The following is a 57,671-nucleotide window of genomic DNA, read 5'->3' as shown; positions in this document are numbered from 1 at the left end:
AGTGCATTAATGACTCTTTTTATGCATGCCCTAGATAGCGAAGTCAAAAAACTACATAAAAATAATATTAAATTACGTATTATTGGTGACACTTCTCGTTTTAGTGATAAATTACAAGAAAAAATTGCTGATGCAGAAGCATTAACTGCAAATAATCAGGCATTAACACTGAATATTGCAGCTAATTATGGTGGTTGTTGGGATATTGTACAAGCTACACAACAAATCGCTCAGCAAGTAAAAGAAGGAAAGATTGATACTACTGATATTAATGAAGCATTTTTTCAACGCCATTTAGTTACTCAAGAACAACCACCTGTGGATTTATTAATTCGAACTAGTGGTGAACAGCGTATAAGCAATTTTTTATTATGGCAAATTGCTTATGCTGAACTTTATTTCTCAGAAGTACTGTGGCCAGACTTTAATGAAGAAGCATTCAATCAAGCTATTTATGCTTATCAACAACGCGACCGCCGTTTTGGAACGAGCGAATAACACAAAGAGGAACATCTTTTGCTTAAAGAACGTATTTTATCTGCTATTGTTTTAATTGCGATTGTATTTGCTGCATTATTGCTATTTTCTCCATTCTATTTTGGATTATGTTTGGTAGTAGTGATCACTTTGGGCATATGGGAATGGACACAATTTCCTAAAATTAAGACTGAGGTTTGGCGTTATGTCATTACGGCAATCTCTGCAACTTTCTTATTCTTATTTATTTATAGCCATTCTGATTATCTCAATGCCGGTCGAGTATTCGATGATTTAGCAGAACCCTTGATGCTATGTGCGGTCATTTGGTGGATTGTGGCATTCTTCTTAGTAATAAACTATCCTAAATCCGCTATGCTATGGGGTAAATCACTAATTCTTCATGCTATTTTTGCTTTCTTTACATTAGTTCCGTTCTTAATCGGTGTATTAAAACTACGCTTAGATAACTATGTGACTAATGTTCATCATGGCATCATGTTATTACTTTATGTATGTATTTTAGTCTGGGCAGCAGATAGTGGTGCTTATTTTGCTGGGCGAGCTTTTGGTAAACATAAACTTGCTCCTAAAGTTTCCCCAGGTAAAACATGGGAAGGTGTCGTAGGAGGATTAATTACAGCTTGTATTTTTGCTTATGGTTTCCAAATGATTGCAGGAGAATCTCTATTTAATCATGGTAACAAGCTATCTCTAACAATACTATCAGTAGCAACAGTTGCAATTTCAGTATTAGGTGATTTAACTGAAAGTATGTTTAAGCGAGAAAGTGGTATTAAGGATAGTAGCCATTTAATTCCAGGTCATGGTGGCATTTTAGATCGTATTGATAGTTTAACGGCTGCAACACCATTTTTTGCCTACTTCTACTTCTTTGTATTATAAACATAAGGAATTAGTCAATAATGTCATTCTTATGGTCATTACTTTCATTTATTATTGTTATTAGTGTGCTGGTATCAGTACATGAATATGGACATTTTTGGGCTGCAAGAAAGTGCGGTATAAAAGTACATCGTTTTTCCATCGGTTTTGGTAAAGTGATATGGCGTAAAATAGATAAACAAGGGACAGAATTTGCTATTTCAATGCTTCCCCTCGGAGGCTATGTCAAAATGCTTGATGAACGCAATGAACAAGTGCCTGAATCACTAAAGTCACAAGCATTTAATAATAAGTCGGTTTTACAACGTGCCTTTGTGATTGCGGCAGGACCTTTAGCAAATTTCTTATTTGCAATCTTAGCTTATTGGGTGATTTATTCAATTGGCATTCCAAGTGTTAAACCTGTTATATCATCTGTACAAGCTCAGTCTATTGCCGCACAAGCGGAAATCCCTAGTAATACACAAATTATCGCAATAGATGATACACCTACAGCAGATTGGGAATCCATTAATATGCTATTAGCTTCTAAACTTGGAAATCAACAAGTGAAGCTAACCTTGACACCTTTTGGTGAGACATCTGAGCTACATAAGACCTTAGATCTTACCACTTGGAAATATGATCCTGAAAAAGAAAGTGCATTCGGCTCTTTAGGTATTGAGCCAGTTTCAGGCAAAGTTGAGATGAAGATCTCTAAAATTATTGATAATTCTCCTGCGGCTAAAGCAGGATTACAACTAGGTGATGTCATTCATCAATCTTCTGGTGCAGAATTTAATTGGCAAGATTTTGTTAAGCTGGTTCAAGCAGGGAAAACAATTGATATACAAGTAGATCGTGCGGGTCAAATATTTAACACCAGTATCACCCCAGAATTTACAGAAAAACGTTGGATGGTTGGTATATCTCCTACATTTGAACCGCTTAATGAGAAGTATCGTACTGAACTAAAATATGATATGCTTAATGCCCTACAAAAAGGAGCAGAAAAAACATTTCAGCTTTCTTGGTTAACGATTAAGGTAATTGGTAAATTATTTACGGGTGATTTATCTATTAATAATTTAAGTGGACCGATTTCCATTGCGAAAGGCGCAGGTATTTCCTCTAGTTATGGCTTGGTGTATTATTTAAGTTTTATGGCACTTATTAGTGTCAACCTCGGAATAATGAACTTATTTCCTTTGCCTGTTTTAGATGGTGGACATCTTGTTTTTCTTGCAGCTGAAGGAATTATGCGAAAACCCGTTTCTGAACAAATTCAAAATGTAAGTTATCGAATTGGAGCAACACTCTTGTTATTGCTAACAATCTTTGCTCTATTTAATGATTTCTTACGTTTATAATAAAATGTATTGATCTTATTTAGGATAATATTAACGATGAAAAAACTCTTAATTGCTAGCTTATTACTTAGCGCAACAAATGCGATGGCGGCGCCTTTCGTTGTTCAAGATATTCGCATTGATGGGGTTCAAGCAGGATCTGAAAGTGCCATTATCGCTGGACTACCTGTACGAGTTGGTCAACGTGCAACAGATAGTGATCTTGCTAATGTTGTCAAAACACTCTTCGCTCGAGGTTATGAGGACGTAAGAGCTGGACGAGATGGTAATACCCTTGTTATTGCAATATCACAAAAGCCAATTATTTCAGATGTTACCATTGATGGTAATAGTGCAATTCCAACAGATGCACTTAAACAAAATTTAGAAGATAATGGTTTCAAACCAGGCGAACGATTGAATCGAGAAAAACTTGAAGCATTTCGCCAAGGTGTTCAAGACCACTATACCAGCACTGGGCGATATAACGCTAAAGTAGAAACTATCGTTAATCAACTTCCGAATAATACTGCTGAAGTTAAATTACAAATCAAAGAAAATGATGTAGCTTTATTAGATTCAGTTACTTTCGAAGGCAATAACGCATTCGATAGTGATACCTTACAAGAACAGATGGAACTCCAACCTGATGCTTGGTGGAAACTGTTTGGTAATAAATTTGAGAATGTACAATTTGGTAAAGACTTAGATACTATCACTAATTATTACCAAAACCGTGGCTATGCAAAATTCCATATCACAGGGACAGACGTCAAATTAGATGATTCAAAAAAACATGCTACAGTAAAAGTCATGATGAATGAAGGTGATTTATACAACCTCAAAAGTGCACGGATTATCGGTGATGTAGCAGGTATGCAAGATGAATTACAGCCTATTTTACAGACCTTACATATTGGCGAGATATTTCGTCGCAATGAGGTAAAAGCTGTTGAAGATCAAATTAAAACAAAATTAAGTGAACGTGGTTATGCAAGTGCAACCGTCAATAGTCACCCTGAATTTGATGAAAATAATAAAGAGATTGCACTAAGTTTTATAGTTGAAGCAGGCCGTCGTTATAGTGTTCGTCAAATTCGTTTTGAGGGAAATACTGTCAGTGCTGATAGCACATTACGCCAAGAAATGCGTCAACAAGAAGGTACATGGTTATCATCTCAATTAGTAGAATTAGGGAAAATTCGCCTAGATCGTACTGGTTTCTATGAAACTGTTGAACACCGTACAGAGGCTGTACCAGGTACAGATGATCAACTTGATGTCATTTATAAAGTAAAAGAACGTAATACAGGTAGTATTAACTTTGGTATTGGTTATGGTACAGAAAGTGGCTTTAGTTATCAAGCAAGTATAAAACAAGACAACTTCTTAGGTATGGGATCATCCGTCAGTTTATCAGGTTCTCGCAACGACTATGGTACAAGTGTCAGTTTAGGTTATACCGAACCATACTTTACTAAAGATGGTGTTAGTCTTGGTGGTAATATATTCTATGAAAAATATGATAATTCAGATAGTGATACCGAAGCAGCATATGCTAGAACAACATATGGTGTAAATACAACCTTAAGCTTCCCTGTAAATGAAAATAACTCATATTACTTGGGATTAGGTTATGCATATAACAAACTTAAAAATATTACTCCTGAATACAATCGTGCTCAATATCTTAAATCTATGAACTATGATAAATGGGTATTTAAATCTCATGACTTCACGTTCTCTACAGGTTGGATATATAACAATTTAAATCGTGGATTCTTACCAACTGAAGGGGTTAAAGCAACACTGGGTGGTATCATCACTATCCCTGGCTCTGATAATAAATACTATAAAATTAGTGCAGATATTGCTGGCTATTATCCTTTAGATCGTGCCCATACTTGGGTACTTTCTGGTAAAGCTGGAGCCGCCTATGCAAATGGTATGGGAGGTAAAAAATTACCGTTCTACCAAAACTACAACATTGGTGGTATATCTAGCTTGCGTGGTTTCTCTTATGGTGGTGTAGGACCGAATGCAATTTACTATTCTGAAAACTGTACTGATGCTGCTGGTCATACAGTAAAAGGATATTGTGGCTACAGTGATGATGTTGTAGGTGGTAATGCAATGGCAACAGCTAGTGTGGAACTTATTGTACCAACACCATTTGTTGCTGAGAAAAATCAAAATTCAGTGCGTACCTCATTCTTTGTTGATGCAGGTAGTTTATGGAACACTCACTGGTCTTCAAAAGATAAAAGTAAATATCCAAACTTACCTGATTACAGTGATCCATCACGTATTCGTGCATCTGCTGGGATAGGTTTCCAATGGCAATCACCAATTGGGCCTTTGGTATTCTCTTATGCAAAACCGATCAAAAAATATGCACGTGATGATATTGAACAGTTCCAATTTACTATCGGTGGAACATTCTAATACTGTAGGGAACTTATTAATCTTTCGTTAGTCAAATAGTTCGACGTCTGCCTTAAACATCACTTAGTTTAAGGCAGCATATTAACACTTACTTAAAGGAAACATAATCCAATGAAAAAAGTCGTAAAAGCAACCGCACTTTCTTTAGCTTTAGCATTCACTTCATCAATGGCAATCGCAGCTGAAAATATTGCATTTATTAATGCAGGTTATTTATTCCAAAATCACCCAGATCGTGAAGCAGTAGCAAAAAAATTAGATGCTGAATTTAAAGAACAAGCAGATAAATTAGCTGCAAATAAAAAATCTATTGATGGTAAAATTGCAGCATTAGAAAAAGATGCTAAAAATCCTAAAGAACGTCCTTCAGATTTAAAAAAACGTGAAGAAGAAATCAATAAACTAATGCAAGAGCATGATCAACAAGTACGTAAATTCCAAATGGAAAATGAAAAACGTCAAACTGAAGAACGTGCTAAAATTTTAGAAAAAATCCAATCTGCAACAAATAACTTAGCTAAAGAAAAAGGCTATACTTATGTGTTAGATGCCAATTCTGTAGTATTTGCCGTAGATGGTAAAGATATTACTAGTGATGTATTAAAAGCAATTGGCGGTAAAGTTGAAGAACCAGCAAAACCAGCAGAAGCTACTAAATAATGCGACACTATTCTCTTAAAGAATTAGCAGCACAAATCGGCGCTACCATTCGTGGTAACGCCGATGTTACAGTTGAAAGTATTGCACCATTAGATAAAGCAGCCCCAAACCAACTTACTTTCATTTCTAATGCTAAATTTCGTCCTCTTTTATCTCAATCAGAAGCAGGAATTTTGGTTATTTCTGAAGCAGATATAGAATTCTGTAGAGAAAATAGTAATTTAATCATTACTAAAAACCCTTATGTAGCTTATGCCATTCTCGCTCAATATATGGACACGACACCTAAAGCTGCTACAAACATCGCACCTAGTGCGGTTATTTCAAACTCAGCAAAATTAGGCAAAAATGTCTCTGTCGGTGCCAATGCTGTTATCGAAGACAATGTTGAAATTGGTGATAATGCTATTATTGGGGCAGGTTGTTTTATCGGTAAAAATACTAAAATTGGGGAAAATACTCAATTATGGGCAAATGTCAGCATCTATCATAATGTACAAATTGGTACAAATTGCCTTATTCAGTCAGGGGCAATCATTGGTTCTGATGGTTTTGGCTATGCTAATGAACGTGGTCGTTGGATTAAGATTCCTCAAACAGGTAGCGTACATATTGGTAATCATGTAGAAATTGGAGCATGTACATGTATTGACCGAGGAGCCCTAGATCCAACAGTCATTGAAGATAATGTCATTATTGATAATCTTTGCCAAATTGCCCACAATGTACATATTGGTACTGGTACCGCCATAGCTGGTGGGGTAATTATGGCTGGTAGTTTAACTGTAGGTCGTTATTGCCAAATCGGCGGAGCGAGTGTCATCAATGGTCATATGGAAATTTGTGACCAAGCGGTTATTACTGGCATGAGTATGATTCTTCGACCTATTACAGAGCCAGGCATTTATTCATCAGGTATTCCAGCTCAACTCAATAAAGAATGGCGCAAAACTGCGGCATTAACCTTAGATATTGATAAAATGAATAAACGCTTAAAAGCACTAGAGAAGAAATTCATCAAATAAATCACAAAAACGTACTTTAGAAAGTACGTTTTTCTTTTTCTCCCCTATAAATTTTTGACTAACTGACGTATAATTTACACCTATTTCATATCATAAATAACAAAAGGTAAAATCGTGACAACAGAAACTAGAGCACCAAGAATTATTGAAGCGCACGAAATTATGACATTATTACCACACCGTTATCCTTTTCTATTAGTGGATCGTGTTGTGGATTATGAAGAAGGCAAATGGCTAAAAGCATATAAAAATATCAGTGTAAATGAGCCTTGTTTCACTGGACACTTTCCAACCAAACCTATTTTACCTGGGGTATTAATTTTAGAGGCACTTGCACAAGCAATGGGCTTATTAGCATTTAAAACCCATGAACTCCAAGGTGGTCAATTATTTTATTTTGCGGGTATTGATGATGCTCGTTTCAAGCGTCCTGTTTTGCCTGGTGATTGCCTTGAATTAAATGTAGAAGTGATCAAAGAACGCCGAGGTGTCACATCTTTCATTGGTATAGCAAAAGTTGGTAACGAGATAGCTTGTGAAGCTAAACTAATGTGTGCTCGCAGATAGGCTAAAGAAAGGAGCTTTTTAGATGATTCATTCTAGTGCAAAAATTCATCCAAGTGCAATTATCGAAGATGGCGCAATCATTGGGGAAAATGTCGTTATCGGGCCTTTCTGTTTAATTGGCTCAGAAGTCGAAATTGGCAAAGGTACTGTATTACATTCTCATGTTGTTGTGAAAGGTATTACACGTATAGGGGAAGATAATCAAATTTATCAATTTGCCAGTATAGGCGATACAAACCAAGATTTAAAATATCATGGTGAACCAACCAGAACAGTGATAGGTAACCGCAACCATATTCGAGAAAGCGTGACCATTCATCGAGGTACAACGCAAGGTGGAGGCGTAACTAAAATTGGTGATGATAATTTATTTATGGTTAATGCCCATATTGCTCACGATTGTATTATCAAAAATCGTTGTATTCTTGCGAACAATGCAACCTTGGCAGGTCATGTACAATTAGATGATTTTGTCATTGTTGGAGGAATGTCAGCTATTCATCAATTCGTTATCATTGGTGCTCATGTAATGTTGGGCGGCGGTTCCATGGTTAGCCAAGATGTTCCACCATATGTGATGGCGCAAGGTAATCATGCTAGACCATTTGGTGTAAATATTGAAGGATTAAAACGCCGTGGATTTGATAAACCTACTCTACATGCAATTCGCAATATTTATAAGCTGATTTACCGTGGTGATAAAACATTAGAAGAAGTTTTACCTGAAATTGAACAAGTTGCACAAAAAGAATCATCAATTAGTTTCTTCGTTGATTTCTTTAAACGTTCAACTCGTGGAATTATTCGTTAATAGCTCTATTATTCTGCTCCTGAGTTAAATTAAATATGAAGGAGCAGCTTTTAATATCTAGAGCCAACGTCTCACCTTTTTGCAATAATTTAGATAATCCTCAGTAAACTTATCGGTTAGTATTTTTTCCTCTTCCTTGATCTGCCCCATATTCATCCATAAAATAAAAATAATAATCCCCAATAAACCCGTTGGTTTCCCAAGCCATAATACCTCTGCAACTAAAAATAATAGTAAACTTAAATACATTGGATTACGGCTAACACGATAAATACCCGAAGTCACTAGTCTATCTGTTTTTTCAAGATGATATGGATTAATTGTAGTTTGATGTTTATGAAACTCCCATACACCTAAACTTGCGACAGTAACTGCAACAATAGCCACCACACTAGCGGTAAAGTGCATTGGTAATAATAAACCTAAGTGCGGTAGAAATTTAATAAAAATTCCTGTAAATACAAAAATTAATGGTGGAGGAATAAATAACATAAATATATTAATTGACTGATCTTAAAATAAAAATAGGTTCTCAAAAAAGAACCTATTGATTATATTCAATAAAAATAAATTATACTAGCTTATCAGCAATGGCTAATAATTCAGCCTTAAATGAACGACGCATATTATTAATTGCATCAATAATATCATGGTGAACTAAATGCTCATTTTGGATACCTACACAATATCCACCCTTACCTTGTAATAAAAGTTGAACAGCATACACACCCATACGTGAAGCTAAAATACGGTCAAAAGCACAAGGTGATCCACCTCGTTGAATATGGCCTAATACTGTTGCACGGGTTTCATGATTAACGCGTGCTTCAATTTCTTTCGCTAATGCATGTACATCTGTGATCAATTCAGTAATCGCAATAATAGCATGGCGTTTACCTTTTTTAATGCTATCTTCAATTTCTTGAATTAATTCTTCACGATTAAATTCGACTTCTGAGGCAACAATATATTCGCACCCACCTGAAATCGCTGCATTAATAGTTAAGTCACTGCAATGACGCCCCATAATTTCTACAATAGAAATACGTTGGTGAGAGCTTGACGTATCACGTAAACGGTCAATTGCATCGACTGCTGTTTGTAATGCGGTTTGATAGCCAATAGTATAATCTGTACCTGGTGCATCATTATCAATTGTACCTGGAATCCCAATGCACTGAATACCATGTTCTTCTGTAAGTAATTTTGCCCCCGTATAAGATCCATCACCTCCAATCACTACCAAGGCATCAATACCATGAGATTTTAATATCTCTGCGCACTTTCTACGAACTTCTGGCTTTTTAAATTCAGGAAAACGTGCTGAACCTAGAAATGTACCACCACGAGTAATCATATCAGAAACACTATAGCGATCTAATTGCTTAATCTTATCATGATAGAGCCCATAGTAACCATCGTAAATGCCGAAGACTTCTAATCCTTCCACTAATGCAGTACGAACAACACCACGAATAGCGGCATTCATACCAGGCGCATCACCACCACTTGTCAATACAGCAATTTTTTTAATCATAGGCTTTTTTACCTTAATATATCAATCAATAATAATTTCGGGGTATAAGATACACGAATCAGTGTTTCTCTTCTATAAAAATTTAGGGATTTCTGACAAAAATTATACTAAGATCAAATTTCAAATTACATCATCTTCTTTTCTGCTTGAACAATACTTGTTGGCTCATGGTGAATAACGACTTCCACTGTAGGAAATGCCTGTTCTAAACGCCTTTCCAGCTTTTCAGTAATTTCATGTGCTTGCAAAAAACTGAGATGATCATCAAGCTCTAAATGCATTTGAATAAAGCGGACTTCGCCTGCACGTCTCGTACGCAAATCATGAAAACCAAGAATACGTTTATCTTGCATAATGAGTTGCTCAATCTGTTTAATTTCTTCATCAGGTAGTGCTAGGTCTAATAATAATTGAACCGCATCAAACATCATTTTTGCTCCATTTATACAAATATAAATAGCAATCAAAATCGCAAAAATGGCATCAGCAGAATTAAATCCTAAATAGCCTAATAACAACGAAATTAAAATTGCTGCATTCATAACTAAGTCAGTTTGATAATGTAATTGATCGGCTTTTATTGCGGGGCTATCTGTAAATCTAATCACTCGCCCTTGATACAAAACAAGAATAAAAGTAATAACAACTGAAAACATCGTAATACTGATCCCTATGCCTGTATTTTCTACAGGCATAGGATTATTTAAACGATGAATACCTTGTAATAAGAGAAAAAATGCAGAACCTGTAATAAAAGCCCCTTGAGCCATTGAAGCCAATGACTCCGCCTTGCCATGTCCAAAAGAATGATTATGATCTGCAGGCATTAATGCAAAGCGCAAAATCAATAAACTAGTAAATGAAGCTAATAAGTCTAAAGTAGAGTCTGTAATGGATGCCAACATACTCACCGAGCCTGTTTGCCACCAAGCAAATAATTTAACCACAATTAACGTTATTGCAGTAAAAATTGCAGCAAAAGAAGCCCTTTTGACTAAATCAGAATATTGAGAACTCATGATTTATTATTTACTTTACAAACCCAATTCCACTCCATTGAGCTAATTCGTTGCATTTCTTTATCAACAGCATATTTTTTCAAATATCCAATAAGTTTTACTTTTCCCATATTCATTAATTTCTTCGTTTTAGGAATCTTTAATGCATATTGATATTGAACGAAACCACAGCCTTCCACATTTTCGCCTTTGGCCACGTTCACTTGCCAATTATTATATTGAGTAGAAGGTGCATAAATCACAAAAGAATACAGCGAATGATCTTTTTCAAACAATTGGAAGTGTTCAACTCCTGTATTATTATATACTTTCTCACGAAGCTTCTTACGCTCTTCTAATGAGCGTTTTTCTGCATTGACATCATGTAATACTTCAATTTCACTTTTCCAATTAGTCGGCGTTTCTTTTTTCTCAAAATACACATAACGAGACATACTACCTAAATCACGCTGAGCTTTTAGATAATAAGTTTTAGCATTATGATTAATCTCTTTTGGAACGACTAAGTGCGGTTGTTTTTCAAGATTTTCTACATGTTTTGTATTAACACAACCTGTTAATAAACCAATGAGGGCAAAAATAAAATATTTTTTCATGAATTATTTACCTAAATCACGCTTAAATACAAATTCACTGCTAGAAGATGCTTTTTCATCAAACCAATACCCAGCGAGATCAAATTCTTTAAGTTGTTCAACCTGAGTTAAACGATTTTGAATCATATAGCGACACATTAGTCCTCTTGCTTTTTTAGCATAGAAACTAATAACTTTATATTTACCTGCTTTATTATCTAAAAATATCGGTTTAATTATCTGAGCCTTTAAACTCTCTGCTTTTACTGATTTATAATATTCATCAGAAGCCAGATTGACTAAAATATTATCACCTTGCTCATCTAAGGCGGTTTGCACAGACTCAGTAATAATATTGCCCCAGAAACTGTATAAATCCTTGCCTTTAGTATTTACTAATTTAGTCCCCATTTCTAAACGATAAGCTTGCATTAAGTCTAAAGGTTTTAATAGTCCATATAAGCCAGATAGGATTCTCAAATGTTTTTGTGCAAATAACACATCACCATTAGTTAAGCTTTCCACTTCTAAGCCTGTATAAACATCCCCCTTAAAAGCGTAAATGGCAGCTCTAGCATTTTGCTCATTATGAGCAATTTGCCATTCAGCAAAACGAGCCATATTTAAGCCCGCTAGTTTATCACTAATAGACATTAGCGAAGCAATTTGTGCAGGTGATAATTTACGACAGATATCAATAAGTTGTTGGCTATATTGGGTCAAATGCGGTTGAGTAAATTCAAATTTAGGAACCGCACTTTGGTAATCAAGAGTTTTCGCAGGAGAAATAATTGCTAGCATAAATATTCCCTTTCTAGTGCCGAGATATGCTTCATATTATACATTAAACTTGCCTTAAAGTGCGGTCAATTGCCAATCAATTTCTGGAATATGATGTGCTTTTAAATATTTATTAGTTTTCGAAAAATGATGACAACCTAAGAACCCTCTATGGGCTGATAAAGGAGAAGGATGAGGAGCAGTTAATACACAATGACGTTGACGATCGATAAATTGTCCTTTTTTCTGAGCATGACTTCCCCATAATAAAAACACTAAATTATTGCGATGTTCATTTAGACTGGCAATAACTCGGTCAGTAAAGGTTTCCCAACCAAATTGAGCATGAGAATGAGCTTGACCTCGTTCTACGGTAAGAACAGTATTAAGCAACAATACGCCTTGTTCTGCCCAATGAATTAAATAGCCATGATTGGGAATCTTAAATCCAACAATATCAGTGGATAATTCTTTATACATATTCATTAATGAAGGCGGTGGAGTAATACCAGGTAATACAGAAAAAGCTAATCCATGGGCTTGATTAGGTCCATGATAGGGATCTTGCCCTAAAATAACAACCTTTACTTGTTCAAATTCAGTCAATTTAAAAGCATTAAAAATATCATGTTGAGGAGGATAGATTGTTTTACCTGCCATACGTTCTGCATGAACTTGCTGTAAAATATGCTGAAAGTAAGCTTGTTCTTTTTCTGCACCGATAACATCTTTCCAAGTTGCCATAATTTTCCTCTCCATAAACATTTTTTATAAATTATAAATAACTTTAATTCCAGTGAATATAAAAAATATGCTTAAATTTTTATAAAATGCCCGAAAAGATTGCATAACAAGTTGATATAAAAAAGTTAAATAGATTAATAAGCAATCAGAAAAGCTTGTTTTTATCAAATTAAGATAGTTTTTATAAAATATTTTTATATTACTTATCAAAAATAGTTGAATTTTTAAAAAAAATTGATAAACTGTACAACACTTAAACAATTTATATTAACAATGCCAATATTTGGGAGGCAACTTTATGATTAAAGGTATTCAAATTACTAAAGCAGCAAATGATAATTTATTAAATTCATTTTGGTTATTAGATAGTGACAAAGGTGAAGCTCGTTGCTTAGTCGCTAAAGCACAATTTGCAGAAGACCAAATTGTTGCAATTAATGAATTAGGTCAAATCGAATATCGTGAATTACCTGTCAATGTTGCTCCAACTGTGAAAGTTGAAGGTGGTCAACATTTAAATGTTAATGTATTACGTCGTGAAACTTTAGAAGATGCTGTTAACAATCCTGACAAATATCCACAATTAACTATTCGTGTTTCTGGTTATGCCGTTCGCTTCAACTCATTAACACCAGAGCAACAACGCGACGTTATTACTCGTACTTTCACTGAAAGTTTATAATTTAGAACTTAGTTTAGCAATTTTTAACACCTCAATTGCCTGGCATTTGGGGTGTTTTTATATACATTTTTGATTATTTTAATGACTCAATATTGCCATCATTTGAGAATAAAAGTGCGGTCACATTTTTAAAAATTTTTTTAATTAAAAGGCGTAAATTCAACGATAATCCTAGCACTCTTATACACTTTCAGGTAAAATCAGCCGATTAAACTTTAGCACAATTCTGAAATCACCTTATATAAAAATAACTATTTAGAACATAGAACATTTAAGATGAAAAATATTCGTAACTTTTCAATTATTGCACATATTGACCATGGTAAATCAACCTTATCTGATCGTTTAATCCAAACTTGTGGAGGCTTATCTGATCGTGAAATGGAAGCTCAAGTATTAGATTCAATGGATCTTGAACGTGAGCGTGGTATTACCATTAAAGCACAAAGTGTTACCTTAAACTATAAAGCAAAAGATGGTGAAACTTACCAATTAAATTTTATCGATACTCCAGGACACGTGGACTTTTCTTATGAAGTATCTCGTTCTTTAGCGGCTTGTGAAGGTGCTTTATTAGTGGTAGATGCAGGGCAAGGCGTTGAGGCTCAAACCTTAGCCAACTGTTACACGGCGATTGAAATGAATCTTGAAGTAGTTCCTGTGCTTAATAAAATTGATTTACCTGCTGCTGATCCTGAACGAGTCGCCGAGGAAATTGAAGATATTGTTGGAATTGATGCAATAGATGCAGTACGTTGTTCAGCTAAAACAGGTGTTGGTGTGGAAGATGTATTAGAAGAGATCGTGGCCAAAATTCCAGCACCAGAAGGCAATCCTGAAGCACCATTACAGGCTTTAATTATTGATTCTTGGTTCGATAACTATTTAGGTGTCGTTTCTTTAGTTCGCATTAAAAATGGAACTTTAAGAAAAGGTGACAAAATTAAAGTGATGAGTACAGGTCAAACTTATAATGTTGATCGTTTAGGTATTTTTACTCCAAAACAAGAAGATACTACACAACTAGGATGTGGTGAAGTTGGTTGGGTAGTCTGTGCAATTAAAGATATTTTAGGGGCGCCTGTAGGCGATACTCTCACACTACAACATAACCCAGCCTCCTCTGCATTACCAGGTTTTAAGAAAGTAAAACCTCAAGTCTATGCGGGATTATTTCCAGTCAGTTCTGATGATTATGAAGCTTTCCGTGATGCGCTGGCAAAACTGAGTTTAAACGATGCTTCATTATTTTATGAGCCAGAAACATCAACTGCATTAGGTTTTGGTTTCCGTTGTGGTTTCTTAGGTTTATTACATATGGAGATCATTCAAGAACGTTTAGAGCGTGAATATGATCTTGATTTAATTACTACTGCCCCCACTGTAGTATATGAAGTAGAATTAACAAATGGTGATATCGTTTATGTGGATAGCCCTGCAAAATTACCGCCATTAAATAATATTGCTGATATTCGTGAACCTATTGCAGAATGTAATATTTTAGTGCCACAAGAATATTTAGGCAATGTCATCACATTATGTGTAGAAAAACGTGGCGTGCAAACTCATATGGTTTATCATGGCAATCAAATTGCCCTAACCTATGAAATCCCAATGGGTGAAGTGGTTCTTGACTTTTTTGATCGTTTGAAATCCACTTCTCGGGGCTATGCGTCCTTAGATTATGGTTTTAAACGTTTCCAATCTGCTGATATGGTGCGGGTTGATATTATGATTAATTCTGAACGAGTTGATGCTTTAGCCTTAATTGTCCACAAAGATAATGCCCCTTATCGTGGTCGTGATTTAGTGGAAAAAATGAAAGAACTTATTCCACGTCAACAATTTGACATTGCGATTCAAGCGGCAATCGGTAACCATATTATTGCCCGTTCAACAGTTAAACAATTACGTAAAAACGTATTAGCAAAATGTTATGGTGGCGACGTCAGTCGTAAGAAAAAACTTTTACAAAAACAAAAAGAAGGTAAAAAACGCATGAAACAATTGGGAAATGTTGAAGTTCCTCAAGAAGCGTTCTTAGCCATCTTACACGTAGGTAAAGACTAAATAAGGAAAACATTTATGTCTAACTTTTTTTTACCGATTCTTTTAGTAGTCGGTTTTGGGCTCTGGAAAGTATTAGATCATTTTGCATTACCTAATACCTTCTCTATCCTATTAATTATCCTAACCGTTATTTCTGGGATTTTATGGTGCTATAACCGTTTTGTACATCAACCAAAACGTAAACGCCAAATTCTACGTATTGAACAACGTTCAGGTAAAGTTTTAACTGAAGAGGAAAAACAAAACATCGAACCAATCTCTGAAGGTTCTGAATTTGTTGCATCAATTTTCCCAGTATTAGCTTTTGTATTAATTTTGCGTTCATTTATTATAGAACCATTCCAGATTCCCTCAGGTTCCATGGAACCTACTTTACGTATTGGTGATTTCTTAGTGGTTAATAAATATGCATATGGCATCAAAGATCCTGTATTTCAAAACACCTTAATTGAAACAGGTAAGCCAAAACGAGGAGATATTGTGGTGTTTAAAGCGCCTCCACAACCCAATGTTGATTATATAAAACGCATTATTGGGATTGGTGGTGACCGCATTCAATATAATGAACTGGATCGTAAAATTACAATTATTCATGGTAAAAATGGTAAACCTTGTACTGAGAACTGTGATGTGAAAGAATTTACCTATACTGATCCTGTAGAAAATAAAGAATTTCAATTTGTTGTTGGACAAAATCCTGATGGTAGCTTGCTCTATGGACCTAGCCCATTAGAAACAACTGAAACAGGGGATGTTGAACATAAAATTCACTGGTTCCCTGAACCGATTTCTGAAGGTTATCGTTATAAAGCATATAGCTCACAAGATAATTATGTTACTGAATGGACGGTTCCTGAAAATCATTATTTTATGATGGGAGATAATCGTAATAACAGTGAAGATAGCCGTTTCTGGGGATTTGTGCCTGAAAAAAATATTGTAGGTAAAGCCACTTATATTTGGTTGAGTTTAGATAAAAAACAAAATCAATGGCCTACTGGCATTCGTACTGAGCGAATCTTCCAACAAATTAAATAATAATGTTTAAAAAAATCGCTCAGCTAATTGTTTTATTAGCTATGCTACGTGGGTGCATTGCTTATGTATTTAATCTTGTGCCCACTGCAAGTATGGCTCCAACAATCATGCCGAAAGATTTTATTGTTGTAAATCGTCTTGCTTATAACTTGAAAGTACCGATGATAGACTCAACTATCGCAACACTTAATCAAGCCAAGCGTGGCGATATTGTAATTTTTAAACAGCCCAATACTCTAGATCCACAAGAAGAATTTGTGAAACGTGTTATTGGTATTGAAGGTGATCATATTCAATATGATCAAAAAACAGGATTGGTTACCATTATCCCTAATTATGAGCGTAATAACTGCAAAATTAATCATTGTGAAATTCAAACCTATAGACAACAAGGTGAATTAAACTACATTAATTCAGAAACATCGCTCCAATCACAACGAGGTGAAAACTTAGCATTAATTGAACGTACCGAACAAATAGGCAATATTCAACATTCCATTTTATTAACCAAAGTACGTTATGACCAATCCGCACATTACTTTAAACAAAATAATCTTTCTTTAGGCGAATGGATTGTCCCTGAAGGGCATTATTTTGTGATGGGTGACTTTCGAGAAAATAGTATTGATAGTCGCTTCTTTGGATTTGTTCCACAGGACAACTTAATGGCAAAAGCAATCACCGTTGCTTTCAACCCAAGACAGCAAAATCGTGTTTTAAGAAAAATTCAGTAATATGAACCAGTTAGATAGATTACAACGCCACATTAATTATCAATTTAAAGATGTAGCATTGTTAAAACAAGCATTAACACACCGCAGTGCGGCGACTAAGCATAATGAACGCCTTGAGTTTTTAGGTGATGCGATTCTAAATTACACTATCGCAGATGCTTTATATCATCAATTTCCCCATTGTAATGAGGGTGAACTCAGCCGTATGCGTGCGACTTTAGTACGTGAACCGACTCTAGCAATTTTAGCTCGCCAATTTGAATTAGGTGAATATTTACTGCTAGGACAAGGGGAATTAAAAAGTGGTGGTTTTCGCCGTGAATCTATTTTAGCGGATTGTGTAGAAGCAATCATTGGTGCTATCTCATTAGATAGTAATCTAACAACCGCAACTCAAACTACCTTACATTGGTATGAAGAGCTATTAAATAAAATCAAGCCAGGTGAAAATCAAAAAGATCCAAAAACTCGCTTGCAGGAATATTTACAAGGACATCGCTTACCTTTGCCAACTTATGAAGTCAAAGAAATCAAAGGTGAAGCACATTGCCAAATATTCAAAGTAGAATGTAATGTTCCCAATCTTGACCGCACTTTTATTGGCGTAGGAAGTAGTCGCCGTAAAGCAGAACAAGGTGCAGCAGAACAAATTTTGACAGAACTAGGAATTAAATGACAGAAACAAACTTAAATCCCCTTACCAAGGGTAAAGATGAAAATCCCACTGAGCAAGAAACTTATTGTGGTTTCATTGCTATTGTTGGTCGCCCTAATGTAGGTAAATCTACCTTATTAAATAAAATTTTAGGGCAAAAAATTTCGATTACTTCACGTAAAGCACAAACGACTCGTCACCGTATTATTGGTATTCATACAGAAGGGCTTTATCAAGCTATTTATGTAGATACTCCAGGATTACATATTGAGGAAAAACGAGCAATTAATCGTTTAATGAATCGTGCTGCAAGCAGTGCGATTAGTGATGTTGATTTAGTCATTTTTGTCGTTGCTGGAACACATTGGAACGATGATGATGAAATGGTACTTAATAAACTACGTGAAACGAAAGTACCTGTTGTGCTTGCCATCAATAAAATTGATAACATCAAAAATAAAGATGAAATGTTGCCTTTTATTACTGAATTAAGTAGTAAATTCAACTTTAAAGAAATTATTCCTATTTCAGCGCAACGTGGTAATAACGTCCATAATCTGCAAAAGATTGTACGTCAATCTTTACGTAAAGGGGTGCATCACTTTCCTGAAGATTATGTTACTGATCGCTCACAACGTTTTATGGCATCAGAAATCATTCGTGAAAAATTAATGCGTTTTATGGGCGAAGAATTACCTTATTCTGTTACGGTAGAAATTGAACAATTTAAAACCAATGAGCGAGGCACTTATGAAATTAATGGCTTAATTCTAGTGGAACGTGAAGGTCAAAAGAAAATGGTGATTGGCCAAGGTGGTCAGAAAATTAAAACTATTGGTATTGAGGCCCGAGCAGATATGGAACGCTTATTTGATAATAAAGTTCACCTTGAATTATGGGTAAAAGTAAAATCAGGCTGGGCTGATGATGAAAGAGCATTACGTAGTTTAGGTTATATGGAAGAATATTAAGCTAAATAAAAATATAACTTAATCCATTAGATGGTTTTATTATAAAAGTGCGGTTAAAATTTCGAAAAAATTAACCGCACTTTTATTTATCTGCACTAATATTTAAACAAGTTAGTACAAAGCACCTGCGCTAAAGTATTCAGAGATGATCCTGAACGTAAATTAACCGTATTTTTACGTTGGTGAGGTAATGAAACTCTCTCTCCTACTCCCCAAAATTCACTATAGTAATCTGTATTTAAATGCGTTAAACGCATCGTCTCACAATTGATAATCTTTGCTTGACGCATAGATCTTGCAAATTGAGTTTTATCTTGATAGAGATAAGGCCCTTGGGTTAGATTAATTACAGCATCAAAATGAATCATATGCTTTTTCTTCGTATCAACCCATACTGAATTAATATCTGCATAATATTGTGAATCTGGTGACATTCTTACAAAGCCAGGTCTTACTAGTGCTGGCGGTTGTAGTGGTTTGGTAGGCAGTGGCTTCTCATCTACAGGAGCACTACAAGCTACAACCATCATTGTCATCATAGATAATAATATGAGTTTTTTCATTTTGGACTCCTTAAACCATAATACAATGGGGTTATTAAGGTTACCTTATTTTTACATATTTTTTGATGAACTGCTAATTAAATTAAGATATTTACTCCAATCAAAGTATTGACCTGGGTCAATCTTACGTCCTGGCGCAATATCACTATGTCCCACAATACGATTTGTAGTAATTCGAGGATAAGTTTTTTGAATTTGTTTGGTCAATTTTGCCAAACTTTGATATTGAGATTCTGTAAACGGTTGTGTATTGCTACCTTCCAATTCAATGCCAATGGAAAAGTCATTACATTTTTCTCTCCCTTCAAAAGAAGAAATACCAGCATGCCAAGCACGATCATTAAAATCCACAAATTGAGTAATACGCCCATTTCGATCAATGAGGCAATGTGCTGAAACCCTAACTTGATGAATCTCAGCAAAATAAGGATGCCCCATTGGATCTAATCTACCTTGAAAAAAATCCTCAATATAGCCACCACCAAATTGTTCTGGTGGCAGGCTAATATAATGAATCACCAATAAAGAAATATCCTGATTATACGGTCGTTTATCAAAATGAGGTGAAACCACTTTTCTTACACTGGTAATCCACCCATCTTTTATATTTAATTGCTGTTTTTCTACCATAAATTTTATATTTTGCGAGTTAGATCGAGAAATTCTGCCAAGCCTTTTGCCTCTTTTCTCCATTTATTAGATTGTAGAATCATTTAACACTAGAGGAAAATTTTATGAAAAACTACCGCAGTTTATCTCCATCTTATCACCTTCAAAAAGGCTTTACGCTTATTGAGTTAATGATTGTTATTGCTATTATTGCAATTCTTGCCAGCATTGCAATTCCTTCTTATCAAAATTATACAAAAAGAGCCGCTATTTCAGAATTGCTCCAAGCATCTGCACCTTACAAAGCAGATGTAGAATTATGTATTTATGAAAAAGGTAAAACAGATGAATGTAGCTCTGGTAGTCATGGCATAGCAAATTCACAAAAAATCAAAGGAAAATATGTCGACAATATTCAAGTCACATCTGGAGAAATAAAAGTCACAGGTAAAGAGAGTTTGAGCGGGGTTAGCTATACATTAAAAGCCACAGGTGACGCTTCAAAAGGCATTACTTGGGAAACCACTTGTACTCCAAATAAAGATGATTTTCCAGCAGGTTTCTGTGATAAATAAGTGATCATATGAGCATTCCATTCAAAACTTGCTACCAAGAAGAAATGTTCATAGAAGACCATCTATGGCATAAAAATCAACAGCAACACCAAACGTTATTACGATATTTTGCTATTCCTGTAAAAGAAGATCAGCAACGTTTATGGCTAGCCATTGATAACCTCAATAATATTGCGGCCTGTGATGCCTTTGCATTTTTATCTGGTAAAAACATTGAACCGATCTTGGTTCCAACTGAAGTATTAAAGGGCTTACTGCAAGCCCTTGAACCACAATCTCTAAAAGTAGAAGAAACTGTTCTTGAATATACTAATATGGCGATACCTCAAGATTTTTCAGAACAAGGAGATGAGCCAACCATTCGATTACTAGACAATATTTTTGAACAAGCACTGACTCAAAATGCCTCAGATATCCATTTCGAACCCCTCCCTGATCATTTACAAGTGAGGTTCCGTATTGATGGTGTATTGCAAGTACAACCACCAATTAATATAACTTTAACTAGCCGTATCATTTCTCGTCTTAAATTACTAGCAAAATTAGATATTAGTGAAACTCGCTTACCTCAGGATGGTCGCTTTCAATTTAAGACGACTTTTGCGGATATGCTAGATTTTCGCGTATCAACTCTAGCAACACATTTAGGAGAAAAAATTGTTCTACGTTTACAACAGAATAAACCTGTTGATTTATCCTTTAGTGAATTAGGGATGGAAAAATCTCAACAGCAACAATTTGAACAGGCGCTTAATCAACCACAAGGTTTAATATTAGTTACAGGGCCAACTGGTAGTGGCAAAAGCATTACTCTTTATACAGCATTACAACACTTAAATACAACAAGCAAACACATTATGACCGCAGAAGATCCTATTGAAATAGAGCTTGAAGGTATAATTCAAACTCAAGTTCATACTCAAATTGGATTAGATTTCAGTACATTATTACGAACCTTCTTACGCCAAGATCCCGATATCATTATGCTCGGAGAAATCCGTGACGAAGAAAGTGCCGAAATGGCATTAAGAGCTGCACAAACAGGGCATTTAGTTTTATCAACTTTACATACCAATGATGCGAAATCTGCAATTTCCCGCCTTCTACAATTAGGCATAAAACAACATGAAATTGATCACAGCTTATTACTCGTAATTGCACAGCGACTTGTTAGAAAATGCTGCCCAAAGTGCGGTCAAAATGAGAAAAATTTTCAGAAATGTGATTGTTATCAAGGTTACCGAGGGCGTATTGGAATATACCAATTTCTTCATCCTATTTGGAATGGTCAAAAGTGGAAATATCAAACGGATTTTGATTCACTCCACCATGCCGCACAAATAAAACTTCAACAAAACTTAACAGATGAAGCTGAATTACAACGTGTATTAGGAAAAATTCAATGAAATTAAAACGCTACCATTGGAAAGCAATTAATCGTTTTAAACAAATGCAAAAGGGAGTATTGATTAGCGAATCAGAACGACACGCACGTCAACTTTTACTTGCTCAAGGCTTACAACAAATCAAATTACAACAAGATTGGCAATTTCGTACTACTCCGAAAAATACTGAAATTTGTGATTTATTGATGCAGTTAGCTATGTTGTTAGATTCCCAAATAACCTTAAAAGAAAGTCTGTTTATCTTAATTCAAAATTCCTCTTCAATTGCTCTTAATCATTGGCTGCGTAAACTATTAGCTAATTTAGAATCTGGGCTCTCATTTTCTCAAGCATTAGAACAACAAGGATTATATATCAGCCAACAAGAACAACAATTAGTTAAAGTTGGTGAAATGACAGGGAAATTAGCATTAGTATGTCAACAAATTGCCTTACATCGTCAACAACAAATTGATTTAAAAAGAAAATTACAAAAAATTTTAATTTATCCTCTAGCCGTATTATGTATTTCCATCAGCTTAACGGTTGGATTATTAATTTTTATCGTCCCACAATTTGCCGAAATGTACTCAGACCGCCAGCAATTACCCGTTATAACAGAATTACTACTATCATTATCATCAATAACAACCCAATATTTTTGGCATATGTTGTTATTATGTTTGCTGCTTATCATTCTTGTAAGAAAAAAATTACAATATTCGAGAAAACTTAACTATTACAAACAACAGCTATTAAATTTTATTCCCATTTTTAATGAAATTAATCAACAAGCTAGACTGATCAATTTTTGTCAAGGATTACAATTAATGTTATCTGCGGGAATTCCATTACAGCAATCTTTGCAATCCTTTTTACCCAAAATAAAAACTTGGCAAACTACGCAAAAATTACAAGGGGATATAGTATTAACAGAAGAAGTCCAACTAATTTTAGAGGCAATTCATCAAGGCTATAAATTTTCAGAAAGTGTAGGATCTCGATTATTTCCTCAACAAGCTCGACAAATCTTACAAGTAGGAGAACGTTCTGGACAACTTGCAAATATTCTAGGCAAATTAGCTGAAAATTATCATCAACAACTCAGCCATAAAATTGACTTATTGTCACAATTACTTGAGCCTATTTTGATGCTCATTATTGGAGCTATTATTGGTTTTATTATGCTAGGTATGTATTTACCTATTTTCACCATGGGAAATCTAATTTAATGTTATTTCTAGCTACATTAATGGGTGGAATACTAGGTGTTATCTGCCATAGTTATTTAAAAAGTTTCACATTCAATCTCAGTACCGCTATTTATCAAAATTACTATGAAATATTTTCTCAACAGATACCGCACTTTACGGCTAAGGAGATTCACCAACATAGCCAACTTAAAGTATTAAAACACAATGGGTTAAAACCGCATATTATTACTTTTGCAGGGTTATTTTATATACTGCAATATACAACTAAAACATTTACTATCACGGGTTTATTAGGCATATGTTTCAGTATTCTTTATATTATTGCTAGAATTGATTGGCAATATCAATTAATTATGCCTTTGCATTGCCAATCTCTACTTATATGTAGCCTGATTGGAAGTTATTTTCAATTTCTACCTAATCAGTTTGAAGCTGCTATTTTGAGTGCAGCCATTGGGTTTATCACATTCTATATTATCTACTTAAGCAGTTATTACTACTATAAAAAAGAAGTCATTGGGCGAGGTGATTATTGGTTAGTCAGTGCCTTAGCAAGCTTCTTTGATTGGACCTTACTTCCCATGATGGTCACCTTATCTTGCTTTATTGCGTTAACATATATTTGGCTATTCAAGGATAAATCCGATAATGGCAGCAACAAACAACTCATGATTCCCTTTGGAGCTTTTCTCATTATTGGAGCGATTGTGAGCTTTTTCATAAACATGCTAACATAACCAAAAATTTCATTCTAAAGGTAACGTTATGGCTTATGTAGTAGGTTTAACTGGTGGTATTGGCAGTGGTAAAAGCACTATTGCCGATCTTTTTGTAGAATTAGGCGTACTTGTGGTCGATGCTGATATTATCGCTCGTCAGGTAGTTGAAAAAGGAACACCATTACTTGCTAAAATCGTAGAACATTTTGGTGAACAAATACTAACTGACACAAAAACATTAAACCGCCCATTATTACGAGAAATCATTTTTAATCAACCTGAAGAAAAAACTTGGCTCAATGCATTATTGCATCCCGCAATTCGAAATGAAATGCTTCGTCAAATTAACCCTCAACAAACACCTTATGTACTTTTTGTGGTGCCACTTCTGATTGAAAATAATTTAACCTCAATGTGTGATCGTATTTTGATTGTTGATGTCATGCCTGAAACTCAACTCATTCGTGCAAGTAAAAGAGATCAAAATAAAAGGGAACTCATTCAACATATTATGGACTCTCAAGTTAGTCGAGCAGAGCGTTTAGCCGTGGCAGATGATATCATTAATAATGATGGAGAACTCTCTGAAACCTTAGACCAAATCAAGCAAAAAGTGCTAGAATTACATTATCAATATTTACAATTAGCCAAACAAAAAGAAAACAATAATCATGAAAGATAATGAAACTTTTAGTGTGAATTGCCCTATTTGCAAAAAACAAGTCATTTGGTCCCCTGAAAGTCCCTATCGCCCATTTTGTAGCAAGCGTTGCCAACTTATTGATTTAGGTGAATGGGCTGACGAAGAGAAATCAATTCCCTGTGAAACAGCTGATTTTGCAATGGATCCAAATGAACATGATGATTGGGCAAAACACTAAATGATAAATATTCAGCATCAAGAACAAGATCAACAAGGTGAATTTTTTATCTTATCTGAAGAGGGTGAAAAAATTGCACATCTCACTTATTTTTATACTGATGATAAGACCATTAATGCTAACCATACATTTGTCTCTAGCCAATTTCGTGGACAAGGTATGGCTGATAAACTTTATCAAGCGCTAGTCCAATTTATTGATGAAAAACAATTAAAACTTATTCCAAGTTGTAGCTATATTGCCCTTAAATGGCAACGAGATCATCAATAAATTATATTTTCCCTTAAAGTGCGGTTGAGATTTTAATAATTTATGCTAAAATCGACCGCACTTTTATTTTTAATCAAATAAAAGATAAGTTCGGATGAAGGTAGCTGGAGAGTAGAGAATTGACTCTACGCCGACGATGTAAAATCTTTCAGGCGCGATATTTCGCAGGGACTGTTACTGGACGAACCCTTGGAGAGATCCAATGTGCATAGCACAAAATGGACGCCGAAGGCGCAAAAGTGCGGTCTAAAATTCAAAAATTTTACCGATATCTTGAAACGCTCAGGCAAAAGGACAGGGGCAAGAGATATTTCGGTTGAAGCTAATCACTCAATCATTGAGCGCATTTCTTTTTTATCACTATATTCTTTTCGCCTCCTTGTAGAATTTTTAAATTTACGAGGAATCAATATGTCGTTCGAAGCGATTTTAAATACCATAGACTCTTTTATTTGGGGTCCACCACTTCTTATTTTACTTTCTGGTACAGGTTTATATTTAACCTTGCGTTTAGGTTTTATCCAGATTATTCATCTCCCCCGTGCATTAGCTTATCTTTTCAAAAAAGATAACGTAGGTAAAGACAAAGGCGATGTATCTGCTTTTGCCGCACTTTGTACGGCTCTCGCAGCAACAATTGGTACAGGAAATATTGTAGGGGTTGCTACCGCTGTTCAAGCTGGGGGCCCCGGGGCTATTTTCTGGATGTGGTTGGTAGCCTTATTAGGTATGGCAACTAAATATGCAGAATGTTTGCTCGCAGTAAAATATCGTGTTCGCGATAAAAATGGCTTTATGGCGGGTGGTCCAATGTATTACATTGAACGTGGCTTAGGCATTAAATGGCTAGCTCAACTATTTGCCGTATTTGGAATTCTAGTGGCTTTCTTTGGAATTGGTACCTTCCCTCAAGTCAATGCAATTACCCAAGCAATGCAAGATACTTTTAATATTCCAGTGATTATTACCGCAGTTATTATTACCGTACTAGTTGCCCTTATTATCTTAGGTGGAGTAAAACGTATAGCCATTGCATCTTCTGTTATCGTGCCATTTATGGCTATTCTTTATGTGGCTACATCCGTTGTTATTCTTGTGCTTAATTGGGATCGAGTACCAGATGCATTAGGTTTAATTATCCACAGTGCATTTGATCCTCAATCAGCTATCGGCGGTGCATTAGGCTTCACAGTAATGAAAGCTATTCAATCTGGGGTGGCTCGTGGTATTTTCTCAAATGAATCAGGGTTAGGTAGCGCACCAATTGCTGCGGCAGCTGCACAAACAAAAGAGCCAGCTCGACAAGGTTTAATTTCCATGACGGGAACATTCCTTGATACTATCATTGTATGTACTATGACGGGTATTGTATTAGTGCTTACTGGTACATGGCAAAACCCAGATGTCGCTGGTGCCGTTGCGACTAATCTTGCTTTTGCTCAAGGTCTAGGCACTTCTGTTGGAGCAACTATTGTAACTATTGGGTTACTCTTTTTCGCCTTCACGACAATTTTAGGTTGGTGTTACTATGGTGAGCGTTGCTTTGTTTATTTAGTGGGTATTCGAGGCATTAAATTATATCGTTTAACATTTATTATTTTAGTGGGTGCTGGTTCATTCTTACATTTAAATCTTATTTGGATCCTCGCCGATATCGTAAATGGTTTAATGGCGTTCCCTAATTTAATTGCTTTAATTGGTTTACGTAAAGTGGTCATTGAAGAAACAAAAGATTACTTTGTACGCTTAAAACAAGATCATCATGATCGTGATGAAGAAAACGATGCCATCCCTCAAACAGCTAATCTTTAAATAAAAAAATGGGCATAATATGTACAACATATTATGCCCATGTAACTGTTCAATAATAGCAACTTTCTTAAATAAAAAAACTACTTTTTTGTAAATTTTCTACCTAGATCATATTTTTAAAACTTTCTACAGGTATTCCCGATAAACTACTTGAAAAGTTATATAGAGGTCGTTATTTTGTAATTAAGGTTTCTAATCGAGTTATCAAACTCATCATTTCATAGAAAGAGGTAAATGCTATGACACTTAATATTACAAGTAAACAAATGGACATCACCCCTGCTATTCGCTCACATATTGAGGAGAGACTTGCTAAATTAGAAAAATGGCAAACCCAATTAATTAATCCTCATTTCATATTAAGTAAGTTACCCCAAGGCTTTGGCGTAGAAGCATCTATTACTACACCTTCAGGCAACTTATTTGCTAGTGCTCAAGCTGATGATATGTATAAAGCAATTAATGATGTAGAAGAAAAATTAGAAAGACAATTAAATAAATTACAACATAAAGGTGAAGCTCGTCGTGCAGATGAACGCCTAAAAGACTCTTTCTAATAACAACTTAAATAATTTTAGGCGATTAACTTTAATCGCCTTTTTTATTCCTGACTTTCCTGCTTTTTAACTTCATCCCACAACATGTCCATTTCAGCTAATGTGGTATCTTCAAAAGACTTATTTTGTATTTGCAATTTGGTTTCTAATGCTCTAAATCGACGTTCAAATTTATGATTAGCCTTGCGTAAGCTTTCTTCTGCTTGTACTTTTAGATGACGGCTTAAATTAACTGTCGCAAAAAATAAATCCCCTACTTCCTCTTCAATTTTTTCTTGACTAGGTGCTTTTTTATTGAGCTCTTGTTTGACTTCTTGTAACTCTTCTTCTACTTTTTCAATCACAGGGAGTAATTCATTCCAATCAAATCCAACCTTTGAACATTTTTTCTGTAATTTTTCCGCTCTTAACAGTGCAGGAAAAGAAAATGGCACATTATCTAAAATAGATGTATGAGCCTGATTTTTAGCCTCTTGCGCTTTCATCATATTCCAGTTTTGCAAGGCTTCTTGTTCATTACTCGCAGATTTATCGCCAAACACATGAGGATGTCGATAAACTAATTTATTACAAATATCATTAATCACATCTTCTAAGGTAAATTTATTTTCTTCTGAAGCTAATTGACTAAGAAAGACCACTTGCATTAATAAATCACCTAATTCTTCACGCAAGTCTACAGTATTTTTCTGACGAATAGCTTCAATGACTTCGTAGCTTTCTTCAATTAAACAAGGGATCATGGTGTCATAGTTTTGTTTAAGATCCCAAGGACAGCCTCCATTTGGATCACGAAGCTTTGCTACAATCTGTTTTAAATTTTGAATATCTTGCGCCATGTGTTATTCCTGACTATGCTCTTATTTATGCTTGAAAATATCATATCATAAGGACTTTTATTTAGGATAAATAAAGGAAAAATAAAAAATTTTTAAAACGTGATCTAGTGCAAATTTTTTACTTAAAACTAATGTTAATATATTGATAACAAATTAATTTAACCTGAAATGAAAAGGAGTAGATTATGTATAAACATGTATTAGTAGCAGTTGATCTTTCTGATGAAAGTAACATGATTTTAAAAAAAGCAGCAGAAGTTGCCAAAAGACATGATGCGAAACTTTCAATTATCCATGTGGATGTCAATTTCTCGGATCTTTATACTGGGCTAATTGATGTAAATATGTCTTCCATGCAAGATCGTATTTCCACAGAAACTCAGCAAGCACTCATGGAACTTGCTGAGCATGTTGGTTATCCTGTTGCAGAAAAACTCAGTGGCAGTGGCGACTTAGGTCAAGTACTTTCAGATGCTGTTGAAAAATATGAGGTAGATTTATTAGTTACAGGTCATCATCAAGACTTTTGGAGTAAGTTAATGTCATCTACTCGCCAACTAATGAACAGTATTAAAATTGATATGCTAGTCGTACCATTACGCGACGAAGATTAGTTTATATAAAATTTTTAAATTTTGAACCGCACTTTCAATTTCTATTGTTAGTGCGGTTTATTTTTTTATTTATAGATGTCACCAATCCCTGAAATTCCTCAAAAAGGCGTTCTATAAATTCTAAAAATGTGTAACAATACAGCATATTAATAAACAAAGTAAAACCAGCAAGGTTTATAAATGAAAACAACAGCTCAAATCAGACAATCATTTTTAGATTTTTTTCATAGTAAAGGTCACCAAGTTGTTGAGAGTAGCTCTCTCGTTCCCCATAATGATCCTACCCTTCTGTTTACCAATGCAGGTATGAACCAATTCAAAGATGTTTTCCTCGGCATGGATAAACGCTCTTATAGTCGTGCAACTACTGCTCAACGTTGTGTGCGTGCAGGTGGTAAACATAATGACTTAGAAAATGTTGGCTATACTGCTCGCCACCATACTTTTTTTGAAATGATGGGTAATTTTAGTTTTGGAGATTATTTCAAACATGATGCGATTCATTTTGCTTGGGAATATCTAACTGGACCACAATGGCTAGGCTTACCAAAAGAAAAACTATATGTTACTGTTTATGAAACCGATGATGAAGCTTATAACATTTGGAATCAACAAGTAGGCGTGCCTGCTGAACATATTATCCGTATTGGCGACAACAAAGGTGCTCCTTACGCTTCAGATAACTTTTGGGCAATGGGCGATACTGGCCCTTGTGGACCTTGTACTGAAATTTTCTATGATCATGGCGACCATATTTGGGGAGGTTTACCAGGTTCACCTGAAGAAGATGGAGACCGCTATATTGAAGTATGGAATATTGTTTTCATGCAATTTAATCGTCTTGTTGATGGCACAATGGAACCATTACCTAAACCTTCGGTTGATACAGGTATGGGGCTAGAACGCATGACAGCGGTTTTACAACATGTTAACTCAAACTATGAAATTGATATTTTCCAAACTTTAATTAAAAAGACGGCTGAAATTATTGGCACTAAAGATTTAGATAATAAATCTCTACGAGTCATTGCTGACCATATTCGTTCTTGTGCTTACTTAATTGCTGATGGAGTGATTCCTTCGAATGAAGGCCGTGGTTATGTATTGCGTCGTATCATCCGTCGTGCCGTACGTCACGGTCACTTATTAGGTGCACAAAATTCCTTTTTCTATAAACTAGTGCCAACACTTGCCCAAGTAATGGGCCATGCTGGTGAAATCATTACGGAAAAACAAGCGTTAATTGAGAAAACTCTAAAAGCGGAAGAAGAACAATTTGCTCGTACATTAGAACGTGGTTTAAGCCTTCTTGATGATGCATTAACACAAGTGAAAAATAATATGCTATCAGGAGATGTTGCGTTTAAATTATATGATACCTATGGCTTTCCATTGGATTTAACCGCAGATGTATGTCGTGAACGTAATATTGCTATTGATGAAGAAGGTTTTGATCGCGAGATGCAAGCACAACGTGCTCGTGCTCAAGCAAATAGTAACTTTAATGTAGATTATAATAATCTGATCAAAGTTGATGGTAAAACCGAATTTAAAGGTTACGAAACAACCTCTTTGTCAGAAGCCAAAGTCGTTGCCTTATTTGCTGATGGAAAATCAGTAGATTCTATTCAGTCTGGCGAAAATGCAGTGATTATTCTAGATCGTACTCCATTCTATGGAGAATCTGGTGGTCAAATTGGTGATACTGGTTATATATCAACAGATTTAGCTTCATTCCGTATAAACGATACACAAAAATATGGTCAAGTTTTTGGTCATATTGGTCAATTACAATCAGGTGAATTATCTGTAGGTGAAATCGTTTCTGCTCAAGTAGATACTGAACGTCGCAAAGCTATCACCGCAAACCACAGTGCAACTCACTTATTACACGCAGCCTTACGTGAAGTATTAGGTGATCATGTTGCTCAAAAAGGTTCTCTAGTATCAGATAGTGCATTACGATTCGATTTTATTCAACCTGAGCCTATTAGCAAGACACAACTCACTGAAATTGAACGCCTTGTCAATCGTCAAATTCGTAACAATGATCTAGTCACAACGGATATTATGGATATCGAATCGGCAAAACAAAAAGGGGCAATGGCATTATTTGGTGAAAAATATGGTGATATTGTACGTGTTGTCGGTATGACAGACTTCTCAATTGAGCTTTGTGGTGGTACTCACGTGCAACGAACTGGCGATATTGGATTATTCAAAATCATTTCTGAGGGGGCCGTTGCTGCGGGAATTCGTCGCATTGAGGCAGTCACAGCAGAAAATGCAATGAATTGGTTATACGAACAACAAAATATTATTAACCAAAGCGCTGAACTATTAAAATCAGATGCCTCATCGCTTATCGAAAAAATTCAACAACTTCAAGATAAAGCTAAAAAAACTGAAAAAGAATTACAACAATTAAAAGAAAAAGTGGCGATGCAAACTGGCTCTGATCTAGTAAAAAGTGCGGTTAAAATTAACGATATTTCCGTAATTATCCAACAACTAGATGGTATTGAAGCCAAATCACTACGTGTTATGGTTGATGATCTGAAAAACCAACTCGGTTCAGGGGTCATTGTATTTGCCTCTGTGATTGAAGATAAAGTAAATCTCATTGTTGGAGTGACTACAGATTTAACGGCAAAAGTAAAAGCGGGCGAACTTGTTAACCTTATGGCACAACAAGTTGGAGGTAAAGGCGGTGGTCGTCCAGACATGGCAATGGCTGGCGGTTCTCAACCAGAGAATATTAATGCAGCCCTAACCGCATGCTCAAATTGGTTAAATGCCAACTTATAATTACTTTAGATTAATATCACTTTTAATGGAATAGCTCACTACCTAATATCTGTGTAGTGAGCGCTATATTTTAATCAATAATAAGGATATTACAGACACAAATAGGGATATTAATAGATGAGGAGGTCTGTATGCTAATATTAACCCGTAAAGTTGGCGAGAGCTTACTCATCGGCGATGATATATCTATCACAATTTTAAATGTTCGTGGGAACCAAGTAAAAATTGGGGTGAATGCTCCCAAAGATGTCTCAGTACACCGTGAGGAAATTTACCAACGAATCAAACAAGCAGTTGAAGTTGAAGATGATAAAAATGCTTAGACAGTCTAGTAGGAGAAGTTATGACTAAATTAACATGTTTCAAAGCTTATGATATTCGCGGTCGTTTAGGCGATGAACTTAATGCTGACATTGTTTATCGTATTGGTCGTGCTTTTGGTCAATTTTTAAAACCAAAAACCATTGTTGTAGGTGGTGATGTTCGTTTGACTAGCAAAGAATTAAAAAGTGCCGTCACAAATGGACTATTAGATTCAGGTGTAAACGTCATTGATTTAGGCGAAGTGGGTACAGAAGAAGTTTATTTTGCGACTTCCTTCTTACAAGCTGATGGTGGAATTGAAGTCACTGCCAGCCATAATCCAATGGATTATAATGGTTTAAAATTAGTACGCGAAGGTTCTCGTCCAATTAGTGCAGATACAGGACTTGCAGATATTCAACGATTAGCTGAAGAAAATCATTTTTCCCCCGTTATCCAACGTGGAATATACAAACAACAATCCGTATTAAATGATTATGTTGAACATTTATTATCCTATATTAATTTAGATAGCTTAAAACCAATGAAATTAGTTATCAACTCGGGTAATGGTGCCGCAGGTCACGTTATTGATGCTATTGAAGCACAATTTAAAGCTCGTAATATTCCTATTAGCTTTATAAAAGTACATAATAATCCAGATGGTAGCTTTCCTCATGGTATTCCTAACCCATTACTGCATGAAAATCGCCAAGATACAATTGATGCTGTATTGGCAAATAACGCAGATATGGGAATTGCATTTGATGGTGACTTTGATCGTTGCTTCCTATTTGATGAAACCGCACAATTTATCGAAGGTTATTATATTGTCGGTTTATTAAGCCAAGCATTTTTACAAAAAAATAAAGGAGCAAAAATTATTTATGACCCTCGTTTAATTTGGAATACAATTCAATTAGTGGAAGAAAATGGCGGTGAAGCAATTATGTCTAAATCTGGTCACTCTTTCATTAAAGAGAAAATGCGTGCTGTAGATGCTATCTATGGTGGAGAAATGTCGGCGCACCATTATTTCCGTGACTTTAACTATTGCGATAGCGGTATGATTCCATGGTTATTAATGATTGAATTGGTTAGTACCACAGGTCAATCACTTGGTCAACTTGTCAACAATAGTATTGATACTTACCCATCTCCAGGGGAAATTAATAGTAAATTAACCGATGCAAAAGCTTCCATCGCTCGTGTACGTGCTGCTTATGAAAAAGATGCGATAAGCGTAGATGAAACTGATGGTATTAGTATCGAATATCCGACATGGCGTTTTAACTTACGTAGCTCTAATACCGAACCTGTGGTTCGCTTAAATTTAGAAACACGTGGGGATAAAAAATTAATGGACGAAAAAACAAAGGAAATTTTGGCAATTCTTCGTCAATAGATTGTAAAAATTTGTAAAAAGTCTACCGCACTTTATGATTAACAGTTAAAGTGCGGCTGAGTTATTATTTGAAGGAAAACTGATGAAAGTTATTATTCCCGTTGCGGGCCTTGGAACCCGTATGTTACCCGCTACAAAAGCTATTCCTAAAGAAATGCTGACGTTGGTCGATAAACCTCTAATCCAATATGTGGTCAATGAGTGTATTGCGGCTGGTGTGAAAGAGATTGTATTGGTTACTCACTCTTCAAAAAATGCTATTGAAAACCATTTTGATACCTCTTTTGAGCTTGAAACCATGTTAGAAAAACGTGTAAAACGTCAATTATTAGAAGAAGTTCGTTCTATTTGTCCAAAAGACGTTACCATTATGCATGTACGCCAAGGTAATGCTAAAGGATTAGGGCATGCCGTTTTATGTGGTCGCCCAGTAGTAGGTAATGAACCATTTGCAGTAGTATTACCAGATGTATTACTCGCAGAATTTACAGCAAACCAAAAAACAGAAAACCTAGCAGCTATGATTAAACGCTTTAATGATACAGGTGCAAGTCAAATCATGGTGGCGCCAGTGGATCCTAAAGATGTAAGTAGTTATGGTGTGGCTGATTGTAATGGTGTTGAGTTTGTTGCTGGAGAAAGTGCTAAAATTTCTCGCATGGTAGAGAAACCAAAACCTGAAGAAGCCCCTTCAAATCTTGCCGTAGTTGGTCGTTATGTATTCTCGGCAAATATTTGGGACTTACTGGAAAAAACACCTGTAGGTGTCGGTGATGAAATCCAATTAACTGATGCAATTGATATGCTAATTGAAAAAGAAACTGTTGAGGCTTTTCATATGACAGGTGAAAGTTTCGATTGTGGTGATAAAATTGGTTATATGAAAGCCTTTATCGAATATGGTGTTCACCATGATAGACTGGGCGCTGAATTTAAAAACTTTTTAAAAGATTTTACTAAGTCACTCTAATTTCTGCTCATAATAAACTAAGCTTTACACTGTAATGCTTAGTTTTTTTATATCTAAAATAAGGAAAATATTATGCTTACATCTAAATCTTGTGAATTATTTAATATTCCTTACTTTCAATTTTCACAATTAAAGAAATATTGCCCTGAGCTTATTCCTCAAATAAAACAAGATTATAAATTAGCTTGGAATGACTGGAAACGAACCATTCTACAAGTATCACAACAGCTTGGACAACCTTTTGCAGAACCTCATATTGAGAAATGGTGTAATGGTTGGCAAGTGAGAGCACATTTCTTTGCTTATTTTAAATATGAATTTAATCAAAACTCTGCTGCCATTTTCTCTGTTATTTTAAATCATCGAAGATTAAAAGTATGCTTAGATTGGCATTGTTATCGTGCAGATCGATCACAAATTAATCTACAACAATATAATCAATGGCTTAATCAATTTGATTTTAAACGATTCTCCAACTTTGATATTTGGCATTGTGATGAAAGTGAATATGATGACTTTCGACAAGTTAAACAACTTTCACCATCGACGCTTATTTTACAATCAGAAGAAGATTATTGGTGTATTGGACGAAATATCGAAGCAAAAGATCTCAATAACATAGATGCTGTTGAATTTATTACTCAAACGATTTGTGATCTAGTCCCCTTATATGAACGTTGCCATTGCTGATAAATTGAGTTGATTTTATTCGAATTTGCGTTATTCTTATAGCTAACTCATTCTGCCTGCAGCTCTGAGCGTTAAATATAACAAGTTTTGTTTATTTACTAATAAGGATTTTCCAATGAAAAAACTCTTCTTACTAACCGCACTTTGTTGTGCTGTGAGTTTAACTCAAGCCAATACGATTCCAGCAACCAATACAAATACCCATACTTACGAATTCACGCAAACTTACAATTTAGTTGTTCCCCAAGGTTCCAAAGGTGAAACTAAATTATGGGTTCCACTCCCTTTCACTAATGATTATCAAGAAGTCAAAACCATTGAGTTTGATGGTAATTACAAACAAGCTTACATTACTGAAAATAACCAATATGGTGCCAAAACTTTATTTGCAAATTGGGATGAAAAAGCCGAAAAACGGGATCTTCAGGTGAAATTAGTAGTCTTAACTAAAGACCGTGAACCTATGCTTAAAGGCGCTTTAGACAACTATCAAGCACCAGAAAAAATTGAATATTCGGTGGATGTACAAGAATATTTGAAACCAACGACACATATCAAAACCAATGGAATTGTGAAACAATTTGCCGAAAAAATTGTAGGTAATGAAACTAATCCGTTGAAAAAAGCTGAATTGATTCACACTTGGATCGTAAATAACATGGAGCGTGATAATTCTGTATTAGGATGTGGTGACGGTGATGTGGAAAAAATCTTAAAAACAGGTGTATTAAAAGGTAAATGTACTGATATTAATTCTGTTTTTGTAGCACTTGCTCGTGCATCAGGTATTCCTGCTCGTGAAGTTTTTGGTATTCGTTTAGGGCAAGCTGTAAAAATGGGAGAATATTCAAAAGCTGCATTTGGTGGGGCAAAAGATAAAATTGCTAACGAAAATAGCGGACAACACTGCCGTGCTGAATTCTATTTAGCAGGGTTTGGATGGGTTCCTGTAGATTCAGCGGACGTAGCTAAATATCGACTCACAGAGAAAAAATCGATTGAAGATAAAGATACGCAAGCGGTAGCCAAATACTTGTTTGGTAATTGGGAAGCAAACTGGATGGGTTATAATCATGGTCGTGATTTCACGCTTTATCCGACACCAGAGCTAACACCATTAAACAACTTTGGTTATCCTTACGCAGAAATCGGAGGCGATCCACTTAATTCATATGATGCTAAAGAATTTGGTTATGAATTCGTTTCTAAAGAACTCTAACAATAAATTCATAGTCTCTTGTGTCACTGCGGTTATCGCTGCAGTGACCTCTACACTATGCTGTATTGCGCCACTGATTTATTTAGCCTTTGGGATTTCTTCTACTTGGTTAATCAAACTCAACCAATATGAATATCTACGTACTCCTATGCTAATAATTTCATTGGTAGCATTTGGCTATGGTTTTTGGCTATTAATGTTCTCTAAAAAAATGATTTGTAGCAAATATATTTCTCGTCGAGGTTTAATCATTCTCTACTGGATTGTATTTGTTGTGATTATTTTCTTTCTCTGTTATCCGACTATTCTCCCTTGGATTTTAGAATATTTGGAATAATCATAGGAATCACCATGAAAAAATTTATTTATATTTTATTTTTAACTTTGGGCTTAGCAAATGTTATGCCATTACAAGCATCTGAAACAGTAACTACACAAACGCTGACAGAACAGCGTGAAGTATCTTTATTTGTGGATGAAATGACTTGTCAGCTCTGCGTTTATTTAGTCAATAAAGAATTGCGTGCAATTGACGGGGTTATTTCAACAAAAGCCACGATGAAAGATAAAATAGTTAAGGTTATCGTAAACAACCATGTCAGCAATGATCAACTGATTAAAGCTATTCAAAAATTGAAATATACTGCCAAAGTTATCTAATTCAAATTTTTCAATTTTCTACCGCACTTTTTGCCCTTTATAATCTTGTTTAGACATAATAAAAGTGCGGTAATTTCTCTTAAAATTCTGTTAATTTTACTGATTTTAAGCTATCCTATTGGCAATTTTATAACTCCAAATTCACCGCAAAAGGCGGTTCATTTTTCAATAGTTTTAAGGTAATACTATGCAAGAACAATATCGTCCTGACCTACTTGAAGCAGAAGTACAAAAACATTGGCAGGATAATCACACATTTAAAGCAGTTAAAGACACGAGTAAAGAGAAATACTACTGTCTTTCCATGTTCCCTTACCCATCTGGTCGTTTACACATGGGACATGTGCGTAACTATACGATTGCTGATGTTGTGTCTCGTTATCAACGTATGAATGGTAAAAATGTATTACAACCTGTGGGTTGGGATGCCTTTGGTCTGCCCGCAGAAGGTGCAGCTGTAAAAAACAAAACCGCACCTGCAAAATGGACCTATGAAAATATTGATTACATGAAAAACCAACTTAAGATGTTAGGTTTCTCTTATGACTGGGATCGTGAAATTGCAACTTGCAAACCTGATTACTATAAATGGGAACAATGGTTCTTTACTGAATTATATAAAAAAGGCTTAGTTTACAAGAAAACCTCAGTCGTCAACTGGTGTCCGAATGATGAAACTGTACTTGCTAACGAACAAGTACACGAAGGTTGTTGTTGGCGCTGTGATACGCCAGTGGAACAAAAAGAAATTCCTCAATGGTTCATCAAAATTACTGATTACGCAGAACAATTATTAGGGGATTTAGATACATTACCAGAATGGCCAGATATGGTGAAAACCATGCAACGTAACTGGATTGGACGTTCTGAAGGGGTAGAGATCACTTTCAAAATTGAAAATAGCGATGAAACTGTTGCTGTCTATACCACTCGTCCAGATACTTTCTATGGCGTGAGCTATATGGCAGTGGCCGCGGGTCATCCATTAGCAGAAAAAGCCGCTGAGAATAATCCTGCATTAGCCTCATTTATCCAAGAATGTAAAGGCACCAAAGTTGCGGAAGCTGAGCTTGCTACCATGGAGAAAAAAGGCATGGCGACAGGCATTAATGCTATTCACCCGATCACGGGTAAACTTGTGCCAATTTGGGTGGCTAATTTCGTATTAATGCACTATGGTACAGGTGCGGTAATGGCAGTGCCTGCCCACGATCAACGTGACTTTGAATTTGCTAGCAAATATGGCTTACCAATTAATCAAGTCATTACACCTATAAATGGTGAAGAAATTGATTTAACTAAAGCTGCTTTTACAGAACCAGGTAAACTGATTAACTCTGCGGAATTTGATGGCTGTGATTTTGATACTGCATTCAATGGGATTGCTGATAAATTAGAAAAAATGGGCGTAGGTAAACGCCAAGTGAACTACCGCTTACGTGACTGGGGTGTTTCTCGTCAACGCTATTGGGGAGCGCCAATCCCAATGCTTACTTTACCAAACGGTGAAGTCGTCCCTGTACCTAAAGAAGATTTACCAATTATTCTTCCTGAAAATGTCGTAATGGATGGAGTGAAGAGTCCAATTAAAGCAGATCCTGAATGGGCAAAAACAACTTATAACGGTCAGCCTGCATTAAAAGAAACTGATACTTTCGATACGTTCATGGAATCCTCTTGGTATTATGCACGCTATACCTGTCCACAATTCCAAGAGGGCATGTTAGATAAAGAAGAAGCCAATTATTGGCTACCTGTTGACCAGTATATCGGTGGTATTGAACATGCAACTATGCATTTACTTTATTTCCGTTTCTTCCATAAACTATTACGTGATGCAGGTTTTGTGAGTTCAGATGAACCCACTAAAAAATTACTTTGTCAAGGTATGGTATTAGCAGATGCATTCTATTACACCAGCCCAACTAATGAACGTATTTGGGTATCACCAACTAAAGTTAATTTACAACGTGATGAAAAAGGCCGCATTATCAAAGCAGTAGATGAAGAAGGTCACGAACTCGTTCATGCCGGCATGACCAAAATGTCTAAATCTAAAAATAATGGTATCGATCCGCAAGAAATGGTAGAGAAATACGGTGCTGACACCGTGCGTTTATTTATGATGTTTGCCTCTCCTGCTGAAATGACCCTTGAATGGCAGGAGTCTGGCGTAGAAGGAGCTAATCGTTTCTTACGTCGTTTATGGAACTTAGTGTTTGAATATAACAAAGCACCAACGACCATTGCAATTGATGTGGCTGCACTTTCATCTGCACAAAAAGCATTACGTCGTGATGTGCATAAAACTATTGCTAAAGTGAGTGATGACATTGGTCGCCGTCAAACTTTCAATACAGCAATCGCAGCCATTATGGAGTTAATGAATAAATTAACCCGAGCTCCGTTGGATACAGAACAAGATCGTGCGGTTATGGCTGAAGCACTAAGTGCAGTTGTACGTATGCTCTACCCAATCACACCACATATTTGTTTCCAATTATGGAAAGATTTAGGCCATACTGACAGTATTGATTTTACGGCATGGGTTGAAGCTGATGAAAAAGCAATGATAGATGATGAAAAATTAGTCGTCGTACAAGTGAATGGTAAAGTTCGTGCAAAAATCACCGTTCCTGCTGATATGAGTGAAGAAGATATTAAACAAGTTGCTCTAGCAGATGAAAATGTACGAAAATTCTTAGATGGCTTAAACGTAATCAAAGTCATTTATGTGCCGGGTAAATTATTAAGCTTCGTAGCAAAATAATCAAAAAATCCACCGCACTTTTACTAAAAGTGCGGTTATAAAACAAGGTTTTTCTATGTTAAAACGACTCAAAATCCTCTTTATTACAGCCTCTTTAGTGGCTTTAACTGCTTGTGGTTTTCATTTCCAAAACGGTCAATTAGTACCACAAGAATTACAGACCTTAACCCTTGAAAGTGCGGATCAATATGGCTATATGACCATTGCGATGCGTAAACAACTCCAAGTGAATAATGTAAAACTGGTTGATGCCAATGCAAATGTACCTGTGCTACGTTTAAATAAAATCACTACAAATGATGAAGTGGTATCGGTATTTAAACAAGGTCGTGAAGCAGAAAAAATGTTAATTTTACAAGTGGAAGCTTCTGTAAAATTACCTAACAAAGCCACTTATCCAATTATCGCTAAAGTAAACCGCACTTTTTTTGATAACTCACGCGCAGCACTGGCTAAATCATCTGAAAAAGAAATTATGTGGAACGATATGCGTGAACAAGCAGCACGTCAATTAATCCAAAAAATGGTGGCACTGCAACATCAAATGAAACAAACGAATACTAAGTAAATGAATAGAATTTTTACTGAGCAACTTTCTCATTCCCTAAATAATAGACTCGCTCGAGTCTATTATTTAATTGGGCAAGATCCTTTATTGCTTAGTGAAAGCCTAGATCAGATTACGAAAATAGCCAATACACAAGGCTTTGATGAAAAAGTTGAGGTGATAATTGATAACATGACAGATTGGAATGCTCTTTTTGAACGTTGCCAATCCATGGGATTATTCTTCAATAAACAAGCCATCATTCTAAAATTTCCTGAAAATTTGACCGCAGTTTTACAAAAAAACTTGATCGAACTTATTTCATTGCTGAATGAAGATATTTTGCTGATTTTACACTTTCCAAAGCTTACTAAAACAATGGAAAAACAAGATTGGTTTATACAACTTGAACATTATGAATCACAATCTGTACTTATCAACTGCCAGACACCAACTGTAGAACAACTCCCTATTTGGGTGAGCAACCGTGTTAAAACAATGGGGCTGACAATTGAGCAAGATGCACTTCAATTACTTTGTTATAGTTATGAAAATAATTTATTGGCTCTAAAACAAGCATTAGAGTTGCTTGCACTACTACACCCTGATAACAAATTAAGTTTTGTTCGTGTTAAAAATATTGTAGAACAATCCTCTATTTTTACCCCATTCCAATGGATAGATGCGTTACTAGAAGGCAAAGAGGCTCGTGCTCAACGTATTTTAAATGGCTTACAAGCAGAGGATGTGCAACCTATCATTTTATTACGCACACTACAACGTGAATTAATTATCTTATTAACTCTTACAAAACCACAACAGCGTCTTACCAGTATCGATGATAGTCTGCCTCTAAATCAATTAAGAGAAAATTTTGATCGCCTAAAAATTTGGCAAAATCGCCGCAATTTATACACTCAAGCCTTAAAGCGTCTGACCTATCGCCAACTATACCTAATGTGCCAACAACTCGGTGAACTAGAACGCTTAGCTAAACAAGAATTTAGCCCGAATCTTTGGCAACAACTCTCAAATTTTGTTCTAAAAGGTTAATTTAGACTATATTTCTATGAGAAATATAGTAACACTTCATATAGCTATGATGCAGTAAAAACCTCCAATCATAAAATAAAGATAGGCTGATTCTTAATTTATTTAAAATAATGTATCTCCATGCCATAAAACAAAATTTTATTATGCATTAATAAAATTTATATCTACGATAAAAATATCTATTGCAAAAGATTTTAAACTCTAGTATATCTGTAATTGTTCATTTTTTAATAAATTATGAATACATAAAACACAACATTACTCACATATTGCAATATGCACGGAGAGCTAACTATGAAAAAATTTTTAAAATTATCATTAGTAACAAGTATGGCAATGGCTGCATTCTCTGTTCAAGCAGAAGAAAGCTTTATTACTATCGGTACAGGTGGGCAAACAGGGGTATATTACGTTGTTGGTCAATCAATTTGCCAGTTAGTAAATCGTGATACTGCAAAAACCCAAATCAAATGTAATGCTCCATCAACAGGAGCTTCAGTGGCTAACTTAAATGCCATCGCAGAAAAACAAATGGATATGGGGATTGCTCAATCAGATTGGCAATTCCATGCATATAATGGTTCAAGCTCATTTGAAGGTAAAAAGAATGATAAACTCAGAGCAGTCTTTTCTCTTCACCCAGAACCCTTCACTTTAATGGCTCGTGATGATTCAGGAATCAAAAATTTTGATGATTTAAAAGGTAAACGAGTCAATGTGGGAGATCCAGGCTCTGGTACTCGTGCAACAATGAATGTTATTTTAGCGGCAAAAGGTTGGACAGATAAAGATTTCAAAGTAGCTTCAGAGCTAAAACCAGCTGAAATGGCATCTGTTATGTGTGATAACAACTTAGATGCAATTACCTATAATGTAGGGCATCCTAATGGTGCATTAAAAGAGGCTGCTGCATCTTGTAATGCTCATTTAGTTCCAGTCACAGGTGAAGCGATTGATAAATTAGTTGCAGATCATCCTTATTATGCTAAAGCAACCATTCCTGGTGGTTTATATAAAGGCTCTGATCAACCAGTAGATACATTTGGTGTCTATGCAACTCTCGTTAGCTCAAGTGATGTTGATGCAGATAAAGTTTATGCTGTTGTTAAAGCTGTTTTTGATAACTTCGATCGTTTCAAACGTTTACACCCTGCCTTTGCAAACTTGAAAGAAGAAGACATGATCAAAAATGCACTTTCTGCACCGTTACACGATGGAGCAGTGCGCTATTATAAAGAACGAGGCTGGATTAAATAACTTCTCAGTCTTAACTAATGACATATAGCCATTAATAAATTACCACAGTTTGGATTATCCAGTCTGTGGTAATTTAATTCATAACTATAAAAGTTATAGTTTTTTTATTTTTCATTATCTCGTGAGAATCAACCTATGTCAGAACCTAAAACAGCAAACTATGATGACCTCCAAGATATGGTAGCTTCTAATGATACGGGGGGGCGAACACCCACTGGTATTGCCAAAAAAACCATCGTATATGTTGCTATTCTATGGTCTATTTTCCAAATTTATTATGCATCTCCATTTCCTTTTATTCTTCAAGAATGGTTAAGTAGCTTAGGTATTAATTTGAATGTTGTCGTCGATGATACAAAAGCACGTTCAATTCATTTGGCCTTTGCCATGTTCCTTGCATTTTTATCTTATCCAGCTTTTGCTAACTCACCTAAGCACAAAATTCCTGCTTTAGACTGGTGCTTTGCATTTTTAGGTGCTTTTCTTGGTTTATACTATATTTTCTTTTATGAAGGATTAGTTAAACGTTTTGGTGCACCCAATTTACAAGATATCATCGCAGGTTGCATTGGTGTGTTATTGGTTTTAGAAGCTACACGTCGTAGCCTTGGATTACCATTAGTCGTCATAGCTATTATCTTCTTACTTTATAACTTTTTTGGTCAATATTTTCCTAGTGATTGGTTAATTAGCCATCGTACGGGTTCCCTTGCACATATTATTAATCAACAATGGGTGACTACTGAAGGTGTATTCGGAATTGCCTTAGGTGTATCTACTAAATATGTATTTCTATTTGTATTATTTGGCGCTTTACTAGACAAAGCCGGTGCTGGTAACTATTTTATTAAAACAGCTTTTGCTTATTTAGGTCACTTACGTGGAGGACCAGCTAAAGCAGCGGTTGTATCATCAGGTTTAACGGGATTAATTTCTGGTTCATCTATTGCAAATGTGGTTACTACGGGAACCTTCACCATTCCAATGATGAAACGTGTTGGTTTTACCAATGAAAAAGCTGGTGCAGTTGAAGTTGCCTCATCTGTCAATGGTCAAATTATGCCTCCAGTTATGGGTGCAGCAGCGTTTTTGATGATTGAATACATTAATATGCCATATAATGAATTAATTAAGCATGCATTCTTACCAGCATTAATTTCTTATATTGCACTAGTTTATATTGTCCACTTAGAAGCTTGTAAAATGAATTTACAAGGCTTAGCTCGAGTTGAACCACCGAAGCCTTTTTTAATTAGCTTAATTCGTACTCTCGCATCTTTCCTAATTATTTGCATATTATATTTTGCTGTTAAGTTCGGTTTAGGCTGGATTAATGAAGTTATCCCTCAACACTCTTTACTCATTGTCTGCATCATTCTGACAATAGTATATTTATTACTGATTCGTCGTGTGGCAAGTTTTCCAGACCTTGAAGTAGACGATCCAAACTCGCCTATTGCAACATTACCTGCCACCAAACCCACTGTAAATTCAGGTTTACATTATTTAATTCCTGTTGTGGTTTTATTGTGGTGTTTAATGGTAGAAATGTTATCTCCTGGTTTATCCGCATTCTGGGGGACAATGACGCTAATTGCTATTCAATTAACACAACGTCCACTATTAAATTTCTTCCGTAAACAACCTATTACAAAAGCCTTATTAAAACAAGGCTGGCAAGAATTATTAGAGGGTTTAGAAAGCGGTGGACGTAATATGACTGGTATTGGTTTAGCTACCGCAACCGCAGGAATTATCGTAGGAGTTGTCGCTCTCACTGGATTTGGAGTACAACTCTCAGGTGTAATTGAGCTGCTTTCTATGGGCAATATCATCCTAATGTTAATTCTAGTAGCTATTTTCAGCCTAATTCTTGGTATGGGTTTACCAACCACTGCTAATTACATTGTTGTCTCTTCCCTTATGGCAATCGTTATTGTAGAAGTTGGGCGTCAAAATGGCTTAATTGTTCCTCTCATTGCAGTACATTTATTTGTATTCTATTTTGGTATTATGGCAGATGTTACCCCACCTGTTGGGCTAGCTTCATTTGCAGCAGCTGCTATTTCTGGTGGTAGCCCAATAAAAACAGGAATGGTAGCTTTTATATATAGTTTAAGAACAGCCATTTTACCTTTCCTATTTATTTTTAATACGGACTTGCTCTTACTTGACGTAGGTTGGGCAAAGGGTATTTTAGTATTTATTACTGCAACCACAGGTGTTTTACTATTTACAGCTGGAACCATGAATTATTTCTTTACCAAAAATAAATGGTGGGAAACTATTCTGTTATTAATTCTAGCATTTGCTTTATTTAGACCAGGTTTCTTTATGGAACGTATCATGCCATCAGAACGACATATTGAACCAGCTCAAATGGTACAACAATTACAAAATGTTAAGGTTGGTGAGAAATTCATGATTAAAGTTTCAGGTGTTAACCCCTACGGTAAACCAATAGAATTTTATGCGCAATTACCTGTGCCAGAAGGTGCCACAGGTGAAGAACGAGTGAAAAAACTAGGCTTAACACTTATGCAAACGGATGACAAAATTACTATTGATGGTGTCGAAACACCTAAAGTAATCATTGACTTAGTAGAAATCGATTCTGAAGCAGCAAAAGCAGGATTAAACTGGGATCAAACCATTATAGATGTGGCATTACCGCAAGATGCACCCGCTAAAGAATGGATATTTATACCTGCATTTATCCTTGCTTTCTTAATCGGTTATAACCAACGTCGTCGTTTAAAACAACACTAATTTTATGGCACACATAGCGGTGCCATCAATAAATGAAAAAGGAAATTTACTATGTATAACAAGCTACTCATTGCAATTGACTTAGCCAATCTAGAAAGTGCAAAGTATGTGGTTAATACGGCCTTGAAGCTTACAGCGAATAACCCAAATGCAGTCTATCGTGTTGTGTCAATTATTGAGCCTGTGGATAATAGTTTAATTGCGGCATTCTTACCTAAGAACTTTGATAAATCTGTGTTAGCGGAAGCCAATAAAAAGCTACATGACTTTACACAAGCGACATTTCCTAAAGATGCAAAAGTACAACATATTGTTACCTATGGGACAATTTATGAAGAAATCTGCCATATTGCAGATGAGAAAGATGTTGATATTATTGTCATGTTAGCGAGCAGTAAACCTCACGCAGAAGGTTTAAGTGCAAATACTGTACGAGTAGCTCGTAATACGGATAAACCAATTCTTGTACTACGTTAATCCAAACCCAAGATCAAAGCCCTGAAGTTTCAGGGCTTTGCTTATCACGATAAAAGTGCGGTCAAGTTTTTCAGAAATTTTCAAGTAAAATTTATCTAACTTTCTGCCAACAACCGTTGTACCAATTTTAAATTAGCTGGAGGAAATTTGGATTCATCTAAATCATGTTGAGCTATCCAAAATCCCTCTTGACCTTCACGACCAAAAGGTTCACCAATCCATTCTTTGACTAAATAAAAATAAAAATGAATAATTTTATTGGGATATTCAAAAACAAATTGTTCATACATAACGGGGTTTAAAACAACGATTCCAACTTCTTCCTCTAACTCTCTTTTTAGGGCTTGTTCTGGTGTTTCTCCCATATCAATTTTACCACCAGGAAATTCTAAGGATTGTGCAAAATCTTGCCCTTCTAAACGTTGTGTTAAATAGATCTGCCCAAACTCATTACGAATAATACCAGCTGCAACTTGGACTTGTTTCTTATTCATCATCATCTTCCTACTGAATGATTAGACTTATTCATAATTGACATTTATTCAATTAAAAAGTGCGGTTAAAATTTTAAATTTCTAACCGCACTTACTTCATACTAAGATTCTTGTGTTACACGACTACCATGGCAATGCTTGTATTTTTTGCCAGAGCCACAAGGACAAGGATCATTACGACCAATACGATGTTCTCCCTGTGCAACAGCTCGCTGACCATCAACACTTTCGCTGGTACCGCTTGAATTACCATATTCAGCATCTGCAATTTGTTTTGCCGCTTGTTCCACCGCTGCCATAGCTTGCTGTTGTGCTTGAACTTCTTCTTGGGTGCGCACTTGAACACGACTTAATGTTCTGATTACAGAGAGTTTTAAAGCATCCAGCATTTCCGTAAACATCTGGAATGACTCTTTTTTATATTCCTGTTTAGGATCCTTTTGTGCATAGCCACGTAAGTGAATACCTTTACGTAATTGATCCATTGAAGATAAATGCTCTTTCCATAACTCATCAAGAGTTTGTAACATTACTCCTTTTTCAAAATTACGCATAGTTTCTGCACCAACAATTTCTTCTTTACGTTGATATTCTTTAATTGCAGCTTCAACAATACGTTCACGAAGATTATCTTCATGTAAGTTATTATCTTCTTCTAACCATTTTGCAATTGGTAAATCTAAGGCAAAGTCTTGTTTTAAACGCGTTTCCAGTTCTGGAATATTCCATTGTTCTTCTAATGATTGCGGTGGAATATATTGATCAATCACCTCATTAAAGACATCTTCTCGAATCGCCACAATTGTCTCTGAAATATCATCATGATCTAATAAATCATTACGTTGGGCATAAATTGCATGACGTTGATCATTTGCGACATCATCAAATTGTAATAAGTTCTTACGACCATCAAAGTTATGAGCCTCCACTTTTGCTTGTGCTGAAGCAATAACTTTAGCCAATAATTTCGATTCCATTGCCTCACCTTCAGAGGTGAAAGCTTTACGCATCATATTTAACTTACCTTCATTCAAGTAAATACGCATTAAGCTATCATCTAATGATAAGTAGAAACGGGATGAGCCTGGATCGCCTTGACGACCTGAACGACCACGTAACTGATTATCAATACGACGAGATTCATGTCGTTCTGTACCAATAATATGTAAACCACCCGCTTTCATTACGGTATCATGACGTTGTTGCCATGCATTTTTTAGAGCTTCAATTTGTTCTTCTGTTGGATTATCTAGCTTAGCTGCTTCTGCTTTCCAGTTACCTCCCAACATAATGTCCGTACCACGTCCCGCCATATTAGTTGCAATAGTTACTGCACCAGGATACCCTGCATTAGCAATAATTTCCGCTTCCTGAGCATGGAATTTTGCATTCAATACATTATGTGGAATGCCTGCTTTATTTAATTCATGAGACAGTAATTCTGACTTTTCAATAGATGCTGTACCCACCAATACTGGCTGACTACGAGCAACACATTCTTTGATATCATCAATAATCGCTTTAAATTTATAAGCTTCATTTTCAAACATCACGTCTGTTCGGTCATCACGAATCATCGGACGATTAGTTGGAATAACGATGGTTTCTAAACCGTAGATTTGTTGAAATTCAAATGCTTCAGTATCAGCTGTACCAGTCATACCTGCTAATTTTTCATACAAACGGAAATAGTTTTGATAAGTAATCGAAGCAACTGTTTGATTTTCGCCTTGAATTCTCACATGCTCTTTTGCTTCGATAGCTTGGTGTAAACCATCCGACCAACGGCGACCAGCCATTGTACGGCCAGTGTGTTCATCAACAATAACAATCTCACCATCTTTAACAATATAATCCACATCTCGTTCAAATAAAGTATGAGCACGCAATGCGGCATAAATATGATGTAATAACCCGATTTTTGCTGGTGAATATAAAGATTCATCCTCACCCATAAAACCATTACTGGTTAGCCAATTCTCACATTTTTCTTGGCCTCGTTCGGTTAAATAAGCTTGTTTAGTTTTTAAGTCTAAAGTGAAGTCACCATCCCCCTGATATTCATCACTGTCTTCTTTATCTTGTTTGATTAATAATGGGATTAATTTATCAATCGCCATATAAAGTTCAGAACTATCTTCTGCGGGGCCTGAAATAATTAAAGGTGTACGAGCTTCATCAATTAAGATGGAATCCACTTCATCTACTAATGCATAATGTAATTGGCGTTGAAAACGATCTTCCGCAGAATGTGCTAAATTATCCCGTAAATAATCAAAACCTAATTCACTGTTTGTTGCATAAGTAATATCTGCTTTATAGGCTTCACGCTTTGCTTCTGGCGATAAACCTGGCACATTCACGCCTACTGTCATCCCTAAAAATTCAAATAATGGACGGTTAGTTTCTGCATCACGACCTGCAAGATAGTCATTTACAGTCACTACATGAACGCCCTTACCTGTTAACGCATTTAAATAACAAGGTAAAGTTGCTGTTAAGGTTTTACCTTCACCCGTACGCATTTCAGCAATATTACGATTAGTTAATACCATTCCACCAACAAGCTGCACATCGAAATGGCGCATACCAAGTACACGTTTACTGGCTTCACGAACAGTTGCAAAAGCTTCTGGCATTAAACTTTCTAAGCTTTCACCTTTTTCTAATCTTGCACGAAACTCTGCTGTCTTCGCTTTTAATTCATCATCAGTTAAAGCTTCAAAACTTGGTTCTAATGCATTAATTTTTTTTACAATTTTGTTTAATCTACGTAGTACACGATCATTGCGACTACCAAAAATTTTTGTTGCGATAGTTTTTAACATAAATCTTATTTCTCTTTTCAATAAAGGGCTAAAGTGAGATAACTCATCAGGATAAATCATATTAATGATGCTAGATAGCATTGACTTACATCAGCATTAAAGAGAAGGACTACCACGAATTGGAGGAGAGAACTCGCATAGAGAAGAGACAAATAAGTGCGGTTCATTTTTAGAAAATTTTACCTGTTTAATATGACGTTGTTGCACATCAGAATAAGGTACAATCGCTTGATGAACAAGTGCTACTTTTTTTAATAATTGTTGCTGAAAGTGATGTGATTGTTGTTGATAATTTTCTGTAGTTGATTCGCTATATTCAACGCCTTGAACGTTAGGCAAAGCAAACATCGCAATCATACTTACCAGAAGTTGCGACCAAAATGTATGCTTAATTTTATGAGAAATTATCATCATTATACAAACAGCTAAAAAAGTTTTTCGTATTGTAACGGAAATTCGCTACAATGTCCTTTATTAATTGGGATCAATTTAGGAAATTCAATGCCACGCAACCAGAAAGTAATGAATATTAAAGATCTGTTAGAAACCTCTGACTTATCAAAGATCATGCAAAAAGGATTATTCCTAAATCAATTAAACCAACAGCTTCAACAAATTTTCCCTGCACAATGTAAAGGCTTATATCGCCTTGCCAACTTTACTCAAGATAGCCTAATTATTGAAGTAACGAATGCTGTTGTACGCCAAAGCCTACTATTTAAACAACAAGATTTATTAAACTTAATTCAAAAAGATTATCCAGAAATTATCAAATTAACTTTTAAAATTAATCCTGAAATTGGCTAAAAAAACTGATCCTATTTAAAAAGAGCAATTAATTCATTAACTTTAATACGTCGTTCTGAAGTTTGGCTAATAGAACGTTGCACCTTAATACGTTTAAACTTTGCCCCATTATAAATTTCACGAGTAAATTTAGTATCATGATTAGATATCAATACTGGAATATGACGTTCTTGAGATATCTGTTTAGCAAGCATAGCCAAATGATGTTGATGTTCTAATGAAAAATCATGAGATGAATACTTGGTAAAATTGGTTTCTTGTATAAGAGGAGCATAAGGTGGGTCACAATAAATGACCGAATCCTCGTCTGCGAGCGCAAAAGTTTCTTGGAAATCTGCACAAATAAAGACCGCACTTTGTGCTTTTTCCGCAAAATAGCGTAATTCTTGTTCAGGGAAATAATGAGTTTTATAAGCACCAAACGGCACATTAAACTCATTTTGTGAGTTATAGCGACACAAGCCATTAAAACCAAAACGATTTAAATAAAGAAATAATACTGAACGAACAAACGTGTCTTCTGATGCATTAAAATCAGCTCGTCGTTGATAATAATAGCTAGCAGTATTTGCCTGAGGATGGAAAAAAATAGGTTTTAAGGCACTAATATAAGCCTCTACATCTAGTTTAACCGCATTAAATAAATTAATTAAATCAGGATTAATATCGGCAAGCACATATCTCTCAAAATGGCTATTAAGAAATACTGAACCAGCCCCGACAAAAGGCTCAACTAAACATTTTTTACGTTTAGGAAGTAAACGATTAATATCATCCATTAACCGAAACTTTCCCCCCGCCCATTTTAAAAATGAACGGTGTTTTAAGTAATGTTTAGTTTTTGCACGAGAAGACATTGAGTGGCACTAATCGTTTTGAGTACAAGCCTGGATTGCAGCAAGAACCAGTTGTTGATTCATATCTGTAGCCACATAAGCTTGCCCGAGTGACTTTAATAAAACAAGACGTAATTTACCTGCTAACACTTTTTTATCGCGCATCATATGCGGTAAATAATCTTCTGGTTGCATCGTATCAGGTGAAACCGTTGGCAAATTTGCACGAGCAAATAATTTTTCTAAGCGGCCAACATCTTGGCGAGTGATATTCCCTAATTTTTCAGATAATGCAGCTGCCATCATGGAACCTACGGCTACCGCCTCACCATGTAACCAATTGCCATAACCTAAATGAGTTTCAATAGCATGCCCAAAAGTATGACCAAGGTTTAATAAAGCACGATCTCCTTTCTCAGTTTCATCACAAGCAACAATACCTGCTTTAATTTGGCAACAACGAGCGATACAGAATTTTAGATCTTGTTGTTTTAATGCGACTAAATTATCAATATGCTCTTCTAGCCATTCAAAGAATGGTAAATCTAAAATAGCACCATATTTAATCACTTCAGCTAAGCCTGCGTTCACTTCTCTTTTAGGTAAAGTATTCAGGGTTGTGGTATCAATAATCACTGTAATAGGTTGATAAAACGCGCCTATCATATTTTTACCTAACTCATGATTAACAGCGGTTTTTCCACCTACTGAGGAATCCACTTGAGCCAGCAAAGTAGTTGGTATTTGAATAAAGCGAATACCACGTTGATAACTCGCAGCCGCATAACCTACAATATCACCAATCACCCCGCCTCCCAAGGCAATTAGCGTAGTATCACGACCATGATTTTCTTCTAATAATGCGGTAAAAACCCTATTTAATGAGTCTAGATTTTTATATTTTTCTCCATCTGGAAGTAAAACATGGCTTACTTTACAACCTATTTTTTCTAAGGTTTCAGTTACGGGTTTTAGATAATATTGTGCAATTGTTGGATTACTCACAATCATCACTTTATCTTCAGCTTTAAGAGGATAAACTGCTGCATTGGTTAATAAAGACTCACCAATGTAAATGGGATAACGGCGTTCTTTTAATTCAACATTTACACATTCCATAACTTACAACCTTAATTTATAGATTATTTATCCGTTAAAATTATCAATTAACTCAACAATATGACTCGCCATTAATTTCGCACTTTGTTCATCTGTTGGTAAGGTAATATCCGCTATTTCTTCATATAATGGATTACGGATTTTTGCTAATTCTTCTAAAACTTGACGAGTATCATCAACGCCTTGTAGAAGAGGGCGTTTTTTATCGCGTTGAGTACGTTCAAACTGTTTATCAACTGTAGTTTGTAAATAAATCACAATACCACGAGCGGAAAGATGATTACGGGTGTCTTTTGAAACGATAGAACCGCCACCAGTAGAAAGCACAATGCCTTGTTTCTGAGTAAGTTCATTAATCACTCGAGCTTCACGTTTACGAAAACCTGCTTCTCCTTCGATATCAAAAATCCAACTAATATCTGCCCCCGCTCGCTGCTCTATTTCGTTATCAGAATCAATAAATTCCATATTTAAAAGTTGAGCAAGTTGGCGACCAATGGTACTTTTACCCGCGCCCATTGGACCCACTAAAAAAATATTACGTTTTTCTGCCATTTTTTATTCTTCTTAAAATATTCTAATCGGTTAAAAAAATCCTTAATCGTTTCCATCACTAACGATAAATAAACGGATCACCTAAACTGATAGATTATCTCAATAAATCCCCCCTATTTTCAACCTTAGGAAGAAATTTATTGTAATTATTTAATAAAACAAGGGCAAAATAGTGAATTATGTTATTTTTTTAAGTCACTAATAGGATATTCGAATCGTTTTTGAATCTGTTCTAAACTTTCACCCTGTTTGAGAATATGGGGAGTAACAAAAATCACTAATTCACGCTTTTGATGCTTTTCACTCTCTTTACTAAATAGGCGTTTAATAATAGGAATATCTCCTAGCACAGGAACTTTATCTTCACCTTTGGTAATCGTATCGTTAAATACACCACCCAATACAATAGTTTCACCATCTTTTGCAAAGACTTGAGTATTAATTTCTTGTTTATCAATAGCAATCAAATTACTATTGCCATATACAATATTTGCACTTGGTGAATTTTGGCTAACAATTAAATCTAATAGAATCGAATTATCTTTAGAAATATGAGGAGTGACTTCTAAGCCTAACACCGCATCTCGAAATTCAACATACTCTGTATCATTTTTTCGATTGACTGTTACATAAGGAATTTCTGTTCCCTGTTTAATACTTGCACTCTTTTTATTTGTCGTGAGCAAACGAGGACTAGCAATAATTTTTACATTATGTTCCTGTTCTAATGCGGTTAATTCAAGATCTAATAATCTACCGTGAATTTTAGCCACTTGTAATGCAATTGAACCTGCTGGTGTGGAGCTAGTTGGAAAATTAATATTAAGATTTTCTGCAATATTTAATAATCCATTACCCTCTAAACTGCCAGCAACACGATGTGCGGTATTTACCCCCTCTAGTAGCCCCCACCGAACACCTAGCTCTTTCAAACTTTCATCATTCATTGTGACAATACGAGCCTCAATAGCGATTTGTTCAATAGGCTTATCTAGTTGAGCAACCATTCTCTTAATATTTTGTATAGAGGCATTATCATCTTGAATTAAAAGTTGATTACTCCTTTCATCAAAACTAATAGCACCTGTGGGTGAAAGCAATGATCCTGTCCCTGAAGTCAAAGATTTCATCACTTCTGAGGCTTTAGCAAAATGCAATTTTATCGCACTGGTTACAATTTGTGGTTCAGCCAAAAGTGCGGTAGGTTTTTCAAAAATTTTATCTTTAGGAAGTGATGTAGATTGCTCGACTAAATTATGTTTACTTAAATAATAAATACCTTTATCTTGCCATAAAGAAAGCTGTTTTAATTTTGCAACAGATGTTAAAAGTTGAGGAAAATCAACTTTATCCAATTGTAATGACAAGGTACTATCTAGTTCATCATCAATAATCAAATTGATATTTTGTTCAAGCGCTAATTGTTGTAGTGTTGGTACTAAAGGTGCTCTTTTTAAACGAATTGAAAAAGTTGAATCAATCTGTTCTGTAGCCATAGCAATAGGCATCAAAAGCCCTAAACAAAGCCCGAATTTAACTATAAATAATATTATTCCTTTCATATTTAGCCCTAAAATTTTATGTTAACTACTCGTGTTTGCTGACAATTTTCTGCCTCATCCCAGGCTAATAATTGGATGTTCTTACGGCTAATTTGCTGTAATTTTAATTGCTCTTTACTGATCAGATTACCAACCATAGCGGTATAAATATGTTTTTCATTATCCATAAAAAATGCTTTCCAAGCTGTTGTATATTGCATCATGCCAATTAGCTTTAATTGCTGAAAAGAAATATGTTCTGCAATCACTGTTGATTCTGTATCACAATGATGTCGAACTTCGTTAATTGATTCTGTTGATAAAGAATGTGCTAATCGCTGTTGTTTATCAAAAGGATCTGCTTCAGCATTTAAATTTTCTAGCCAAAATAAATTTGTGATCAATAATGCAAAAATAACCCTTAGTCTCATTCAGGCTCCTTATGATGTAATTGGCAAGTGAGTTGACTATAGATACCTGGCTCATCATCTTTTTTATAAAGACGTAATGTCGTTAGTTGAAGAGGCTTAAATTTTTGTAATAACTGAATTAAAAATCGATTAATAGTTGAGAAACGCCCCTGTATCTGTAATTTTAAAATCGGAGATTGTAAGAAGCTCCATTGGGAAGAATGAATAATAAGTTGTTTTGATGTTAATTGAATATGTTGATTAATAGGAGATAATGCGAGTGTTAATTGAGGCGTGAATGACTCATACTGCATCTTTTTTTGTAATACATTAAGTAATTTTTGTTGATGCTCTACTTGTTGCTGTTGTGCAAATACCTCTTGTTCAAGTTGCCTAATTCTATATTGCATCTGCAAGAATTGATAACTTGGAAAAGATAAACTTAATACCAAAACACCGATCAACAGAAAATTCTGTTTAGTCGGCGAAGCTTTTACACAACTTCGCCATAATTGTTGTTCCATAACTATTTCCAATAAATATCAAATCCAAATTCAATTGTGCTATCTGATAGCGTAATAAAATGATTCAATTGGTGAGTTTGAATAAATGATGATTGACTAATATATTGCTGAATATGATCAAACTCAGACTGCTGAGTCACCCTCCCCTTGAGCTTGATCCGTTCTTTTTCAACATAAAATTCTGTGAGTTCACCTTGAATAAATGGTAAATCTTTTAACCATGCCATGAATTGCAAAACTTCATTTGAAGATACCAGCAGTTGCCCTTCTCCCCATTCTTGTTCTTGCCTCAATTGCGTTAATTGATGTTCTAGTTTAGAAAGCATTGTCTGCTGTTGTTGAGATTGATGTTGTTTTATAGCAATCATTTGTTGTAAATGCTGATTCCAATAACTTAATCCAACATAAGTCAAGCAAAGTGCGGTGGTAAAACTCAAAATTTTAAACACCAATCGTCGTTGTTGTTGACGAAATAAACGAGTTCTCCATGGCAAAAGATTTATCCATTGTTTCATTAACTAGTGCTTCACTCCGATACCTAATAAACCGGCTTGTTCAAGTTCTTCAAGAGCCTCAAGCTCTTCTAAATCTAACTGTAAGACATTTTTATTTTCAGGCTCTTCTGTCCATAAAGCAGCACCTAATGCCATTAGTGGTAAATCGGTTTCAATTAATTGCCAATCACTAGATTGCAGGGCATTTGTTGCACTGTAAGCGTAACAATATTCTGGAATATCTTGGTATCTTGCACAAAATTGTTCATAAAGCTCACTTAGACTAGTTTCGGCTAATTGTAATACACGAAGTTGTTGATCTTTACGTTGTACCGCTAATGAGTAAAGCTCATCTTGATAAAGCATTGCAGCCTCATCATTAAATTGTGCTTTTAAAATAAACCGATAAGCTCGTTCAATGGCATAAATGGCACTATCTAGTACATCTAAACCAAAAGGCTCAAACATCATAATTTGGTGTTCTGCGACTTTACGCATAATGGCAAAAATATCCAAACGAGTGCCGCCTTTCAAATGGCTTGCACAATAATCATACCAAACCTCTTCTAAAGAAATGGGTAAATCACGCTGTAAGAAAAACTCACATTGTTGTTCACATTCTTGTTCATTGAGCGTGTCTGGTAAAAATAATGTTTGATTCCATAATTGATTTGGCAAAGCCGCGGTAATAAGTTTAAGCTCTAATTTTTGCTTATCAGAATACTGCCCAACCTGTCGAATAAGGTTATCTAAAGATTGAGTTCTATCAAACATATCCCATAGCACGTGATAAGCTTGCCCATATTCATCAAACCAAATGGCATCTAATAATTCTTTACCATGTTGGCGATTTAAAAATAATCCTACATTTAGATTTTTCGTTGTATTCCTTGTCATTTTCATCATAATTTCCTATTTTTTACTGACTAATTTATTTTTTAACTTTAGATTTATTGAACTAATCTTTATACTTAGTTGTTTAATAAAGGGGAAAGTAGTGTTTCTTACTTTTTCATAAAAAGCATCAATAAAGAGTGAATTTTGGAATGAAGATCGCAAAATTAATATTAAGTACTCTATTAACTATCATTATTTTAGGGTGCATAGCTGGAGGTTTATTGTATTTTCACATTAAATCTCAGTTACCAGATGTACAAAGTTTAAAAACCGTAGAATTGCAACAGCCGATGCAAATTTATACCGCAGATGAAAAACTGATTGGAGAAGTCGGAGAACAGCGTCGCATTCCTGTAAAACTTGAAAATGTTCCCCAAACCTTAATTAATGCGGTACTTGCCACCGAAGATAGCCGTTTTTATGAACATCATGGTTTAGATCCTATTGGTATTATTCGGGCGGTTTCTGTTGCTATTAATAATGGTGGAGCATCACAAGGTGCAAGCACCATCACACAACAATTAGCCAGAAACTTCTTCTTAACCCCTGAGAAAACAATTATACGTAAGGCTAAAGAAGCGATTTTAGCCATTGAAATAGAAAATGCGCTTTCCAAAACAGAGATCTTAGAGCTTTACCTCAATAAAATTTATTTAGGTTATCGTTCTTATGGTGTAGCCGCCGCAGCAAAAACCTATTTTGGTAAAAATTTAGATGAATTAACCTTATCTGAAATGGCTATCATTGCTGGTTTACCTAAAGCACCATCAACCATGAATCCACTTTACTCTCTAAAACGTGCAGAAGAACGCCGTAATGTCGTACTGGGTCGCATGTTAGAAATGAATTTCATCACTAAATTACAATATGATGAAGCACGTAAAGATCCTATTAAAGCCTCATATCATGGAGCACAAATTGAATTCCGAGCAGATTACGTAACTGAAATGGTTCGCCAAGAAATGGTTAAACGCTACGGAGAAGAAAATGCTTATAATAGTGGCTATAAAGTTTACACAACTATTCTTTCAAAAGATCAAGCTAATGCACAAAAAGCTGTGCGTAATAATTTAATCGCTTATGATATGCGTCATAGTGGCTATCGTGGAGCCACATCACTTTGGAATAAGTCTGAAACTGCTTGGGAAACAGATAAAATCTTAGATACTTTACGTA

At 35.4% G+C, this 57,671-nt stretch carries 61 protein-coding genes and 1 riboswitch (2 of these 62 only partly in view); of the genes, 41 read left to right on the top strand and 20 right to left on the bottom strand.

Annotated features, from left to right (window positions below; genetic code table 11):
- The 8 genes from uppS to lpxA form a co-directional block, all read left to right on the top strand.
- Positions 1–498, top strand: partial view of a polyprenyl diphosphate synthase gene (gene uppS, locus BN1226_RS04260; protein ID WP_044470138.1) — the 3' portion only. 222 nt of this gene lie to the left of the window's left edge; the window shows 498 of its 720 coding nt (coding positions 223–720); its start codon lies beyond the left edge, outside the window; its stop codon occupies positions 496–498.
- Positions 499–516: 18 nt separating this feature from the next.
- Complete coding sequence (locus tag BN1226_RS04255) at positions 517–1,383, top strand: phosphatidate cytidylyltransferase (protein WP_044470137.1); 867 nt, start codon at positions 517–519, stop codon at positions 1,381–1,383.
- 20 nt (positions 1,384–1,403) lie between these two features.
- On the top strand, positions 1,404–2,732 hold the full coding sequence (rseP, locus tag BN1226_RS04250; protein ID WP_044470136.1) for a sigma E protease regulator RseP: 1,329 nt from the start codon (positions 1,404–1,406) through the stop codon (positions 2,730–2,732).
- 36 nt (positions 2,733–2,768) lie between these two features.
- Positions 2,769–5,156 carry an outer membrane protein assembly factor BamA gene (gene bamA / locus BN1226_RS04245; RefSeq protein ID WP_044470135.1) on the top strand — a complete coding sequence of 796 codons (2,388 nt, stop codon included), beginning with the start codon at positions 2,769–2,771 and terminating at the stop codon, positions 5,154–5,156.
- 111 nt (positions 5,157–5,267) lie between these two features.
- A complete protein-coding gene (locus BN1226_RS04240; protein WP_044470134.1) occupies positions 5,268–5,816 on the top strand; it encodes an OmpH/Skp family outer membrane protein in 549 nt (182 codons plus the stop codon).
- A complete protein-coding gene (lpxD, locus tag BN1226_RS04235) occupies positions 5,816–6,841 on the top strand; it encodes a UDP-3-O-(3-hydroxymyristoyl)glucosamine N-acyltransferase (protein WP_044470133.1) in 1,026 nt (341 codons plus the stop codon). Before BN1226_RS04240 ends, lpxD begins: the two co-directional genes overlap by 1 nt.
- Positions 6,842–6,955: 114 nt before the next feature.
- Positions 6,956–7,408, top strand: a complete 453-nt coding sequence (gene fabZ / locus BN1226_RS04230) for a 3-hydroxyacyl-ACP dehydratase FabZ (protein WP_005761810.1) — start codon at positions 6,956–6,958, stop codon at positions 7,406–7,408.
- Positions 7,409–7,430: 22 nt separating this feature from the next.
- Positions 7,431–8,219: an acyl-ACP--UDP-N-acetylglucosamine O-acyltransferase gene (lpxA, locus tag BN1226_RS04225; RefSeq protein WP_044470132.1), complete on the top strand. Its 789-nt coding sequence runs from the start codon at positions 7,431–7,433 to the stop codon at positions 8,217–8,219.
- A 57-nt stretch (positions 8,220–8,276) separates the two neighbouring features.
- Here lpxA and BN1226_RS04220 read toward each other — a convergent pair whose 3' ends face one another.
- From BN1226_RS04220 to ung, 6 genes are all read right to left on the bottom strand, one after another.
- Positions 8,277–8,711 carry a methyltransferase family protein gene (locus tag BN1226_RS04220; protein WP_044470131.1) on the bottom strand — a complete coding sequence of 145 codons (435 nt, stop codon included), beginning with the start codon at positions 8,709–8,711 and terminating at the stop codon, positions 8,277–8,279.
- A 79-nt stretch (positions 8,712–8,790) separates the two neighbouring features.
- On the bottom strand, positions 8,791–9,756 hold the full coding sequence (pfkA, locus tag BN1226_RS04215; RefSeq protein ID WP_005761793.1) for a 6-phosphofructokinase: 966 nt from the start codon (positions 9,754–9,756) through the stop codon (positions 8,791–8,793).
- 125 nt (positions 9,757–9,881) lie between these two features.
- Positions 9,882–10,775, bottom strand: a complete 894-nt coding sequence (locus BN1226_RS04210) for a cation diffusion facilitator family transporter (RefSeq protein ID WP_044470130.1) — start codon at positions 10,773–10,775, stop codon at positions 9,882–9,884.
- Positions 10,772–11,371: a hypothetical protein gene (locus tag BN1226_RS04205; RefSeq protein ID WP_044470129.1), complete on the bottom strand. Its 600-nt coding sequence runs from the start codon at positions 11,369–11,371 to the stop codon at positions 10,772–10,774. The genes BN1226_RS04210 and BN1226_RS04205 overlap by 4 nt, the downstream gene beginning before the upstream one ends.
- A 3-nt stretch (positions 11,372–11,374) precedes the next feature.
- Entirely contained in the window at positions 11,375–12,151 is a 777-nt protein-coding gene (gene yaaA, locus BN1226_RS04200) for a peroxide stress protein YaaA (RefSeq protein ID WP_044470128.1), read from the bottom strand.
- Positions 12,152–12,205: 54 nt separating this feature from the next.
- Positions 12,206–12,874 carry a uracil-DNA glycosylase gene (gene ung / locus BN1226_RS04195; RefSeq protein ID WP_044470127.1) on the bottom strand — a complete coding sequence of 223 codons (669 nt, stop codon included), beginning with the start codon at positions 12,872–12,874 and terminating at the stop codon, positions 12,206–12,208.
- Between the two features lie 298 nt (positions 12,875–13,172).
- Between ung and grcA the strand changes: the two genes are divergently transcribed.
- The 6 genes from grcA (at position 13,173) to era (ending at position 19,024) form a co-directional block, all read left to right on the top strand.
- The gene (gene grcA, locus BN1226_RS04190) at positions 13,173–13,556 is read left to right on the top strand and encodes an autonomous glycyl radical cofactor GrcA (RefSeq protein WP_005761890.1); all 384 of its coding nucleotides are present in this window, start codon (positions 13,173–13,175) and stop codon (positions 13,554–13,556) included.
- 276 nt (positions 13,557–13,832) lie between these two features.
- A complete protein-coding gene (lepA, locus tag BN1226_RS04185) occupies positions 13,833–15,626 on the top strand; it encodes a translation elongation factor 4 (RefSeq protein WP_044470126.1) in 1,794 nt (597 codons plus the stop codon).
- Between the two features lie 15 nt (positions 15,627–15,641).
- The gene (lepB, locus tag BN1226_RS04180) at positions 15,642–16,664 is read left to right on the top strand and encodes a signal peptidase I (RefSeq protein ID WP_044470125.1); all 1,023 of its coding nucleotides are present in this window, start codon (positions 15,642–15,644) and stop codon (positions 16,662–16,664) included.
- Positions 16,665–16,666: 2 nt separating this feature from the next.
- Entirely contained in the window at positions 16,667–17,398 is a 732-nt protein-coding gene (lepB, locus tag BN1226_RS04175; protein ID WP_044470124.1) for a signal peptidase I, read from the top strand.
- Position 17,399: 1 nt separating this feature from the next.
- Entirely contained in the window at positions 17,400–18,074 is a 675-nt protein-coding gene (gene rnc, locus BN1226_RS04170) for a ribonuclease III (RefSeq protein ID WP_044470123.1), read from the top strand.
- Entirely contained in the window at positions 18,071–19,024 is a 954-nt protein-coding gene (era, locus tag BN1226_RS04165; RefSeq protein ID WP_044470122.1) for a GTPase Era, read from the top strand. The genes rnc and era overlap by 4 nt, the downstream gene beginning before the upstream one ends.
- Positions 19,025–19,119: 95 nt before the next feature.
- On the opposite strand, the gene BN1226_RS04160 is transcribed toward era, so the two are convergent.
- Complete coding sequence (locus tag BN1226_RS04160; RefSeq protein WP_044470121.1) at positions 19,120–19,587, bottom strand: surface-adhesin E family protein; 468 nt, start codon at positions 19,585–19,587, stop codon at positions 19,120–19,122.
- 51 nt (positions 19,588–19,638) lie between these two features.
- Positions 19,639–20,217, bottom strand: coding sequence for a 1,6-anhydro-N-acetylmuramyl-L-alanine amidase AmpD (gene ampD, locus BN1226_RS04155; RefSeq protein WP_044470120.1), 579 nt, complete (start codon positions 20,215–20,217; stop codon positions 19,639–19,641).
- Between the two features lie 104 nt (positions 20,218–20,321).
- Between ampD and ppdD the strand changes: the two genes are divergently transcribed.
- The 9 genes from ppdD to raiA all read left to right on the top strand — a co-directional run bounded on the left by ppdD (position 20,322) and on the right by raiA (position 27,609).
- Positions 20,322–20,771 carry a prepilin peptidase-dependent pilin gene (gene ppdD / locus BN1226_RS04150; RefSeq protein WP_044470119.1) on the top strand — a complete coding sequence of 150 codons (450 nt, stop codon included), beginning with the start codon at positions 20,322–20,324 and terminating at the stop codon, positions 20,769–20,771.
- A gap of 8 nt (positions 20,772–20,779) precedes the next feature.
- Complete coding sequence (locus BN1226_RS04145) at positions 20,780–22,177, top strand: GspE/PulE family protein (RefSeq protein ID WP_044470118.1); 1,398 nt, start codon at positions 20,780–20,782, stop codon at positions 22,175–22,177.
- Entirely contained in the window at positions 22,174–23,388 is a 1,215-nt protein-coding gene (locus BN1226_RS04140) for a type II secretion system F family protein (RefSeq protein WP_044470117.1), read from the top strand. The genes BN1226_RS04145 and BN1226_RS04140 overlap by 4 nt, the downstream gene beginning before the upstream one ends.
- Entirely contained in the window at positions 23,388–24,107 is a 720-nt protein-coding gene (locus BN1226_RS10450) for a prepilin peptidase (RefSeq protein ID WP_052506682.1), read from the top strand. The genes BN1226_RS04140 and BN1226_RS10450 overlap by 1 nt, the downstream gene beginning before the upstream one ends.
- A gap of 28 nt (positions 24,108–24,135) precedes the next feature.
- Complete coding sequence (gene coaE, locus BN1226_RS04130; RefSeq protein WP_044470116.1) at positions 24,136–24,771, top strand: dephospho-CoA kinase; 636 nt, start codon at positions 24,136–24,138, stop codon at positions 24,769–24,771.
- Positions 24,761–24,970 (top strand): DNA gyrase inhibitor YacG, encoded by a 210-nt coding sequence (yacG, locus tag BN1226_RS04125; RefSeq protein WP_044470115.1) that lies wholly within the window; start codon positions 24,761–24,763, stop codon positions 24,968–24,970. The genes coaE and yacG overlap by 11 nt, the downstream gene beginning before the upstream one ends.
- Positions 24,971–24,973: 3 nt before the next feature.
- Complete coding sequence (locus BN1226_RS04120) at positions 24,974–25,240, top strand: GNAT family N-acetyltransferase (RefSeq protein ID WP_044470229.1); 267 nt, start codon at positions 24,974–24,976, stop codon at positions 25,238–25,240.
- 179 nt (positions 25,241–25,419) lie between these two features.
- Positions 25,420–25,548: riboswitch (glycine riboswitch) on the top strand.
- 103 nt (positions 25,549–25,651) lie between these two features.
- On the top strand, positions 25,652–27,052 hold the full coding sequence (locus tag BN1226_RS04115; protein WP_044470114.1) for an alanine/glycine:cation symporter family protein: 1,401 nt from the start codon (positions 25,652–25,654) through the stop codon (positions 27,050–27,052).
- 239 nt (positions 27,053–27,291) lie between these two features.
- Positions 27,292–27,609: a ribosome-associated translation inhibitor RaiA gene (raiA, locus tag BN1226_RS04110; RefSeq protein WP_044470113.1), complete on the top strand. Its 318-nt coding sequence runs from the start codon at positions 27,292–27,294 to the stop codon at positions 27,607–27,609.
- Positions 27,610–27,653: 44 nt separating this feature from the next.
- Here the strand turns inward: raiA and mazG are convergent, their stop codons facing one another.
- On the bottom strand, positions 27,654–28,448 hold the full coding sequence (mazG, locus tag BN1226_RS04105) for a nucleoside triphosphate pyrophosphohydrolase (RefSeq protein ID WP_044470112.1): 795 nt from the start codon (positions 28,446–28,448) through the stop codon (positions 27,654–27,656).
- A gap of 185 nt (positions 28,449–28,633) precedes the next feature.
- Here mazG and uspA point away from each other — a divergent pair, with 185 nt between their 5' ends.
- From uspA to BN1226_RS04030, 16 genes are all read left to right on the top strand, one after another.
- Positions 28,634–29,062, top strand: a complete 429-nt coding sequence (gene uspA, locus BN1226_RS04100) for a universal stress protein UspA (protein ID WP_005761707.1) — start codon at positions 28,634–28,636, stop codon at positions 29,060–29,062.
- 180 nt (positions 29,063–29,242) lie between these two features.
- Positions 29,243–31,870 (top strand): alanine--tRNA ligase, encoded by a 2,628-nt coding sequence (gene alaS, locus BN1226_RS04095; RefSeq protein ID WP_044470111.1) that lies wholly within the window; start codon positions 29,243–29,245, stop codon positions 31,868–31,870.
- Between the two features lie 131 nt (positions 31,871–32,001).
- Complete coding sequence (gene csrA / locus BN1226_RS04090; protein ID WP_044470110.1) at positions 32,002–32,193, top strand: carbon storage regulator CsrA; 192 nt, start codon at positions 32,002–32,004, stop codon at positions 32,191–32,193.
- A 20-nt stretch (positions 32,194–32,213) separates the two neighbouring features.
- Positions 32,214–33,578: a phosphohexomutase domain-containing protein gene (locus BN1226_RS04085; RefSeq protein ID WP_044470109.1), complete on the top strand. Its 1,365-nt coding sequence runs from the start codon at positions 32,214–32,216 to the stop codon at positions 33,576–33,578.
- An 82-nt stretch (positions 33,579–33,660) separates the two neighbouring features.
- On the top strand, positions 33,661–34,548 hold the full coding sequence (galU, locus tag BN1226_RS04080; protein ID WP_005761754.1) for a UTP--glucose-1-phosphate uridylyltransferase GalU: 888 nt from the start codon (positions 33,661–33,663) through the stop codon (positions 34,546–34,548).
- Positions 34,549–34,620: 72 nt separating this feature from the next.
- Positions 34,621–35,238, top strand: coding sequence for an HI_0552 family protein (locus tag BN1226_RS04075; RefSeq protein ID WP_044470108.1), 618 nt, complete (start codon positions 34,621–34,623; stop codon positions 35,236–35,238).
- Positions 35,239–35,353: 115 nt separating this feature from the next.
- Complete coding sequence (locus BN1226_RS04070; protein WP_044470107.1) at positions 35,354–36,457, top strand: transglutaminase-like domain-containing protein; 1,104 nt, start codon at positions 35,354–35,356, stop codon at positions 36,455–36,457.
- Positions 36,432–36,794, top strand: a complete 363-nt coding sequence (locus BN1226_RS04065) for a mercuric transporter MerT family protein (RefSeq protein ID WP_044470106.1) — start codon at positions 36,432–36,434, stop codon at positions 36,792–36,794. The genes BN1226_RS04070 and BN1226_RS04065 overlap by 26 nt, the downstream gene beginning before the upstream one ends.
- Positions 36,795–36,808: 14 nt before the next feature.
- Positions 36,809–37,117 carry a heavy-metal-associated domain-containing protein gene (locus BN1226_RS04060; RefSeq protein WP_044470105.1) on the top strand — a complete coding sequence of 103 codons (309 nt, stop codon included), beginning with the start codon at positions 36,809–36,811 and terminating at the stop codon, positions 37,115–37,117.
- Positions 37,118–37,147: 30 nt separating this feature from the next.
- Complete coding sequence (locus tag BN1226_RS10965; RefSeq protein ID WP_156149889.1) at positions 37,148–37,300, top strand: hypothetical protein; 153 nt, start codon at positions 37,148–37,150, stop codon at positions 37,298–37,300.
- Between the two features lie 4 nt (positions 37,301–37,304).
- Positions 37,305–39,887, top strand: a complete 2,583-nt coding sequence (gene leuS, locus BN1226_RS04055) for a leucine--tRNA ligase (protein ID WP_044470104.1) — start codon at positions 37,305–37,307, stop codon at positions 39,885–39,887.
- A gap of 55 nt (positions 39,888–39,942) precedes the next feature.
- Positions 39,943–40,455 (top strand): LPS-assembly lipoprotein LptE, encoded by a 513-nt coding sequence (locus BN1226_RS04050; protein ID WP_044470103.1) that lies wholly within the window; start codon positions 39,943–39,945, stop codon positions 40,453–40,455.
- Positions 40,456–41,487 carry a DNA polymerase III subunit delta gene (gene holA / locus BN1226_RS04045; RefSeq protein ID WP_044470102.1) on the top strand — a complete coding sequence of 344 codons (1,032 nt, stop codon included), beginning with the start codon at positions 40,456–40,458 and terminating at the stop codon, positions 41,485–41,487. It abuts the gene before it with no gap.
- A 294-nt stretch (positions 41,488–41,781) separates the two neighbouring features.
- The gene (locus BN1226_RS04040) at positions 41,782–42,744 is read left to right on the top strand and encodes a TAXI family TRAP transporter solute-binding subunit (RefSeq protein WP_005761780.1); all 963 of its coding nucleotides are present in this window, start codon (positions 41,782–41,784) and stop codon (positions 42,742–42,744) included.
- Positions 42,745–42,879: 135 nt separating this feature from the next.
- Positions 42,880–45,513, top strand: coding sequence for a TRAP transporter permease (locus tag BN1226_RS04035; protein ID WP_044470101.1), 2,634 nt, complete (start codon positions 42,880–42,882; stop codon positions 45,511–45,513).
- Between the two features lie 51 nt (positions 45,514–45,564).
- Entirely contained in the window at positions 45,565–45,990 is a 426-nt protein-coding gene (locus tag BN1226_RS04030; RefSeq protein WP_005761805.1) for a universal stress protein, read from the top strand.
- 95 nt (positions 45,991–46,085) lie between these two features.
- Here BN1226_RS04030 and mutT read toward each other — a convergent pair whose 3' ends face one another.
- From mutT to secM, 3 genes are all read right to left on the bottom strand, one after another.
- Positions 46,086–46,484 (bottom strand): 8-oxo-dGTP diphosphatase MutT, encoded by a 399-nt coding sequence (gene mutT / locus BN1226_RS04025; protein ID WP_044470100.1) that lies wholly within the window; start codon positions 46,482–46,484, stop codon positions 46,086–46,088.
- 101 nt (positions 46,485–46,585) lie between these two features.
- Positions 46,586–49,312 (bottom strand): preprotein translocase subunit SecA, encoded by a 2,727-nt coding sequence (gene secA / locus BN1226_RS04020; RefSeq protein ID WP_044470099.1) that lies wholly within the window; start codon positions 49,310–49,312, stop codon positions 46,586–46,588.
- Positions 49,313–49,408: 96 nt separating this feature from the next.
- Positions 49,409–49,726 (bottom strand): secA translation cis-regulator SecM, encoded by a 318-nt coding sequence (gene secM / locus BN1226_RS04015; protein WP_082041902.1) that lies wholly within the window; start codon positions 49,724–49,726, stop codon positions 49,409–49,411.
- Positions 49,727–49,813: 87 nt separating this feature from the next.
- Here secM and BN1226_RS04010 point away from each other — a divergent pair, with 87 nt between their 5' ends.
- Entirely contained in the window at positions 49,814–50,119 is a 306-nt protein-coding gene (locus tag BN1226_RS04010; protein WP_005761759.1) for a DciA family protein, read from the top strand.
- Between the two features lie 11 nt (positions 50,120–50,130).
- On the opposite strand, the gene BN1226_RS04005 is transcribed toward BN1226_RS04010, so the two are convergent.
- The 8 genes from BN1226_RS04005 to pilM form a co-directional block, all read right to left on the bottom strand.
- Positions 50,131–50,976 (bottom strand): Dam family site-specific DNA-(adenine-N6)-methyltransferase, encoded by an 846-nt coding sequence (locus tag BN1226_RS04005; protein ID WP_044470097.1) that lies wholly within the window; start codon positions 50,974–50,976, stop codon positions 50,131–50,133.
- Positions 50,977–50,985: 9 nt separating this feature from the next.
- Positions 50,986–52,074, bottom strand: a complete 1,089-nt coding sequence (gene aroB / locus BN1226_RS04000) for a 3-dehydroquinate synthase (RefSeq protein ID WP_044470096.1) — start codon at positions 52,072–52,074, stop codon at positions 50,986–50,988.
- Between the two features lie 27 nt (positions 52,075–52,101).
- Complete coding sequence (gene aroK, locus BN1226_RS03995; protein ID WP_044470095.1) at positions 52,102–52,629, bottom strand: shikimate kinase AroK; 528 nt, start codon at positions 52,627–52,629, stop codon at positions 52,102–52,104.
- Positions 52,630–52,811: 182 nt separating this feature from the next.
- Positions 52,812–54,191, bottom strand: coding sequence for a type IV pilus secretin PilQ (locus BN1226_RS03990; RefSeq protein WP_044470094.1), 1,380 nt, complete (start codon positions 54,189–54,191; stop codon positions 52,812–52,814).
- Positions 54,192–54,199: 8 nt separating this feature from the next.
- Positions 54,200–54,601 carry a pilus assembly protein PilP gene (locus BN1226_RS03985; protein WP_044470093.1) on the bottom strand — a complete coding sequence of 134 codons (402 nt, stop codon included), beginning with the start codon at positions 54,599–54,601 and terminating at the stop codon, positions 54,200–54,202.
- The gene (locus BN1226_RS03980; RefSeq protein ID WP_044470092.1) at positions 54,598–55,104 is read right to left on the bottom strand and encodes a hypothetical protein; all 507 of its coding nucleotides are present in this window, start codon (positions 55,102–55,104) and stop codon (positions 54,598–54,600) included. Before BN1226_RS03980 ends, BN1226_RS03985 begins: the two co-directional genes overlap by 4 nt.
- Before the next feature lie 2 nt (positions 55,105–55,106).
- A complete protein-coding gene (locus BN1226_RS03975) occupies positions 55,107–55,619 on the bottom strand; it encodes a hypothetical protein (protein WP_044470091.1) in 513 nt (170 codons plus the stop codon).
- Positions 55,620–55,622: 3 nt separating this feature from the next.
- On the bottom strand, positions 55,623–56,504 hold the full coding sequence (pilM, locus tag BN1226_RS03970) for a pilus assembly protein PilM (RefSeq protein WP_156149888.1): 882 nt from the start codon (positions 56,502–56,504) through the stop codon (positions 55,623–55,625).
- Positions 56,505–56,644: 140 nt separating this feature from the next.
- Between pilM and BN1226_RS03965 the strand changes: the two genes are divergently transcribed.
- Positions 56,645–57,671, top strand: the beginning of a protein-coding gene (locus tag BN1226_RS03965; RefSeq protein WP_044470090.1) for a penicillin-binding protein 1A. 1,583 nt of this gene lie beyond the right edge of the window; the window shows 1,027 of its 2,610 coding nt (coding positions 1–1,027); it begins with the start codon at positions 56,645–56,647; its stop codon lies beyond the right edge, outside the window.

Source organism: Mannheimia massilioguelmaensis, from assembly GCF_000940515.1.
Classification (GTDB): domain Bacteria; phylum Pseudomonadota; class Gammaproteobacteria; order Enterobacterales; family Pasteurellaceae; genus Basfia; species Basfia bettyae.
This window is presented reverse-complemented; position numbering and strand designations above follow the sequence as displayed.

What these genes read in the sequence shown, in the direction of transcription:
- BN1226_RS04030 (WP_005761805.1), top strand. Translation starts at nt 45,565, where the DNA reads ATGTATAACAAGCTACTCATTGCAATTGACTTAGCCAATCTAGAAAGT.
- pilM (WP_156149888.1), bottom strand. Translation starts at nt 56,504, where the DNA reads ATGATGAAAATGACAAGGAATACAACGAAAAATCTAAATGTAGGATTA.
- BN1226_RS04205 (WP_044470129.1), bottom strand. Translation starts at nt 11,371, where the DNA reads ATGAAAAAATATTTTATTTTTGCCCTCATTGGTTTATTAACAGGTTGT.
- BN1226_RS04065 (WP_044470106.1), top strand. Translation starts at nt 36,432, where the DNA reads ATGAATTCGTTTCTAAAGAACTCTAACAATAAATTCATAGTCTCTTGT.
- BN1226_RS03975 (WP_044470091.1), bottom strand. Translation starts at nt 55,619, where the DNA reads ATGAAACAATGGATAAATCTTTTGCCATGGAGAACTCGTTTATTTCGT.
- csrA (WP_044470110.1), top strand. Translation starts at nt 32,002, where the DNA reads ATGCTAATATTAACCCGTAAAGTTGGCGAGAGCTTACTCATCGGCGAT.
- rseP (WP_044470136.1), top strand. Translation starts at nt 1,404, where the DNA reads ATGTCATTCTTATGGTCATTACTTTCATTTATTATTGTTATTAGTGTG.
- lpxA (WP_044470132.1), top strand. Translation starts at nt 7,431, where the DNA reads ATGATTCATTCTAGTGCAAAAATTCATCCAAGTGCAATTATCGAAGAT.
- BN1226_RS04145 (WP_044470118.1), top strand. Translation starts at nt 20,780, where the DNA reads ATGAGCATTCCATTCAAAACTTGCTACCAAGAAGAAATGTTCATAGAA.
- pfkA (WP_005761793.1), bottom strand. Translation starts at nt 9,756, where the DNA reads ATGATTAAAAAAATTGCTGTATTGACAAGTGGTGGTGATGCGCCTGGT.
- galU (WP_005761754.1), top strand. Translation starts at nt 33,661, where the DNA reads ATGAAAGTTATTATTCCCGTTGCGGGCCTTGGAACCCGTATGTTACCC.
- mutT (WP_044470100.1), bottom strand. Translation starts at nt 46,484, where the DNA reads ATGAATAAGAAACAAGTCCAAGTTGCAGCTGGTATTATTCGTAATGAG.
- BN1226_RS04005 (WP_044470097.1), bottom strand. Translation starts at nt 50,976, where the DNA reads ATGTCTTCTCGTGCAAAAACTAAACATTACTTAAAACACCGTTCATTT.
- BN1226_RS04035 (WP_044470101.1), top strand. Translation starts at nt 42,880, where the DNA reads ATGTCAGAACCTAAAACAGCAAACTATGATGACCTCCAAGATATGGTA.
- bamA (WP_044470135.1), top strand. Translation starts at nt 2,769, where the DNA reads ATGAAAAAACTCTTAATTGCTAGCTTATTACTTAGCGCAACAAATGCG.
- BN1226_RS03980 (WP_044470092.1), bottom strand. Translation starts at nt 55,104, where the DNA reads ATGGAACAACAATTATGGCGAAGTTGTGTAAAAGCTTCGCCGACTAAA.
- lepB (WP_044470124.1), top strand. Translation starts at nt 16,667, where the DNA reads ATGTTTAAAAAAATCGCTCAGCTAATTGTTTTATTAGCTATGCTACGT.
- BN1226_RS03985 (WP_044470093.1), bottom strand. Translation starts at nt 54,601, where the DNA reads ATGAGACTAAGGGTTATTTTTGCATTATTGATCACAAATTTATTTTGG.
- grcA (WP_005761890.1), top strand. Translation starts at nt 13,173, where the DNA reads ATGATTAAAGGTATTCAAATTACTAAAGCAGCAAATGATAATTTATTA.
- coaE (WP_044470116.1), top strand. Translation starts at nt 24,136, where the DNA reads ATGGCTTATGTAGTAGGTTTAACTGGTGGTATTGGCAGTGGTAAAAGC.
- raiA (WP_044470113.1), top strand. Translation starts at nt 27,292, where the DNA reads ATGACACTTAATATTACAAGTAAACAAATGGACATCACCCCTGCTATT.
- lepA (WP_044470126.1), top strand. Translation starts at nt 13,833, where the DNA reads ATGAAAAATATTCGTAACTTTTCAATTATTGCACATATTGACCATGGT.
- BN1226_RS04085 (WP_044470109.1), top strand. Translation starts at nt 32,214, where the DNA reads ATGACTAAATTAACATGTTTCAAAGCTTATGATATTCGCGGTCGTTTA.
- yaaA (WP_044470128.1), bottom strand. Translation starts at nt 12,151, where the DNA reads ATGCTAGCAATTATTTCTCCTGCGAAAACTCTTGATTACCAAAGTGCG.
- mazG (WP_044470112.1), bottom strand. Translation starts at nt 28,448, where the DNA reads ATGGCGCAAGATATTCAAAATTTAAAACAGATTGTAGCAAAGCTTCGT.
- BN1226_RS04075 (WP_044470108.1), top strand. Translation starts at nt 34,621, where the DNA reads ATGCTTACATCTAAATCTTGTGAATTATTTAATATTCCTTACTTTCAA.
- BN1226_RS04060 (WP_044470105.1), top strand. Translation starts at nt 36,809, where the DNA reads ATGAAAAAATTTATTTATATTTTATTTTTAACTTTGGGCTTAGCAAAT.
- ampD (WP_044470120.1), bottom strand. Translation starts at nt 20,217, where the DNA reads ATGGTAGAAAAACAGCAATTAAATATAAAAGATGGGTGGATTACCAGT.
- BN1226_RS04010 (WP_005761759.1), top strand. Translation starts at nt 49,814, where the DNA reads ATGCCACGCAACCAGAAAGTAATGAATATTAAAGATCTGTTAGAAACC.
- BN1226_RS04140 (WP_044470117.1), top strand. Translation starts at nt 22,174, where the DNA reads ATGAAATTAAAACGCTACCATTGGAAAGCAATTAATCGTTTTAAACAA.
- rnc (WP_044470123.1), top strand. Translation starts at nt 17,400, where the DNA reads ATGAACCAGTTAGATAGATTACAACGCCACATTAATTATCAATTTAAA.
- era (WP_044470122.1), top strand. Translation starts at nt 18,071, where the DNA reads ATGACAGAAACAAACTTAAATCCCCTTACCAAGGGTAAAGATGAAAAT.
- alaS (WP_044470111.1), top strand. Translation starts at nt 29,243, where the DNA reads ATGAAAACAACAGCTCAAATCAGACAATCATTTTTAGATTTTTTTCAT.
- BN1226_RS04115 (WP_044470114.1), top strand. Translation starts at nt 25,652, where the DNA reads ATGTCGTTCGAAGCGATTTTAAATACCATAGACTCTTTTATTTGGGGT.
- holA (WP_044470102.1), top strand. Translation starts at nt 40,456, where the DNA reads ATGAATAGAATTTTTACTGAGCAACTTTCTCATTCCCTAAATAATAGA.
- BN1226_RS04040 (WP_005761780.1), top strand. Translation starts at nt 41,782, where the DNA reads ATGAAAAAATTTTTAAAATTATCATTAGTAACAAGTATGGCAATGGCT.
- BN1226_RS04160 (WP_044470121.1), bottom strand. Translation starts at nt 19,587, where the DNA reads ATGAAAAAACTCATATTATTATCTATGATGACAATGATGGTTGTAGCT.
- leuS (WP_044470104.1), top strand. Translation starts at nt 37,305, where the DNA reads ATGCAAGAACAATATCGTCCTGACCTACTTGAAGCAGAAGTACAAAAA.
- lpxD (WP_044470133.1), top strand. Translation starts at nt 5,816, where the DNA reads ATGCGACACTATTCTCTTAAAGAATTAGCAGCACAAATCGGCGCTACC.
- secA (WP_044470099.1), bottom strand. Translation starts at nt 49,312, where the DNA reads ATGTTAAAAACTATCGCAACAAAAATTTTTGGTAGTCGCAATGATCGT.
- aroB (WP_044470096.1), bottom strand. Translation starts at nt 52,074, where the DNA reads ATGGAATGTGTAAATGTTGAATTAAAAGAACGCCGTTATCCCATTTAC.
- BN1226_RS04070 (WP_044470107.1), top strand. Translation starts at nt 35,354, where the DNA reads ATGAAAAAACTCTTCTTACTAACCGCACTTTGTTGTGCTGTGAGTTTA.
- yacG (WP_044470115.1), top strand. Translation starts at nt 24,761, where the DNA reads ATGAAAGATAATGAAACTTTTAGTGTGAATTGCCCTATTTGCAAAAAA.
- ung (WP_044470127.1), bottom strand. Translation starts at nt 12,874, where the DNA reads ATGGCAACTTGGAAAGATGTTATCGGTGCAGAAAAAGAACAAGCTTAC.
- BN1226_RS10450 (WP_052506682.1), top strand. Translation starts at nt 23,388, where the DNA reads ATGTTATTTCTAGCTACATTAATGGGTGGAATACTAGGTGTTATCTGC.
- BN1226_RS04240 (WP_044470134.1), top strand. Translation starts at nt 5,268, where the DNA reads ATGAAAAAAGTCGTAAAAGCAACCGCACTTTCTTTAGCTTTAGCATTC.
- BN1226_RS04210 (WP_044470130.1), bottom strand. Translation starts at nt 10,775, where the DNA reads ATGAGTTCTCAATATTCTGATTTAGTCAAAAGGGCTTCTTTTGCTGCA.
- BN1226_RS04050 (WP_044470103.1), top strand. Translation starts at nt 39,943, where the DNA reads ATGTTAAAACGACTCAAAATCCTCTTTATTACAGCCTCTTTAGTGGCT.
- BN1226_RS04220 (WP_044470131.1), bottom strand. Translation starts at nt 8,711, where the DNA reads ATGTTATTTATTCCTCCACCATTAATTTTTGTATTTACAGGAATTTTT.
- secM (WP_082041902.1), bottom strand. Translation starts at nt 49,726, where the DNA reads ATGATGATAATTTCTCATAAAATTAAGCATACATTTTGGTCGCAACTT.
- aroK (WP_044470095.1), bottom strand. Translation starts at nt 52,629, where the DNA reads ATGGCAGAAAAACGTAATATTTTTTTAGTGGGTCCAATGGGCGCGGGT.
- BN1226_RS03990 (WP_044470094.1), bottom strand. Translation starts at nt 54,191, where the DNA reads ATGAAAGGAATAATATTATTTATAGTTAAATTCGGGCTTTGTTTAGGG.
- uspA (WP_005761707.1), top strand. Translation starts at nt 28,634, where the DNA reads ATGTATAAACATGTATTAGTAGCAGTTGATCTTTCTGATGAAAGTAAC.
- lepB (WP_044470125.1), top strand. Translation starts at nt 15,642, where the DNA reads ATGTCTAACTTTTTTTTACCGATTCTTTTAGTAGTCGGTTTTGGGCTC.
- ppdD (WP_044470119.1), top strand. Translation starts at nt 20,322, where the DNA reads ATGAAAAACTACCGCAGTTTATCTCCATCTTATCACCTTCAAAAAGGC.